At 40.8% G+C, this 56,170-nt stretch carries 57 protein-coding genes, 1 rRNA gene, 3 pseudogenes and 1 riboswitch; of the genes and pseudogenes, 26 read left to right on the top strand and 35 right to left on the bottom strand.

The window, feature by feature from the left end:
* Positions 1-1,069: hypothetical protein (locus NWP17_RS00025; RefSeq protein ID WP_280652875.1), on the bottom strand; the 1,069-nt coding region annotated here is incomplete at its 3' end.
* A gap of 313 nt (positions 1,070-1,382) precedes the next feature.
* On the opposite strand from NWP17_RS00025, the gene NWP17_RS00030 reads away from it, so the two are divergent.
* From NWP17_RS00030 to NWP17_RS00050, 5 genes are all read left to right on the top strand, one after another.
* A complete protein-coding gene (locus NWP17_RS00030) occupies positions 1,383-1,559 on the top strand; it encodes a hypothetical protein (RefSeq protein ID WP_280652876.1) in 177 nt (58 codons plus the stop codon).
* Positions 1,560-1,669: 110 nt separating this feature from the next.
* Complete coding sequence (locus NWP17_RS00035) at positions 1,670-2,077, top strand: hypothetical protein (protein ID WP_280652877.1); 408 nt, start codon at positions 1,670-1,672, stop codon at positions 2,075-2,077.
* Positions 2,078-2,081: 4 nt separating this feature from the next.
* Positions 2,082-3,347, top strand: a complete 1,266-nt coding sequence (locus tag NWP17_RS00040; protein WP_280652878.1) for a glutamate-5-semialdehyde dehydrogenase — start codon at positions 2,082-2,084, stop codon at positions 3,345-3,347.
* A 175-nt stretch (positions 3,348-3,522) separates the two neighbouring features.
* Positions 3,523-3,945, top strand: a complete 423-nt coding sequence (locus NWP17_RS00045) for a hypothetical protein (RefSeq protein ID WP_280652879.1) — start codon at positions 3,523-3,525, stop codon at positions 3,943-3,945.
* A gap of 97 nt (positions 3,946-4,042) precedes the next feature.
* The gene (locus tag NWP17_RS00050) at positions 4,043-4,510 is read left to right on the top strand and encodes a hydrogenase maturation protease (protein ID WP_280652880.1); all 468 of its coding nucleotides are present in this window, start codon (positions 4,043-4,045) and stop codon (positions 4,508-4,510) included.
* 69 nt (positions 4,511-4,579) lie between these two features.
* Here the strand turns inward: NWP17_RS00050 and NWP17_RS00055 are convergent, their stop codons facing one another.
* Positions 4,580-4,954, bottom strand: coding sequence for a hypothetical protein (locus tag NWP17_RS00055; RefSeq protein WP_280652881.1), 375 nt, complete (start codon positions 4,952-4,954; stop codon positions 4,580-4,582).
* Positions 4,955-5,593: 639 nt separating this feature from the next.
* Positions 5,594-5,774: riboswitch (cobalamin riboswitch) on the top strand.
* Positions 5,775-5,796: 22 nt separating this feature from the next.
* On the opposite strand from NWP17_RS00055, the gene NWP17_RS00060 reads away from it, so the two are divergent.
* Positions 5,797-6,204, top strand: a complete 408-nt coding sequence (locus tag NWP17_RS00060; protein WP_280652882.1) for a DUF1636 domain-containing protein — start codon at positions 5,797-5,799, stop codon at positions 6,202-6,204.
* 167 nt (positions 6,205-6,371) lie between these two features.
* On the opposite strand, the gene NWP17_RS00065 is transcribed toward NWP17_RS00060, so the two are convergent.
* The 12 genes and pseudogenes from NWP17_RS00065 to NWP17_RS17540 all read right to left on the bottom strand — a co-directional run.
* Positions 6,372-6,671 carry a 2Fe-2S iron-sulfur cluster-binding protein gene (locus NWP17_RS00065; RefSeq protein WP_280652883.1) on the bottom strand — a complete coding sequence of 100 codons (300 nt, stop codon included), beginning with the start codon at positions 6,669-6,671 and terminating at the stop codon, positions 6,372-6,374.
* Between the two features lie 37 nt (positions 6,672-6,708).
* Entirely contained in the window at positions 6,709-7,080 is a 372-nt protein-coding gene (locus NWP17_RS00070) for a HesB/IscA family protein (protein ID WP_280652884.1), read from the bottom strand.
* Between the two features lie 72 nt (positions 7,081-7,152).
* On the bottom strand, positions 7,153-7,953 hold the full coding sequence (locus NWP17_RS00075) for a HesA/MoeB/ThiF family protein (protein ID WP_280652885.1): 801 nt from the start codon (positions 7,951-7,953) through the stop codon (positions 7,153-7,155).
* Between the two features lie 10 nt (positions 7,954-7,963).
* A complete protein-coding gene (gene nifW / locus NWP17_RS00080; protein ID WP_280652886.1) occupies positions 7,964-8,281 on the bottom strand; it encodes a nitrogenase-stabilizing/protective protein NifW in 318 nt (105 codons plus the stop codon).
* Positions 8,278-8,508: a CCE_0567 family metalloprotein gene (locus NWP17_RS00085; protein ID WP_280652887.1), complete on the bottom strand. Its 231-nt coding sequence runs from the start codon at positions 8,506-8,508 to the stop codon at positions 8,278-8,280. The genes nifW and NWP17_RS00085 overlap by 4 nt, the downstream gene beginning before the upstream one ends.
* A 25-nt stretch (positions 8,509-8,533) precedes the next feature.
* The gene (locus tag NWP17_RS00090) at positions 8,534-9,010 is read right to left on the bottom strand and encodes a NifX-associated nitrogen fixation protein (RefSeq protein ID WP_280652888.1); all 477 of its coding nucleotides are present in this window, start codon (positions 9,008-9,010) and stop codon (positions 8,534-8,536) included.
* A 20-nt stretch (positions 9,011-9,030) separates the two neighbouring features.
* The gene (gene nifX, locus NWP17_RS00095) at positions 9,031-9,420 is read right to left on the bottom strand and encodes a nitrogen fixation protein NifX (protein WP_280652889.1); all 390 of its coding nucleotides are present in this window, start codon (positions 9,418-9,420) and stop codon (positions 9,031-9,033) included.
* A 56-nt stretch (positions 9,421-9,476) separates the two neighbouring features.
* Entirely contained in the window at positions 9,477-10,802 is a 1,326-nt protein-coding gene (gene nifN, locus NWP17_RS00100) for a nitrogenase iron-molybdenum cofactor biosynthesis protein NifN (protein ID WP_280652890.1), read from the bottom strand.
* A gap of 184 nt (positions 10,803-10,986) precedes the next feature.
* Entirely contained in the window at positions 10,987-12,366 is a 1,380-nt protein-coding gene (gene nifE / locus NWP17_RS00105; RefSeq protein ID WP_280652891.1) for a nitrogenase iron-molybdenum cofactor biosynthesis protein NifE, read from the bottom strand.
* 153 nt (positions 12,367-12,519) lie between these two features.
* Positions 12,520-12,864, bottom strand: a complete 345-nt coding sequence (locus NWP17_RS00110; RefSeq protein ID WP_280652892.1) for a Mo-dependent nitrogenase C-terminal domain-containing protein — start codon at positions 12,862-12,864, stop codon at positions 12,520-12,522.
* Between the two features lie 185 nt (positions 12,865-13,049).
* Positions 13,050-14,585 carry a nitrogenase molybdenum-iron protein subunit beta gene (gene nifK, locus NWP17_RS00115; protein ID WP_280652893.1) on the bottom strand — a complete coding sequence of 512 codons (1,536 nt, stop codon included), beginning with the start codon at positions 14,583-14,585 and terminating at the stop codon, positions 13,050-13,052.
* Positions 14,586-14,784: 199 nt separating this feature from the next.
* Positions 14,785-14,943 (bottom strand): annotated as a pseudogene (locus NWP17_RS17540) (nitrogenase molybdenum-iron protein alpha chain); the annotation flags it as partial.
* Between the two features lie 220 nt (positions 14,944-15,163).
* Here NWP17_RS17540 and NWP17_RS00125 point away from each other — a divergent pair.
* On the top strand, positions 15,164-16,450 hold the full coding sequence (locus NWP17_RS00125; RefSeq protein WP_280652895.1) for a site-specific integrase: 1,287 nt from the start codon (positions 15,164-15,166) through the stop codon (positions 16,448-16,450).
* Between the two features lie 144 nt (positions 16,451-16,594).
* On the opposite strand, the gene NWP17_RS00130 is transcribed toward NWP17_RS00125, so the two are convergent.
* From NWP17_RS00130 to nifH, 3 genes and pseudogenes are all read right to left on the bottom strand, one after another.
* Positions 16,595-16,858, bottom strand: coding sequence for a DUF4351 domain-containing protein (locus tag NWP17_RS00130; protein ID WP_280652896.1), 264 nt, complete (start codon positions 16,856-16,858; stop codon positions 16,595-16,597).
* A gap of 612 nt (positions 16,859-17,470) precedes the next feature.
* A complete protein-coding gene (gene nifD / locus NWP17_RS00135) occupies positions 17,471-18,865 on the bottom strand; it encodes a nitrogenase molybdenum-iron protein alpha chain (RefSeq protein ID WP_280652897.1) in 1,395 nt (464 codons plus the stop codon).
* A gap of 145 nt (positions 18,866-19,010) precedes the next feature.
* Positions 19,011-19,484 (bottom strand): annotated as a pseudogene (gene nifH, locus NWP17_RS00140) (nitrogenase reductase); the annotation flags it as partial.
* A gap of 161 nt (positions 19,485-19,645) precedes the next feature.
* Here nifH and NWP17_RS00145 point away from each other — a divergent pair.
* The 5 genes from NWP17_RS00145 (at position 19,646) to NWP17_RS00165 (ending at position 27,408) form a co-directional block, all read left to right on the top strand.
* Positions 19,646-20,983, top strand: a complete 1,338-nt coding sequence (locus NWP17_RS00145) for an integrase (protein ID WP_280652898.1) — start codon at positions 19,646-19,648, stop codon at positions 20,981-20,983.
* A gap of 494 nt (positions 20,984-21,477) precedes the next feature.
* Positions 21,478-22,140 carry a hypothetical protein gene (locus NWP17_RS00150; protein ID WP_280652899.1) on the top strand — a complete coding sequence of 221 codons (663 nt, stop codon included), beginning with the start codon at positions 21,478-21,480 and terminating at the stop codon, positions 22,138-22,140.
* Positions 22,141-22,287: 147 nt separating this feature from the next.
* Entirely contained in the window at positions 22,288-23,106 is an 819-nt protein-coding gene (locus NWP17_RS00155) for a fimbrial biogenesis chaperone (RefSeq protein ID WP_280652900.1), read from the top strand.
* A 225-nt stretch (positions 23,107-23,331) separates the two neighbouring features.
* The gene (locus NWP17_RS00160; protein ID WP_280652901.1) at positions 23,332-23,877 is read left to right on the top strand and encodes a hypothetical protein; all 546 of its coding nucleotides are present in this window, start codon (positions 23,332-23,334) and stop codon (positions 23,875-23,877) included.
* Positions 23,878-24,018: 141 nt separating this feature from the next.
* Positions 24,019-27,408 carry an MSCRAMM family protein gene (locus NWP17_RS00165; RefSeq protein ID WP_280652902.1) on the top strand — a complete coding sequence of 1,130 codons (3,390 nt, stop codon included), beginning with the start codon at positions 24,019-24,021 and terminating at the stop codon, positions 27,406-27,408.
* Between the two features lie 667 nt (positions 27,409-28,075).
* Here NWP17_RS00165 and NWP17_RS00170 read toward each other — a convergent pair.
* From NWP17_RS00170 to NWP17_RS00200, 7 genes and pseudogenes are all read right to left on the bottom strand, one after another.
* Positions 28,076-28,573: pseudogene (locus tag NWP17_RS00170) on the bottom strand (AAA family ATPase); the annotation flags it as partial.
* A 292-nt stretch (positions 28,574-28,865) separates the two neighbouring features.
* Positions 28,866-29,222 (bottom strand): group I truncated hemoglobin, encoded by a 357-nt coding sequence (locus tag NWP17_RS00175; RefSeq protein WP_280652903.1) that lies wholly within the window; start codon positions 29,220-29,222, stop codon positions 28,866-28,868.
* A gap of 204 nt (positions 29,223-29,426) precedes the next feature.
* Positions 29,427-30,329 carry a Fe-S cluster assembly protein NifU gene (gene nifU, locus NWP17_RS00180; protein WP_280652904.1) on the bottom strand — a complete coding sequence of 301 codons (903 nt, stop codon included), beginning with the start codon at positions 30,327-30,329 and terminating at the stop codon, positions 29,427-29,429.
* Positions 30,330-30,437: 108 nt separating this feature from the next.
* Positions 30,438-31,634, bottom strand: coding sequence for a cysteine desulfurase NifS (gene nifS / locus NWP17_RS00185; RefSeq protein ID WP_280652905.1), 1,197 nt, complete (start codon positions 31,632-31,634; stop codon positions 30,438-30,440).
* The gene (locus NWP17_RS00190) at positions 31,631-31,984 is read right to left on the bottom strand and encodes a DUF362 domain-containing protein (protein WP_280652906.1); all 354 of its coding nucleotides are present in this window, start codon (positions 31,982-31,984) and stop codon (positions 31,631-31,633) included. The genes nifS and NWP17_RS00190 overlap by 4 nt, the downstream gene beginning before the upstream one ends.
* 92 nt (positions 31,985-32,076) lie before the next feature.
* Positions 32,077-33,525 carry a nitrogenase cofactor biosynthesis protein NifB gene (nifB, locus tag NWP17_RS00195; RefSeq protein WP_280652907.1) on the bottom strand — a complete coding sequence of 483 codons (1,449 nt, stop codon included), beginning with the start codon at positions 33,523-33,525 and terminating at the stop codon, positions 32,077-32,079.
* Between the two features lie 1,002 nt (positions 33,526-34,527).
* Positions 34,528-35,379 carry an HIT domain-containing protein gene (locus tag NWP17_RS00200; RefSeq protein ID WP_280652908.1) on the bottom strand — a complete coding sequence of 284 codons (852 nt, stop codon included), beginning with the start codon at positions 35,377-35,379 and terminating at the stop codon, positions 34,528-34,530.
* 682 nt (positions 35,380-36,061) lie between these two features.
* Here NWP17_RS00200 and NWP17_RS00205 point away from each other — a divergent pair.
* From NWP17_RS00205 to nifT, 5 genes are all read left to right on the top strand, one after another.
* On the top strand, positions 36,062-36,316 hold the full coding sequence (locus NWP17_RS00205; protein ID WP_280652909.1) for an Asr1405/Asl0597 family protein: 255 nt from the start codon (positions 36,062-36,064) through the stop codon (positions 36,314-36,316).
* Between the two features lie 66 nt (positions 36,317-36,382).
* Positions 36,383-36,580, top strand: a complete 198-nt coding sequence (locus NWP17_RS00210) for a DUF2949 domain-containing protein (protein ID WP_280652910.1) — start codon at positions 36,383-36,385, stop codon at positions 36,578-36,580.
* 568 nt (positions 36,581-37,148) lie between these two features.
* Positions 37,149-38,279, top strand: coding sequence for a homocitrate synthase (gene nifV, locus NWP17_RS00215; protein ID WP_280652911.1), 1,131 nt, complete (start codon positions 37,149-37,151; stop codon positions 38,277-38,279).
* Complete coding sequence (locus NWP17_RS00220; RefSeq protein ID WP_280652912.1) at positions 38,269-38,535, top strand: nitrogen fixation protein NifZ; 267 nt, start codon at positions 38,269-38,271, stop codon at positions 38,533-38,535. The genes nifV and NWP17_RS00220 overlap by 11 nt, the downstream gene beginning before the upstream one ends.
* On the top strand, positions 38,532-38,735 hold the full coding sequence (gene nifT, locus NWP17_RS00225) for a putative nitrogen fixation protein NifT (RefSeq protein ID WP_280652913.1): 204 nt from the start codon (positions 38,532-38,534) through the stop codon (positions 38,733-38,735). The genes NWP17_RS00220 and nifT overlap by 4 nt, the downstream gene beginning before the upstream one ends.
* A 16-nt stretch (positions 38,736-38,751) precedes the next feature.
* Here nifT and ylqF read toward each other — a convergent pair whose 3' ends face one another.
* The 7 genes from ylqF to NWP17_RS00260 form a co-directional block, all read right to left on the bottom strand.
* Positions 38,752-39,636 carry a ribosome biogenesis GTPase YlqF gene (gene ylqF, locus NWP17_RS00230; RefSeq protein WP_280652914.1) on the bottom strand — a complete coding sequence of 295 codons (885 nt, stop codon included), beginning with the start codon at positions 39,634-39,636 and terminating at the stop codon, positions 38,752-38,754.
* A gap of 86 nt (positions 39,637-39,722) precedes the next feature.
* Positions 39,723-40,103, bottom strand: a complete 381-nt coding sequence (locus NWP17_RS00235) for a VOC family protein (RefSeq protein WP_280652931.1) — start codon at positions 40,101-40,103, stop codon at positions 39,723-39,725.
* A gap of 52 nt (positions 40,104-40,155) precedes the next feature.
* Positions 40,156-40,620 (bottom strand): CYTH domain-containing protein, encoded by a 465-nt coding sequence (locus tag NWP17_RS00240; protein ID WP_280652915.1) that lies wholly within the window; start codon positions 40,618-40,620, stop codon positions 40,156-40,158.
* Positions 40,621-40,987: 367 nt separating this feature from the next.
* Positions 40,988-41,155 carry a hypothetical protein gene (locus NWP17_RS00245; RefSeq protein ID WP_280652916.1) on the bottom strand — a complete coding sequence of 56 codons (168 nt, stop codon included), beginning with the start codon at positions 41,153-41,155 and terminating at the stop codon, positions 40,988-40,990.
* Positions 41,156-41,431: 276 nt separating this feature from the next.
* On the bottom strand, positions 41,432-43,165 hold the full coding sequence (locus tag NWP17_RS00250; protein ID WP_280652917.1) for a tetratricopeptide repeat protein: 1,734 nt from the start codon (positions 43,163-43,165) through the stop codon (positions 41,432-41,434).
* Positions 43,166-43,236: 71 nt separating this feature from the next.
* Positions 43,237-43,857, bottom strand: a complete 621-nt coding sequence (locus NWP17_RS00255; RefSeq protein ID WP_280652918.1) for a Uma2 family endonuclease — start codon at positions 43,855-43,857, stop codon at positions 43,237-43,239.
* Positions 43,858-44,026: 169 nt separating this feature from the next.
* Positions 44,027-45,262, bottom strand: coding sequence for an LL-diaminopimelate aminotransferase (locus tag NWP17_RS00260; protein ID WP_280652919.1), 1,236 nt, complete (start codon positions 45,260-45,262; stop codon positions 44,027-44,029).
* A 455-nt stretch (positions 45,263-45,717) separates the two neighbouring features.
* Here NWP17_RS00260 and NWP17_RS00265 point away from each other — a divergent pair, with 455 nt between their 5' ends.
* The gene (locus NWP17_RS00265; RefSeq protein ID WP_280652920.1) at positions 45,718-46,086 is read left to right on the top strand and encodes a pentapeptide repeat-containing protein; all 369 of its coding nucleotides are present in this window, start codon (positions 45,718-45,720) and stop codon (positions 46,084-46,086) included.
* Between the two features lie 12 nt (positions 46,087-46,098).
* Here the strand turns inward: NWP17_RS00265 and dcd are convergent, their stop codons facing one another.
* Positions 46,099-46,680 carry a dCTP deaminase gene (dcd, locus tag NWP17_RS00270; protein ID WP_280652921.1) on the bottom strand — a complete coding sequence of 194 codons (582 nt, stop codon included), beginning with the start codon at positions 46,678-46,680 and terminating at the stop codon, positions 46,099-46,101.
* A complete protein-coding gene (locus NWP17_RS00275) occupies positions 46,667-46,789 on the bottom strand; it encodes a hypothetical protein (RefSeq protein ID WP_280652922.1) in 123 nt (40 codons plus the stop codon). The genes dcd and NWP17_RS00275 overlap by 14 nt, the downstream gene beginning before the upstream one ends.
* Positions 46,790-46,938: 149 nt before the next feature.
* Here NWP17_RS00275 and rph point away from each other — a divergent pair, with 149 nt between their 5' ends.
* The 8 genes from rph to NWP17_RS00315 all read left to right on the top strand — a co-directional run bounded on the left by rph (position 46,939) and on the right by NWP17_RS00315 (position 54,554).
* Positions 46,939-47,682, top strand: a complete 744-nt coding sequence (rph, locus tag NWP17_RS00280) for a ribonuclease PH (protein WP_280652923.1) — start codon at positions 46,939-46,941, stop codon at positions 47,680-47,682.
* Between the two features lie 130 nt (positions 47,683-47,812).
* Positions 47,813-48,535: a 6-phosphogluconolactonase gene (gene pgl / locus NWP17_RS00285; RefSeq protein WP_280652924.1), complete on the top strand. Its 723-nt coding sequence runs from the start codon at positions 47,813-47,815 to the stop codon at positions 48,533-48,535.
* A 63-nt stretch (positions 48,536-48,598) separates the two neighbouring features.
* Positions 48,599-49,405, top strand: a complete 807-nt coding sequence (locus tag NWP17_RS00290; RefSeq protein WP_280652925.1) for a double zinc ribbon and FHA domain-containing protein — start codon at positions 48,599-48,601, stop codon at positions 49,403-49,405.
* Between the two features lie 187 nt (positions 49,406-49,592).
* The gene (locus NWP17_RS00295; RefSeq protein WP_280652926.1) at positions 49,593-50,336 is read left to right on the top strand and encodes a M50 family metallopeptidase; all 744 of its coding nucleotides are present in this window, start codon (positions 49,593-49,595) and stop codon (positions 50,334-50,336) included.
* Between the two features lie 95 nt (positions 50,337-50,431).
* Positions 50,432-52,162, top strand: a complete 1,731-nt coding sequence (locus tag NWP17_RS00300; protein WP_280652927.1) for a protein kinase domain-containing protein — start codon at positions 50,432-50,434, stop codon at positions 52,160-52,162.
* 171 nt (positions 52,163-52,333) lie between these two features.
* Positions 52,334-52,540 carry a hypothetical protein gene (locus tag NWP17_RS17505; RefSeq protein WP_342393991.1) on the top strand — a complete coding sequence of 69 codons (207 nt, stop codon included), beginning with the start codon at positions 52,334-52,336 and terminating at the stop codon, positions 52,538-52,540.
* Between the two features lie 153 nt (positions 52,541-52,693).
* Positions 52,694-53,872, top strand: coding sequence for a M20 family metallopeptidase (locus NWP17_RS00310; RefSeq protein ID WP_280652928.1), 1,179 nt, complete (start codon positions 52,694-52,696; stop codon positions 53,870-53,872).
* Positions 53,873-54,089: 217 nt separating this feature from the next.
* Positions 54,090-54,554, top strand: a complete 465-nt coding sequence (locus NWP17_RS00315; protein WP_280652929.1) for an Hsp20/alpha crystallin family protein — start codon at positions 54,090-54,092, stop codon at positions 54,552-54,554.
* 68 nt (positions 54,555-54,622) lie between these two features.
* On the opposite strand, the gene NWP17_RS00320 is transcribed toward NWP17_RS00315, so the two are convergent.
* Positions 54,623-55,678: a hemerythrin domain-containing protein gene (locus NWP17_RS00320; RefSeq protein WP_280652930.1), complete on the bottom strand. Its 1,056-nt coding sequence runs from the start codon at positions 55,676-55,678 to the stop codon at positions 54,623-54,625.
* Positions 55,679-55,929: 251 nt separating this feature from the next.
* Positions 55,930-56,047 (bottom strand): 5S ribosomal RNA (gene rrf, locus NWP17_RS00325).
* Positions 56,048-56,170 lie beyond the last annotated feature (123 nt).

The following is a 56,170-nucleotide window of genomic DNA, read 5'->3' on the forward strand; positions in this document are numbered from 1 at the left end:
ACTCACCTAACCTAACCAACTCTTTTATAATTGGTTGCCACCATCTAAGGTTAAAATTATGCGTATCAATCACGCTTCTACTTCTATGGCTAGGAAATACCAGGTCACCTTCGTTAGGTATTCTGTCAAGTGAGTCAATTAGTTCTCTAAGCTGCTTGTTTCCAGGAAAAATTCTTGCCTGTACTCCATTTTTTGTGCCTGCCTGGACACTTTTATCTTTCATACCAGCGACACGCTTAGAAAAAATTACTTGACACTTATCGTCATCTAAAAGTTTTATGTCAGACCAAGTTAGAGCAATTGCCTCTGAGGGTCTGCAACCGGTTAAAAACCGAAACTCTACAAACCCGGCATAGTAAGTAGATGAAACAACACTGCTATCCTTATCAAATCTACCGTCATAGAAGGCTTTAAGAATGGTAGCTATTTCTTTACTGGAATAGCTCTTAATTTCCTTTTTAGGAGGTAATACAAGCAGTTCTAGGAGACCTGCTATGGTATTGCTCTTAATTGGTTTACCTAGTTTTATTGACAGGTTTACAGCAGCGTTTAGTGTAACTAGTAGAGGCTTTAAAGTACCATCACTGTACTTGGTTCTAAGTTTACTAAGTAATTTGTCTGCATTAGTCAAAATCAAGCATTCAGAGGGTAGCCATACAAACCAGTTATCTATGGGATACCATTTTACCTCTTTAGTCCTAGGAGCTACACTACTAGCCTTAGCTGCTTTATAGATATCCCAAATTTCTTTGAGAGTAGGCTCCAAGTTGACAGGCAAGTTGACTATTTCAGTCAATTTTGGGTCACTTGCCTTAGCTAACCCATACTTGACTAGTGTCGGGTCAAATACCCTTCGATAAATGTCTGATTCAATTTCTTTCGCGATACTTAACGCGCTCTCTATTCCTTCTAGCGTGTATGGCGCTACGTGCTTACTGAAAGTAATACCAGTTTGTCTACATCGTAGTCTAACCCTGTTATTGTTGACATCTAGTTTAACGATACTAAGTTTTAATTTAGCATCAGTAAGTTTTTTCTCTAACTTAGACTGGTTTGAATTGTATACCATAGCCTCTTAAACCACCGTGGAATAAGAGTTATGGGTTAACCCAAATCTAACCCGATAGCCTTACTAGGTTTTATGTCAAAGTGGTTAAAACCCTTGAAAAAAATAGGTTAGCGTCACCTTGCCAAGGTGAATGTCGCGCGTTCGAATCGCGTTACCCGCTTTGATACTATATAACACTTTCAAGCATTATCAGGCATAGACATAAAACCCTATAACCTGAGTTAATACCAATTTTATAAAAAAGCAACATAATACTTTTAGGGTTTACGGGGAGGGTATAAAGCCTGTAATCCTTAGCGTTAGCTAGGCAGAAGTGACAACAAAAACCACCGTAGTTTTAACACCTAGGGCATGGTATATCAGAGGTATTATTGCAAGCGAATTAGTTGAAGAATGGGGAAGGCGATTAAAATCGCCAACGAAAATCGCCAACGAAAATCGCCAACGGCTAACCCCCATGTCTGAAGCCATTGGCTCTGCTCGCCGTTGATATTTCGGTCAACTGGTTTTTTGTAGATGTACTAAACTGGATAGAGTCTGGCTATCTTAAGGGTTATTGTCCCGGAAAATGAAAAACACACTCAAGTTATTAGAACTGTTGTGCAACCTCAAAAAACCGAAAAAATAGAGTTAAACAAGGAATATCCCTGTCCTTGCCGTCGCAAAGGGCAGTTAACTTCCATTGCACTAACAGAGGCATTTGGTTGCGATCGCTGTCAACAAATCTTTGTGGTAGAAGATAATGGTCATGTCCTAGAACAGCTGTCAACCACCTATCCCTACAAGCGAGGTTGGAACTGGACGGGAAACAGTTGGCGTATGATCCCGACTCAGCTAGGAGAAGGTTATCTACCCATAGCGCTGGCCATTATTTTCGTGTTAGTGATTATATGGTTACCATTAGCACTGCGACTGGCAAATGGTTCTAGCTTAATTGCTTGGGCTATAGTAGCGGTGCTATTGGCCGTTCTGCCAGCACTGATGGTCTGGCTTACTTACAGACGTTAATTCAATGACCGTTGAAGTTTTGGATGATTCCCCCGAACCAATGACCAGCGCTAAACGCGCCTATCAAGCTTCCCTGAAGTTGGCATTGACAAAGGGAGTAAACCGCAGTGGCGCAGTGTTGGCAATGGCACAAGCCCTGGCAAATTCCTTTGATGACATTTTGGAAGCCAACACTTTGGATTTAGAAGCCAGCAAAGAAATGGCTGTCCCAGAGTTAATTTTAGATTGGCTGAAGCTGACTCCCACTAGACTAGAAGCAGCAGTGGAAATTCTACAGAGGTTGGGGGAAATCTCAGATCCTTTAAGACGAGTGAGGAACGCTGAGTATCAACTAGATGATTGCCAAAGTTACACTCAGTTGATGCCCTTGGGAGTAATTGCATTTGTGTATGAGGCTTTTCCCGATTTGGGAGCGATCGCGGCTGGTTTATGTATTAAGACTGGTAATAGTATCATACTCAAGGGTAGCACAGAAGCCAGTCATTCTAACGAAACCATAGCCAATGTCCTGCGAAGCGCCATTGAGGAAGTTGGTTTACCCCCTGGATGTGTAGAACTGATTACAGCGGAACATGGTGCTTCCATTCGGGATTTAGTCACTCAAGACAAGTATTTAAATTTAGTGCTACCTTACGGACGTTCTAGCTTAGTCCAGCAGGTGATACGGCAATCAACTTGTCCAGTGTTAAAATCAGCAATGGGTAACTGCTACCTTTACTGTTCACTCAATAGCAGCTTGGAGATGGTGCAGGGAGTAATTATTGATAGCCATGAAAGCCAACCAGACCCAGTAAATGCCATTGAAAAAGTATTAATTCACCGTCACACTTCACTATCATCTTTAGCTTTTCTGTGGAACGCCTTAAAAGACAAAGGTTTTAACATCAAAGGAGATCAGGAGCTAGTGGAAGCTTTTCCCCAGTTGCAGCCCATGAAGTCTGGTGAATGGGGAAATTGTTATTTAACCAAGACAGTGGCCTTTAAATTGGTAGATAGTTTAGAAGATGCCATTGACTGGATTAATCAATACAGTAGCGGTCATGCTGACTGTATTGTGACTGAATCCTACCAAGAAAGTCGGCAGTTTGCTTTAGGAGTTAATAGCGCTTCTACCTACATTAACGCTTCTCCCCGCTTTTCTCGTAACCCTTCTCGCGGAGATTCGATATTTCTGGGGATGTCTAACCAAAAAGGCCACCGCAGGGGATTTATTGGTTTAGAAACCTTCACCACTGCCAGGCACATAGTCCAGGGGAACGGGCGATTTTAGCAGTTAAGTTATTCCCTTCCTGGTTACATATTTCACTTTTATCGTCCTATTTTGTAAATTTGGAGTCTAATTATTTCTTTTTAAGTCGTAGCATAACACACTAAAAAGGATAGAAATAATGGGTTAGGCTAGCCGTAATGCAGTTGAAGAAAACATACATTTACAAAGTCAAATTGTGCCTGATATAGCCCTACATAAATATCTCCCTCGCCTCCCTGAAGCCGCACTACAAGAATTTATAGAATGGTGTGTTTTAGAGCAGGCAAAAGCGGCAGAATGTAACTTTACTCCAGATCACAGTAAGTTAAATCACTTGCCGCCAACAGAGTACATTCCCAAACTGATTGATCAGTTTATGAAAGTTAAACCAGACCCCATTCGAGCAGGTTTAGTAGCTGCGATCGCTGGTAAGGAAGCTGACCAACATGGTTTATCTGGTATGGCGGTTATAGCTGACTTTATAGCACTTTATGTTAAGTATTTAATCCCTAAAGATGGTAATACTCCAGAACAAGCAGAAATGATCTTAACTGAGGCATCACAACAGCAGTGTCAAAAATTCACAGAAATTGCTAACAAATATGGTGTAAAGCTGTAAAATTTTGGCTGTAAAGCTGTCAGGGGTTTTATCTGTTCCATCAGTCAAAGCCCCTGCTTCACCAACTCATGATGGACTAATTTAAATCAAAATTCTGGTGCTAACTATCATTGGTTGCGGAAACCTGAACCGCAGTGATGATGCTGTAGGGGTAATTATCGCCCAACGCTTACAACAACATCTAACCCAAAACCCCCATCCTCATGTCCGAGTGTTTGACTGTGGAACCGCAGGGATGGAGGTAATGTTTCAAGCTAAAGGTAGTAGGGCATTAGTAATTATTGATGCCAGTTCCACAGGTTCGCCACCTGGTGCTATATTTAAAGTCCCAGGCAAAGAACTGGAAGCTTTACCACAACCTAGTTATAACTTACATCATTTTCGCTGGGATCATGCTTTAGCCGCCGGAAGTAAAATCTTTGCAGACAATTTTCCCCAAGATGTAACAGTTTACCTCATTGAAGCGGCAAATCTGGACTTAGGACTAGAATTAAGTCCTCTAGTCCAACATTCCGCTAATTTAGTTTTTGAAGAATTAATCACTCTCATCAATCAGTATAAATGATCAAATTACCGAGGGGTTGGAAACTATACCCCTCCCCGATGAAATTGGCTGTAGCTTATTTGATGATCATCATGCCCAATCACGATAAACAGAAAGTTCATCGACTCTCATTTCAAAGGGTAGACCTTGACTATCAGGCGGACAAATACGAATTTTAGCACTGCTGATCATGGAGTTTAGCAAAGTTCCCATGGGCACAAGTTTCTGTAAAACACGCCAATTAGTAACTTGATCAGGACATTCAATGACTAACGTCATTGCATTAGCGCGAGTTGTCACGTACCAGCGACAATTAGATAGTAGATTTTGAATAGTGCGATCGCATCCTTCATAAAAATACCTACTAATAGAATCCTCTAGTTGTTGTCGCAGTATAATATCCGCCGATGTAGGTTGCATATGATGAGAATCATCACTATTAAAATAAAATCTATTGTTAGCCATCTTTCCTTATGATCCTACTTACTTGCCAATAGCCATCCCCTAGAGAATATCTTTATTGGTTTGTAATACTTCTGGGGTTTCATCATCCTTATCAGCAGCAATTCCCCAATAATTACCAACCAAATAAATTATTTCTCCCACCAACCAACTAACTGCATAGCAGTTTAATAATTTACATATTCAGATCCAAACAACAAAGTTACAGCGCCATCTGTGACCATGGCTTGATTTACGCATAAGTAACTTGTTTATTCTCTGAAAATACCTGGTTTCAGCAGATGCGTACCTTTATATAATCTAGGTGATATCCCCTCTATTCCATACACAACACAGTAAATTTTGACTTCTTCACAATGCTGTATTGGTATCGCTTTTTCTATTTGTCGCGCGATATATAGATAATCTTCTTGACAAATTAACTGTTTCCGGAAACGTCTGCTATATAAAACCTAGACAAAGCTGAAAGGTGCTGGGTATAAGCTGATGCTGTCATCGCTCTTCAAAGCAATACCTCAGCTTTCTATCCTGATATTTCCAGCTAGACCTATAATAAACATAAATCATTAAAAAAAAGCATCTTTTGATACTTTTTTGCCGGGTTATCTAAATTTGTCAAATTTGTCATCTTATGTTATATATGATATACTGTAATATATCGGTTCTAGTAAAAATCAGCTATTAGAGGTAACGGGGAAAGTCCTGTGTAAGTCCGGCACTGTCCCGCAGCTGTAAACCAATTTTAGATTTTTGAGTTCAACATCCCCAATTTAAACCTTAAAATTGTGTAAGTCAGAATGCCCGCCGATAAAAAAGTAACTTGAGCTACAATCTACGAGGTATAGATGACAGCAGAACATACAATATTTGTTTGTACAACTTGTGCCAGTAAGTGGCAAGATGGTAAACCTGTAGGTGAAAGTGGCGGAGAAAAGCTTCTCCAACACCTGCAAGCCCATTACCCCCATTGGGAATTAAATACAGAGTTTGTAATTCAACCAGTGCAATGTATGAGCGCTTGCAATCGCTCATGTGTTGTTTGTTTCGCTTCACCCAGTAAATCTACATATCTTTTTGGCGATATTTCTGCTGATTTATCAACCGCAGAAGTGGCTGGGGTGTTTGCCTGTGCTAGTAAATATTATGCACACTCAGAAGGTTTATTACCTTGGAGTGAACGCCCAGAACCACTCAAGAAAGGAATTGTGGCACGTATTCCAGCAGTAGCCACTAAAGTGGAAGTGTGTAAGTAACAGTAGCACATTTTGAGTAGATGGAGGCGATCGCCTGAAAAGTCCCCCTTAAAACAGGGCTTTAGGGAGAGCTAAAAGTTTTTGTTTTAAAACATTCTCTAATCAATTTTGGATTTTAGATGAAGGATATAATGTATATCCTTCATCCTAGCCATCAAAACCAAACTCTAGACAAGATATGGTTCTTGATGAGTCTTAATTGTGCAATTAGACCGGGGATAAGTAACGCAAAGAAGAGCAAATCCTTTAGACATTTGCTCGTCATCTAAAAAGATTTGATCAGATTGGTCAACTTCACCTTCAACTACTTTGCCTACACAACTAGAGCAAGAACCAGAATGACAAGAGAAAGGCAATTCAATACCATTTTCTTCTGCTGCGTCTAAAATGGTAGTTTCTTCATCAACCTCAATTGTAGCGTCGATGTCTTGCTTTTTGTTGATTAATCTAACTTGGTAGGTCGCCATTTTCCGATTCTCCTCAAAAATTATAGAATTAGATCAATTACCTGCAAGGTGTACCCGTGGGTGTACCATCATCAGTTTTGAAAGATTTTCCGCAACCGCAGGTATCACTTGCATTGGGGTTAGTGAACTTAAAGCCACTGTCCATTACCCCTTCCACAAAGTCGATCACCACCCCATCTAATAACGGCGCACTTTTGGCATCAACGTAAATCAACACATTACCCTGCTGAATTACTACATCATCTGCTTGTGGTTTGCTAGTGATCTCAAGTCCATATTCATAACCACTACAACCACCGCTTTTTACAGATACACGGATACCTTTTTTAGCGTCATTATTATCAGAGGCTGAACCGCGTAAAAATGCCCGCAGACGAAATTCTGCTTTTTCAGTTAAGCTAACAGCCATTACCTCTCCTGATGTGTAGCGATAAATTTGTACTGATTTGAAGTGTGGGACTGTTTGTTAGTTACCTAATGACTACTTTGTACAATTGCTGCTAGGTTCCATAGATGGGGTTTGTCCATATCTCCAGGGTGCTGTATTACCGCATACAGGACAATTGCGATCGCGTTGAGAACGACGCTTGGCGAATTCCATCCGATTCAAGTCAATGGTCAGCAATTGAGATAACAGAGGTTGACTGAACCCAGTAATCAGCTTAATAGCCTCTAACGCTGTCAAACAAGCAAGAGTCCCAGATACAGCCCCCAGAACTGAAAAACCACGTCGATCCCATTCTGGCTTTTCTGGAAACAGACAAGATAAACAAGGAGTCACACCAGGAATAATTGTAGTTAGGTAGGCATCCATCCCGTCCATAGCTGCTTCCACCATGGGTTTACGCCAGCGCACACAAGCTTCATTGAGCAAATTACGTTCTGTAAAATTGTGAGCGCAGTCTAGAGCCATATCAGCTGATTGTACTAAGGAATCTACATTTTCCGGGGTGACGTAATCATGAACTACTTCCACCTGGATATCAGGATTGATAGCCTCCAGAGTTTCTTTAGCCTTGAATACCCTTGGTTTACCTACCCAATCATCAGTCATTAAAATCTGACGATTCATATCATCTAACCGCAAGTCACCACCCCGGACTAGGATTAGTCGCCCAACGCCCGCTACTGCTAAGTAAAGCGCCGCCGTACCGCCTAATCCCCCCACACCCGTCACCATAACTGTCGCTGACTTCAGGCGTTTTTGAGCTAGTTCACCAAAATTTGGCAGCATCATTTGGCGACTATAGCGCTCTAATTCGGTAGGCGTTAGGTTGATCACTTTTTACCTCCTAATCAGACGTGATTTCTGTCAGCGTAACTACATTCTTAGGTTTCTCATTAAAGACCTTGAACAGCTTTTGTTCATGGGGTGTTGATTCCAGAAAAACATCATAGGCTTTTTGCAAAGCCAAACAATATTGATGTAGTTTTTCTTCTGGAGTCAAATTAGGATAACTATCATCAACTTCTGCCATGTATTGAGAAAATTTCTTCAAAATATGCAGCCTATTGACATTGACAATTTGTTGGTCATAGGGCAAATTAAAAAACTGGAAAAATTCTTCTGCATCCACCAGCTTTTGCAAATCATTAACAGTTTTACTCATGGTGATTTCTCCATTTTTTTGAGCTTTTGCTTTAACTCATCTAGCTCTTGATAGATTTGATAAGTCGCAGTTGCCACATCCATAAGTTTTTTGTAATCTGTGGGCAAACCTTCGGCTAAATCATGCAGATCCATTTTCATTTGACCTGCTTTACTATTAAGCCGCTTAATTTTAGTTTTTAGTTCTTCAATATTTGTTTGGCTCACTTGCAGACCACTCCTTCTCATGACAGAAAATCCAGATCAGGCAGTTTTAAAGTTTACCTACTTCTGGGTAAGTCTGTCCTAACTCAACTCCTTTTTTGACATAAGTTTCTCCCTCTTCTGCCAGTTTTTCTAGGGATTCAAAACCAAACCTGTGAGCATCACGCAAGGTTTTTTTAGTCAGCAAAAGACGACCAGAAAAAACCAGCGCCCAGCCGAAGCCTTCATGACTCAAATCCAGCACTACTTGAGAAATTAGTCCTGTTTCTTGTTCAATCCGAGCCGCTATCGCTCGGAAAAATGCCATAATTCGAGACTGAGTAACCGCGTCAACTTCACCCTCTAGAGAAATTTCCCGTTTCTTTTGTTTGCTAACTACAAAAGGTTTGAGTATTAGTTCATCAGACCAATTACGATAAACTCCATAAGTATCTTGTCCGCGAATTTGTTGTACTAATGTCTTGAGAAAACCAGAGTTTAACACAACTGTATTGTTGCTTCCGTTCACACTATTATCTGTACTCATACCGTCACTTTAAATTCAAATTAATCTGCAAAGTTGGGAGTAGTTTGTCTTAAAGCTTTACGTAACCAAGGCGGGGGATTACCCTTGAGAGTTTGTACCAGTTTATTCAGGACTTCATTAATTTCCTCAGATTCTGATTTAGCTTTGACTGGGGTTACGCCTTTCTTAATTAAACGCGCCGCAGCACTACCACCAATAGCCGCAACATAAACGATGGTACAATCAACTAAAGCATCAAGTTTAGGAGTGATTTTATCTTCATTCCCATCTTCTTTAAGGTCACCATCAAATGTCAGAGTTTGCAGAAATTGATATCCCTGATCAGAGATTTCATAAACATCAATTTCCCTCGCCCATCCAAAGTGAGCATTAATGTGAACTCGGTCACTTGTCGTAAAAGCAATTTTCATTTTCTTTTCCAGGATCGGGTATTAGTTATTGACTATGGAGAAAAAATTGATTCTGATTACTCAGATACCAGTTGCCATAAATGCTTAACTCTCTCTTCTTCGGCTGCTACAAATAAGTTACCCATGCCAAATAAAAGCTCCATTGTGCCTCGATAGCCAACTTTAGTAAAGTATCCATTACCTAAACGGTCGTAAATAGGAATACCTAAACGATAAAGAGGAATGGCAAGACGTTTAGCCATCGCACCTAGATGAGAATTACCAATCAACAAATCAGACCCCTCAGCTAGTTGCTCAAAATCATCTAAATCGCCAATGGTGACACTTTTAACCGGGAGTTTTTCTAGTAAAGGCGATCGCGTAGTTGTCACCACACCATGAATTTGAGTCCCCATGGATTGCAAAAAGTGGACCATCGACCATAATAAATCTGGTTCCAAAGCCAAAGAAACCCGCTTGGCACCAAAATAAAAATGAGTATCTAGCATGGCATCTTGCAGCTGGCGACGTTGGCGACGGTACTTTTGTGGTACACTGTTACTGCTAAGAATAGCCAAAGCTTGCAAAAACTCATCCACTGGTTCCAGTCCAGTTAATTCACCAAACACCTCATAAGGGATGTTAAATCTGTCCTCTAGGATTTTAGCCGCGGGTCGCATGCTCTCCCCCAGAGCGATGGTAAAAGCAGAACTACCCACATCTCGTAACTGTTTGAAAGTAGTACCACTGGCTGTAATGGCACTATAACCATCTTCTAAATGACCATCCAGAGCAGCCCCCAAATCAGGTACAAAAATTGGCACCAAGCCAAAAGCAGTCACCATTTCTTTGATTTCCTGCACATCTCCTGGTGTCAGAGATGGACCAGCCAAAATCGTTACTTGCTCAGTTCTAATACCACCAGCTTGAGGAATTTCCCTAACTATACTTTCCACAGCTGATGCAAAGCCATCTTGCAGCGCCCCCTTAAAATCTGGAGTAGAAGCAAATATAATAGGTAAGTGATTTAGTTCAGGATGGCGCTGGCGAATTTCTTTTATAAAACGCTCTAGCTCATCTCCTCTAGTTTCCGTTAGCCCTGTACTACATAAACCAATAATTTCTGGTTGCACCTTTTCTACTAAAGTGAGAATAGCTTGTTCCACATTATCCTCACCCCCCAAAATAGTGGTGACCTCCGTCATGGCTGTAGTGGCCAAGGGAATAGCTTCCCGAAAATGCCGTACAAGCACAACTTTGGCAAAAGCAGTACAACCTTGGGAACCGTGGAACAGGGGTATCATTCCTTTCAAGCCCAAAAAAGCTAAAGATGCACCCAAAGCCTGGCTTTGCTTGAGAGGATTAACTGTCAGTGGTTTATTGGGAAAATTAACAATCGCCATGGCGTTTATACTTACTTAGGGTTGGCTGAAAAACTCTTATAGTGGTAGAGAACAGGGAACAGGGTTGTAAAGATTTCTCAAGTCTTATTCCAGCACCTTTTAACTTCTCAGGTACAATAATTCTTGATATATCTTGATATATTCAGCCAGAGCTTATTCTTCAAATCCTGCCCCCTGGACTTTTTCATCTCTCGGTTTCTTCCCAAGGAGCAGGCTTACGTATTTGTTCCCAAATGGGGCTATAAAGAGCTTCATACAATTCCCGTGCCATCTCCACCATACCCACATAACCTGCATAAGGATGGTGACGCTCTTGGTTGATATCAAGAAAAGGAATCCGGGCTTTAAGGGCAGTGTATTGGTTACGACCACCAGCAATTAACATATCAGCGCCAGTGTCCTTCACCAGTTTTAACAACTCTTTGGCGTTGCCCTTTTCCATCATGATGCCATCCTTACCAATCAACTTTTTAATCCGGGCTTTATCTTCCTCAGTGCTTTTTCTGGTACTGGTGGCAACAACTTCTATTCCTAAATCCTTAGCTGCGGAAATAATTGACCAACTCTTAACACCACCTGTATACAATACAACCCGCTTACCTTGGAGTCTAGCGCGATAGGGGGCTAAAGCCAAATCAAGGGCAGTAGTTTCTTCAGTAATCAGCTTTTCCGTGCGTTCCTGTAAATCAGCATCACCCAACTTAGCAGCAATATTCCGCAGACAACGATTCATATCATCGATGCCATAAAAAGACTCCTCAATATAAGGAATGTTGTAGCGTTCCTCCATCTTGCGGGCCATATTCAGCAAAGCCCGTGAGCAAATCATTACATTCAGCTTGGCACGGTGGGCGTAACGAACCTCGTCATAACGAGCATCCCCGGTTATTTTGGATAAAACACGAATACCTAACTTTTCTAGCAGTGGTGTGACTCCCCACATTTCTCCGGCGATGTTGTACTCACCGATTAAGTTAATATCATAAGGTGTAGTTGTTTCCGGTTCTGCTGTACCAACTACATATTCTAGTAAAGCCTCCCCCGCGAAACGGTTACCTAAATTTTTACTGCCAATAAATCCAGGAGCAATCACGGGAATCACAGGAGTGCCGGTTTTTTCCCCAGCAGCCTTACACACAGCTTCCATATCATCGCCAATCAAAGCTGTTACACAGGTAGCATAGACGAAAATTGCAGCCGGGTGGTAACGTTGTTGAAGTTCAACAATTGCTTGATAAAGCTTTTTCTCACCCCCAAAAATCACATCATTCTCACTCAAGTCAGTGGTAAAGCCCATCTTGTAGAGTTGCGGGCCAGAGGAGAGACTGCCACGACTACCCCAAGAATTACCAGCACAGGCAATAGGCCCGTGGACTAAATGAGCAGCATCAGTAATTGGCACCAGGGCAATCATTGCACCATCAAAAGCACAGCCTCCTTGAGCCGCTCCCGGTTGAGCTTGTTGAGTGCAAGATTTATTTTTCTTTTCTCTTTGTTTATGTTGATTATGTTCACATCCTGATTCACTGAGCAGCTCGTTAATTTTACCTTGGGTACTTTTCATCTCTCTTCTCTTGCTGGATCGACAGTGTTAATATTAGTTATTAGTCTATGGACTTCCTGCAAAAATCTTGTTTATTAGTGTTCTTCTGTGGTGTAGTTTTGATCAAATTGACTTTTGCAAGATACTTAATCTGTAATCAGTAGAGGCAAGTATTTAACAAATGTATTTCGTGATATCCTGGCCACACTCATCAGCAAGATAAGATAAAGCCCTAAAACGTATTGCCACCAACTCGTCATACAAGGGATTTAGTTTACATAGCGCTGGAATATGAAAAGTCCGCCCCAATAAATCAATATTCCTCTCAAAAGGACAACAGCAAGGAATTACTTGACAAATTACATGGGCAATGCGATAATTTTTAATGGAAACTCTATTGAGCCAATCACGCACGGGATTGAGCAATGATTGATTGAGCAAATTATTCAACCATCCTGATTTTGTATGGTTGGGTGGATGATAACTAGGATGAGAGTGAGTGTGATTGATAGTTGTCATGATATATACCTCATATCAATGCTAAAAAGACCAAGAAAAGTAAGTTGGAGATTAGGGATTGGGGATTGGCTATTGAGAATAGCTATTGAGAATATATTTACTCCCAGTGCCTAGTTACGATTCCCCAATCACCAGTTTTTATGTCCCCTCCTTACCCTCAATTAGCACACTGCGTACAGCAATTCTTAACGAATTAAGTCGTAAGAAATATCAGTCTTAGAAGGAATATTGGTGTTGCGATCGATTTCTTCAAAGATTGTATTCACAATCCAGTTGAGGAGGTTGATTACACCTTGGTAGCCAATGGTGCTGTAGCGGTGTAAGTGATGGCGATCCATGATAGGATAACCGATTCTGACCAAGGGAACCTTACAATCACGCCACAGGTACTTACCGTAAGAGTTACCAATTAGTAAATCTACTGGTTCTGTGAACAATAAAGAACGCATATGCCACAGGTCTTTACCACCCCAGATGGTTGCGCCTTGACCGAAAGGACTAGAATTTAACAACTCTTTAAGTTCTTTCTCAAACACTTCGTTAGTGTTGTGAACTAGGATATGCACGGGTTCTGCACCCATTTCTAACATGAAACCAACTACACTGTATACTAAGTCAGGTTCACCGTAGATAGCAAAGCGCTTTCCGTGAATCCATGAGTGGGAGTCGGTCATGGCATCAACTGCGCGACCCCGTTCGATTTCCAATTCTTCGGGAATGGGCTTACCACTTAATTCGCTGAGTTTCATTAAGAACTCGTCAGTAGCCTTAATACCCCAAGGGCGAGAAACTACAGTTGGTTGATTCCACTCTTTTTCAATGTACTCACGGGTTTTGACGGTGGAATGTGCTTGCAGAGCAACTGTAACTTTAGCGTTGATAGAATCTGCTGCATCTTCCAATTTAGTACCACCTGGATACATATCAAACTCACCAGTGTTAGGTGAATCCAAGTAGTCGCTGTTTTCAGCCAAAATGGTGTAGTCAAAACCAAACAAAGAAGCAATACGCTTCAATTCGCGGTTGTTACCTACATAGGTATCAAAACCTGGGATAAAGTTGATTTTGCCATTGTTGATTTGTTTCTTCTTACCGGCAGTTAGGCAAGAAAGAATACCCTTCATCATGTTGTCGTAACCAGTGATGTGGGAACCAACAAAGCTAGGAGTGTGAGCGTAAGGTACCGGGAAATCTTGAGGAACAGAACCAGCATTTTTAGCGTTGTTGATGAAAGCTTGTAAGTCGTCACCAATTACTTCTGCCATACAAGTGGTGCAGACAGCAATCATCTTGGGCTTGTAGAGTTGATAAGAGTTAGCCAACCCATCAATCATGTTCTGCATACCACCAAACACCGCAGCGTCTTCAGTCATGGAAGAAGACACACCAGAAAATGGTTCTTTATAGTGACGGGTTAAGTGAGTACGGAAGTATGCAACGCAACCTTGGGAACCTTGTACAAAAGGTAAAGTACCTTCAAAACCCACAGCCGCAAAAATTGCGCCCAAAGGTTGACAGCCCTTAGCAGGGTTAATGGTTAATGCTTCCCGAGCAAAGTTCTTTTCACGGTATTCCCAACCCTTAGTCCATTCAGCAACTCGCGCAACTTCTTCTGCGCTGTGACCGTTTTCAAATTCCTTTTTGTTTTGGAATAGTTGTTGGTATTCTGGTTGGTGGAATAACTCAACGTGGTCTTGAATTTTTTCTGGATTCTGAGGCATTTCTGGTTCTCCAAGTTTACTGAAGTCATTCGTTAGTATTTGAGGAAGTTTTGGCGGCGGGTGGGAATATCACTCAAAATTCAGAATGCAAAAATCAAAATACATACTTTTAACTTTTGAATTTTGAAATTTGAATTCCTCACTCCCGCCCCTGGGGCTAAAACCCCAGGTTATCCCCACTTATTCCGTTTCCATATCCCTAAGCAATAGCTTTAGCTTTAGCCTTAACTTCAGCTTTCTTGCTCCAGGGAGCGCCAATTAACCCCCAAGTTGGGCTATTGAGTGCTAAGTCCATATCACGAGCAAAGATAGCAAAGCCGTCATAACCGTGATAAGGGCCGGAGTATTTCTTGCCATGGTTTAATATTTCTAAATAACCTAATGTTTATGGTGAGCAGTGCTAGTGATAAACATTGTTTGTTATCAACAAATTTATTTTTAGCCTAAATATAGGCTAAACCATAATGATATATAACCAAAGTAGACATATAACTTAGGCTATTTCCAAAATGGACTAACAAAATGGACTAACAAAATGGACTAATTGGTTCAAGTCTGCAACCACACCAAGAGAACACATGAGAACACAAGTATTAGTAGAGTTAGAACAAGTAAATCTGCGCTTGAAATCTGCAAAGACGAAGGTAACCGTGAGAGAATCAAATGGAAGTCTGCAATTGCGGGCGACCTTACCAATTAAACCGGGAGACAAGGACACAAAAGGAACAAGAAAAAAGCAATATAATCTCAGCTTGAATATTCCCGCCAACTTGGATGGACTCAAAACGGCTGAGGAAGAAGCTTATGAATTAGGCAAGTTAATCGCTAGAAAAACCTTTGAGTGGAATGATAAATATTTAGGCAATGAGGCGATTAAAAAAGAGTTTAAAACCATCGGTGAGCTACTAGCACAATTTGAAGAGGAGTATTTTAAAACTCACAAACGCACCACCAAAAGTGAACATACTTTTTTTTATTATTTTTCCCGAACTCAACGATTTACTAATCTGGAAGATTTAGCAACACCAGAAAATTTAATTAGTGCCATTGCAAAAATAGATAAGGAATGGGCAAGATATAACGCCACCAGAGCCATATCTGCATTTTGCCAGACATTTAACATCAAAATAGATTTATCTCCATATTCTAAAATACCAGAAAAAAATTCCCGGAATATACCCACTGATGCTGAAATAGCCGCTGGAATTATTAAGTTTAAAGATTATTTAAAAAAACGAGGTAATCAAGTTAATCAAAATGTCAAAAATAGCTGGCAGCTTTGGCGCTGGACTTATGGAATGTTAGCAGTTTTTGGTTTGCGTCCACGGGAATTATTTATTAATCCTGATATTGATTGGTGGTTAAGTGAAGAAAATACAGATTTAACTTGGAAAGTCCATAAAAATTGCAAGACTGGAGAAAGACAAGCATTACCGTTATATAAACAATGGATTTTAGATTTTGACTTAAGAAATCCTAAATATTTAGAGATGTTGGCAGAGGTAATTGGTAAGAAAAATCAGAATAATTATGCAGAAATAACGGCATTAACTCAAAGAGTTAGTTGGTGGTTCCGTAAAATAGGCTTGGATTTTAAACCTTATGATTTACGTCACGCTTGGGCAATTCGGGCGCATATTTTAGGGATACCAATAAAAGCGGCAGCGGATAATTTAGGCCATAGTGTGCAAGTGCATACTCAGACTTATCAGCGTTGGTTCTCTCTGGATATGCGGAAGTTAGCCATTAATCAGGCGTTGCATAAGAAGAATGAGGTTGAGTTAATGCGGGAGGAGAATGAAAGATTAAGGCTAGAGGTTGAGAAATTAAGAAGTTGTTTGAAATCTGCTTTACCAGAAATTTGATTCTTTCAAAAAAATATTGTAACACAAGCATCCTGCTTGTTATTCAACAAAAATAACTCTTGTAACACAAGCATCCTGCTTGTTAATGATTTACCTCACCAAGCAGTAAAACCCCTATCATGTAGTAATACCCAGCTATGATAATTATTGTCGCTGTTGATTTAACCAGGTTTGCAAATCCTCAACTGTGGTAAAGTCCAATAATTCCACTGCCAAAGCCTCCAACTGGTCTACACTCAGGTTTTGTAGCTCTTGGGCAATGGTAGCAGAAATACTACCAAAGCGATGATTTAACATCCGAGTAATTAACAGCAGTTCCCCTTCTATTTTGCCTTCTATTTTGCCTTCTATTTTACCCTCTTGAACTGCTAACTCTCTATCCTGCTGATACAACGGTGCTAGTCTCATAATTATCTCCCTTAGCATTTATCAAACACGAAAACTCTTGTAACACAAGCATCCTGCTTGTTAATGATTTACCTCACCAAGCAGCAAAACCCCTATCTAGCGATCGCTTTCCCGTAAATATAAAGGTCAACATACCCAGCTATAATGATCATTGAAAAATTATTGTAACACAAGCATCCTGCTTGTTAATGATTTACCTCACCAAGCAGCAAAACCCCCATCTAGCGATCGCTTTGGCGTGAATATGAAGGTTAACATACCCAGCTATAATGATCATTGAAAAATTATTGTAACACAAGCATCTTGCTTGTTAATGATTTACCTCACCAAGCAGCAAAACCCCCATCTAGCGATCGCTTTCCCGTAAAGTGGCACTTTTACCACATCATTTTGATGAGATTTTCATGGAATTAATCTAAAAAAGCTGATGGAAAAAATGTTTATCATCTAACAAATTTACCCATCAGCAAAATTTAACAATTATCCAAATACATATAAATTAAGATATTGATGATTGACTGTCAGCAACAAACAATGTTATTATAGAACATGATAAATTTAATTTAGGCTAAAAATTAACCGGCTTTCATGCCACAACTGCAAAACCCTGATTTAATCCACCTTGCCAATAACGTAATCAGGGCCGGAGTAATCCCAGGAGTGCATTTGACGGAAAGGTAAGCCCATCTTTTGGAAGACGTACTTCTCTTTCACACCAGAAGCAATTAAGTCTGGCTTAAGTGCTTTAACAAACTCCTCGAATTCATAGGCGGTCACGTCATCGTAAACAATAGTGCCGTTTTCGATGTAGTGAGTGGTACGCTTGTAGTCGTCGTTGTGAGCGAACTCATAACCAGTACCAATCATTTTCATACCCAAATCTTGGAAAGCTGGGACAACGTGGCGGGGACGTAAACCACCAACCATCATAGCCACAGTTTTACCTTCTAAACGGGGGCGATACTTGTTAACGATCGCATCCATGGTAGGCTGATACTTAGCAATAACTTTCTCAGCGTTTTCTTGGATTTTGGAGTCAAATTTAGAAGCAATTTCCCGTAAAGATTCAGCAATCTTGGTAGGTCCGAAGAAGTTGTATTCTAACCAGGGAATACCATATTTTTCTTCCATGTGACGGCTGATGTAGTTCATCGAGCGGTAACAGTGGATGAGGTTCATCTTCACATTGGGAGTCATCAACATTTCGTTGATAGTACCGTCGCCAGACCACTGAGCAACCACGCGCAAGCCGATTTCTTCTAGTAAGATACGGCTAGCCCAAGCATCACCACCGATGTTGTAGTCACCGATAATTGCTACGTCGTAAGGAGTAGATTCAAACTTGAGTGAACCGTCAGCCTTAGCTTTATCAGCCCTAGGGAATACCCAGTCACGAATCATGTCATTAGCGATGTGGTGACCCAGAGACTGAGAAACACCGCGGAAACCTTCGCAACGTACAGGAACAACAGGTTTGTTGATTTCTTTAGCTGCTTTCCTAGCCACAGCTTCGATGTCATCCCCAATTAGACCAATGGGACATTCTGATTGAATAGAAATACCACGGTTAAGAGGGAATAATTCTTCCAACTCTTGGATTAGTTTCAGTAGTTTTTTGTCACCACCGAAAACAATGTCCCGTTCTTGGAAGTCAGAGGTAAAGTGCATAGTACCAAAGGTATCAACACCTGTAGTACCGATGTAGTAGTTACGACGACCAGACCAAGACCAGTAACCGCAACCTACAGGACCGTGGCTAATGTGGATCATGTCCTTAATAGGACCCCAAACCACACCCTTAGAACCAGCATAAGCACAACCACGGGCGGTCATCACACCAGGAAGAGATTTGATGTTAGACTTAACGCCGCAATCGCTCTTACCTTCTTCAAATACGTTTAAGTGCTTTTCGCGCTTTTTCTTAGCTTTATCTGGATAAGCCTCAAGAACTTCTTTAATTAGTTCTTTTCTTTCTTCAACGATGTTTTTGTTTTCTGGAGGTGTCATTTTAGCCTCTCAAAGTCGTAATAATTAGTGAATAAGGTAGATGGAGATCCCCTAAGAATGAATAGGGGGGGAGAGAGAAGAAGGTCAAAGGTAAGAAAGGTAAGATATGTGTTCTTTCTTGCCTTTTTCCTTTTTCCCTGAGTGATTACTTAGCTGCTGCTGCTTTAGCTGCTGCGTCTGCTGCAAGTAGTTTTTCTGCTTCTTCGTCGCTTTCGAGAATACCAAACTCGATCAACAGCGCTTCTAATTCATCCATTTCGATAGGTGTGGGGATGGTTAGTTTGTCGTTGTTGATGATTTTCTTAGCTAATGCGCGGTATTCATGAGCTTGATTGCTGTCGGGTGCATATTCGTTAACGGTCATCCGACGCAATTCAGCGTGTTGAACGATGTTGTCGCGAGGTACGAAGTGAATCATCTGGGTGTTCAAACGTTCAGCCAGAGTTTCAATCAAATCAATTTCCCGGTCAACCTTACGGCTGTTACAAATTAAACCACCCAAGCGAACACCGCCAGTGTGAGCATATTTCAAAACACCACGAGCGATGTTGTTAGCAGCATACATCGCCATCATTTCACCAGAAGTAACGATGTAGATTTCTTGAGCTTTACCTTCACGATTAAGAACTGGTAATTGTTCATTTTTAACAATATTTGCAGTGATGATTGTTAATCATAAACAGTTTTTTCAGCAGGGTAAATCTAGGGTATTAACATAACACAGGAAGCATTTGCCGACTTTTATTAAACAGCCAGTAGTGACGGAGATATATAGGCAAAATGCAACCGGTTAAAAATCAAGAACTACTAACAGAATTAAAAGCAGTAAATACTAGGCTAAAAGCCGCCAGGGTGAGTGTTTCTGTGAGAAAGTCTGGTAATTCACTGCAACTGAGAAGCACTTTACCTATTAAACCAGGAGATATTGATAAAAACGGTATAGGTACAAAGCAATATGATATTTCCCTGGGGATTCCCTTTAACTTTAATGGTTTAAACACCGCCGAGGAAGAAGCCCACGAGTTAGGAAAACTAATAGCCAGAAAACAATTTGCCTGGAATGATAAATATTTAGGTAAAAATTGTTATAAACTTAAAAATCAAGTTGCACCCCAAACTATTGGCGATTTAATTGCAGATTTTGAGAAAAATTATTTTCAAACTAGAAAAATGACCCTAAAAAGCGAGAATACATTTAATAGTTATTTGTATATTGCTCAAACACATCTACCAAAGAATCAACTAGCCATAGGCGATAATTTTATTCAAGCTGTACAAAATTGTACCTCTTCTGATAGCGTTAGGAATGAGCTAATTAAAGTAATTAGGGTATTGTGTAAATGTTCAGGTTTACAAGTACCGCAGCTAAGTCATTTAAAAATCAAATCTACTCCTAAACGTAAGCGTGATCTACCCACTGACCCAGACATAGAGCAAGAGTATTTCAAGTTTGAGCATTACGCACAGCAGCGTCCTAGTAAATTGGTGACTAGGAATGATAGAAATAACTGGAAATTATGGCGCTGGGTGTATGGGATGTTAGCCACCTATGGTTTAAGACCAGGGGAAATTTTTGTTAATCCTGATTTAGATTGGTGGTTATCTTCAGATAATCTCATGAATACTTGGCGAGTCAGTGAAGAGTGTAAAACTGGAGCCAGGGAAGCCTTACCATTGTATCCCCACTGGGTGGAAAAATTTAATTTAAAAACTGATGTAGAGGCTATAGAATTATTAAACCTAAAAATTCAAGGCAAAGTTACTAGTAAACAAATTAACTCGGCTCGCCACGGTACAGACCGATGGTTTAGATTTGTGGGGATTAATTTTCAACCTTATGATTTACGCCACGCTTGGGCTATTAGAGCGCACTTAATGGGAATTCCCATTAAAGCTGCTGCTGATAATTTAGGTCATTCAGTGCATATGCACACATCTATTTATCATAAGTGGTTTAGTTTAGAAAATCGCAAAGTGGCTATGGAAGAAGCTATGAAGAAAAAGTCTAAGGTGGAGGAGTTGCAAGATATGATTATTCGCCTAGAACAGGAAAATAAAAGATTGACAGGGGAAAACGAAAGTTTACGGTTACATATACACAGTTTCCCTAGCTATTAGAGGCTATATTCCCTGGATAAATTCAATAATCTACCTAAATTCCCACAACTAACACATCAATACTAACCGACCTGTAAGCATCCTGCTCGCTGCTTAATATACGACTATATACCGCCTCAGTACAACTACTATGGCTACGCCAACCAGGCTATGGACTGACTTCAGTACAACTACTATGGCTACGCCAACCAGGCTATGAGGTATGCTCAGTAAGGGTCTTGAGTCGCGGTATTTCACAACTAACCTGCGGCCGCGCCAAATCTCATAACAAAAACCTATAAATACTTAAGTGGTATTTATAAGTACATATCTAACTCAATATGAAAACTTTAAGGAAAAAGCGTGAAAAAAAGCAGTAATCTTACATATTGTCAAATTTAATCAAATTGTCTTACACTCATAAAGTGTGATGCAGATGACAAATTTATATAATATTCAAAACACACCGTTACCATCACACTGTTCAATTCTCAAGCACAACAAAGATCAATATCATGTCTACTTCTAAATTAATCCGCAAAGCTCTCAGCCTAACCGGTATCACTCTTCTGTCCGTTTCTGGTTCCATGTTATGGATGTCTCCTAGCCGCGCTGGTAACGAACTCCAAATCGAAGCCATTGCGAACGTGATCCCTGCTTGCGACATTCTCGGTCAAAGTGTTGGGGAACTAGCAGAATCTGTTTCTGGGGATGCTACTGATGGGTTTACACGTGGGGTTGTAGCTTCTCTTCCAGTTATAGCACCTGCTACACTCCCAACTGGTACCCTGGCTTATGTTGCCCTCAGCTGCACCGCCGGGGATAGCACAATTGCCACCGTTACCTCTCCTGTACAAACCACTGGTACTGATTTGGATATTTTCACAGCCACCACTCGGCTGTATGCTCCCACAGTTGCTACTTTAGCAAACACCTTTGACACAGTTACACCTGCTACCTTAGTAACTAATTTCACTGATGCCTTACCAGTAGCTTCTGTCGTTGGTGATGAAACTGTCAGAACTAGCGATGCTGCAACCATCTTAGGAACAACTTCTTCTGCTGTCGCTGCTACCAGTTCTGTCTTTGGTATTGGTTTTGAAGTTATGGTGAGTGGAGAACGGGTTCCCTCTGGTCAGTTTGGCTTTGCCACTACTTTGAGTGTTGTTCCCCGTTAGTCCATAGTTTCTAGGGCTATAAAAATTTAAGTTAGTAAAAATCATGGGTAATTGATGATCCAACATTAATTACCCATCACCTAGTTGTTACTAATGTTTTTGTTGCCTCAATTAATCAACATCTTTTGAAGCTTGGCAGTTTAATTTATGTTTTGGCGACTGAAAAAATTGACTTTTTTAGCGTTGAGCTTGGGTTCAACTGTATTAGTAATTTTGTTTGCAGTACCGACCCATGCTCAAGTGAGTATGTCCCCCTTAATGGTAGTCATGAATGTGCAAAATGGACAGGGGCAACAATTGGTAACTGTTCGTAATCGCACTGACCAACCTTACCGAGCGCGGGTTTATACAGAACCCTTCACTTACACATCCAACGGTTTAGAGCCTTTGCAACGCAGCCCGGTAGACCTCACACCTTATATAGTCTTCTCGCCTAGGGAGTTAGAATTAAAACCAGGTGCTGAAAGAAATGTCCGCTTAGTAGTTAAAGTTCCCCCCAACTTAAACAATACAGAGTTGAGGTCTGTATTGTTTGTTCAAGACTTAAAAGAAGTAGCATTAAGCGATCCTAATGCTAAAGCTCAAACTGCTGTGGTCAGTCGTATCGGAATGCCCATATATGCCAGAATTGGCAATGTTGAACCTAATTTGAGCGCTTTAACGGCTACCTATGATGACGGCAAAGATAGAATCAGTATAAGGGTAAAAAATAGTGGAGCGGGTTCTACCAGGGCTTGGATTAACTGGACTTTAGAAGGAAACGGTAAAGTTGTTGAAGGCAAAGCAGCGCCCAGTTCCATTGTAGGAGAATCAGAAAGGGATATTTATATTGAAAATGACCCAGTAATTAAGTCCCTCCAGCCTGGTAAATACCAATTAAAAGGTTCACTGGATACTGAGCGGGAAAATAGTCAAAAAACCTTTCCTTTTAGCTTGACTTTGGAAGTTCCTGCGCCCAAGCAGTAAGATTCTACCTAAGATTTTACCTAAGATTTTACCTAAGATTCTACTGACTGCTTTTCTAGTAGGTTGACAACTTTGGCATCTAGTTATTTCCCATTTGCTGTGTTCATCGCCAGTCCTATTTAGCTAAAGCTAGCTAAAGCTAACCAAAGTCAAACCTAAGCTAAAAACCTTATGTATTATTTAATTTCCCGATTCCGGAAAGTCATACTTATTCTGGCTATCTGGATGACAATTTTCACCAGATCCGGTTTACTGTTGGCAGAACAGGTAATTGACTTTACCCTACAAGCCAATATTGCAGAAGCCTGTAACATTAATTCAGGACCGACAACGGGAAATTTAGTAGAAAGTTTCAGTGGTGGAAGTACCACCACTTTGGTTGCGTCAATTGGATCTACTACTGTCAAAGGCTTACCTAGCGGATTGGAATTGTCTTGTAACAACAGCACTGGAACTTATGCCATCATCACCTCCCCCGTACTAGAAAGCTCTAGCGTACCTGGTTTTAATACCAGTGTGACAACCGCAATAACTACTCTATACCGAGATAGTGCCGGCGGAACTGTTGGTCAAGCTGATAGTACTGATACTGATTTGGTCAGCGTAGTAGGCAATGGTACAACCTCAACTAAAAGCACACCAATTTTGTTGAGTAGCACTGCATTCACCAATCAATGGTTTTTTATCGGTATGGAAATTTTTGCTGAACGTCAAGGTATACCTGCTGGTACACATACTTTTACCGCTTCTGTAACTCTCATTCCTAACTAAATTCCTCACTCAGATGAAGATTAGACTTAGCGGTACAATAGCCTCCCACCAACAAAACAACTATTGGTCATGTTTGCCTATGATAAGTGGCGATTTATTTTCATTTTACTGATTTCACCGCTATTAATAGCAAAATCAGCCATGGCAAAATCAGCACCTCCTCAAGAACAAAAAATTTTCACTACTTTATCAGTTACAAGAAATAATCCAGAATATCTACAAATTCCTCAAGAAAACAATGTCATTAGTGATGATTTGCTGTTGGTAGAGTCTTCCCCCCCTCCCCCACAACCATCTTTAGATATTTTACCTATTGGAATTAAAATTGGCGCAAGAGATGTTTTATCAGGTGTCTTAGTCAAAGGTGCTGAAGACGGTTCTCAAGCCGTGAATTTTGAACAATGGCTTGTACCCTATCAATCTATTTTAAAAGCTTTTCGGTTTACAGAAACCCCCATGGAGGATGGCTCTATTCAATTACGTTCACCAGGTTTAGTCACTCGTTTTGAGCCAAAATTTTTAATTAAAGATCCAGACATAGGCGATGCTCTCACCATTGAAGAAATAAACCGTCAGCTACCTGTTAAAGTCAAATTTGACATTGATAGTTACGCTCTGATTTTTGAAGGTGACTGGCTAGAAAAAACCAGCCGCAAACAAATAGAAGTTACTCCCGTGGTGCTAGATGGTTTACCAATAGTTACTCCTCCTGACTATGCTTTTAGTGCTTTGAGTCAAAATGTCAACTCTGCTGTTGCCAACAGTGGTAATTTAGCTAATAACGGCTCAACTACCCTTGGCGGTAAATTGGGAGAATTTACCTTTAATACTACTATTTCCCAGCCAAATTTTCAGGATTTGAGACAAGCTTACCTCCAGAGCTTAAAAATTCAAAATCTCAACAAAACCACAGACCATATTTTAGGTAACCAAGAGCTATTTTATCCAGGGTCAAACAATTTTGGAGAATTTTGGGGTTATACTTATATCCAGCGCTTTGGCTATGAAAGTCATATTGGCGGTTCAGCTGGTGACCTAAACTCTCGGCTGATAAACCAAGACTTTGTGCGTACCATCCAAGGAACCGCCTCTGAGGGAACTTTAGTTCAGCTTTGGCAAGATAGCCTGTTATTGGGAGAATACCTAGTAGATAAGCAGAAAAACTATGTTTTTCCCAATGTTAAAGGCAATCGTTTCTTGATAGTTTCCTATCCTGATGGTAATCTAGCCGCTACTCCTCAACGGGAAATCAGAATTTTAGAACCCCAATACCAACAACTCCCCGCCGGTAGTAGTGCTTTATTTACTTCTTTAGGTACTTGGCGCAATCTCAATAAAGGTGATTTTCTCGGGTCTTTTAATGGTTTAGTAGCCGGACTAGGTTACCGTTACGGCATATGGAATGATTTAACCATAGGAGTTGGTGGCTTTTACGATAATAAGGATTTAGGTTTTTTTGGGGAAGTTTTTTATACTAACTCTGATTTCCCAGTAGCTTTAACACTTCGCGCCATTTCCCCAACCGCTAACAAACCAGCAAATATTCTCTTAACCGGCAATTTCAAGCCTAGTAAAGATTTTACCCTAGCTTGGAGTGGCAACAATCAAGGATCATGGCAGGTACAAAGCAATGTACAATTTAGCCAAAAATCCAAACTACAACTTAGTTTGAATAATTCCGGCTTAACAACTCAAGCATCACAATTTTTCTCCCTGTTAGGGATATCAGGAAACTTATCTCTAGGATATCAATATTCCAATTCAAGCCGGGCTTTTCTGGAAACAACAATGGATTGGCGACAGGGAGATTTAGCCCTATCTTGGAATAGTCGGCTAAACTCAGAGGGTGGCTGGCAGTTACGCAATGCTGTAAAGTGGAAAAACTGGCAACTAGGCTTAACCAAATCCTATAAACAATTCTCTAGAAGTAGATTTTATTTACCTAATTCCGAAATTTGGAATAAACTAACTATTCCCTATAATTCTAATGGTTCTTTTCAAGATATCTATTTAATTAATCAAGTTGCCAAATACCGGGATGGCTCCGTCAAAGACCAAATATATGCCCGTCATCTGCAACCAGATCATAACAGTTCTTTGGGTGTTGTGGCTTGGCATCGTAATGGCAACCCCGCTTCCATTCCTGGACAGTTGAATTTGACTAATTGGGGTTGGGAGTTAGGTTATGGTTTTGGTAACCAATCATCAGGACTTCTCATGTCAGTGACTAGCCCTAATTTATTTGCCGGTTTGCGTTTACAAGCTTCTTATTTAGGAGCATCTTTTCAAAATGTGCCTTCAGGATTTAGTATTGGGTTAAACTTTAATTTAAATTTAAATTTTCAAGATGGTATAGCTAGAGATACTAAAAATGCTGGTCAATTTCTAGAAAGTGGAGGAATTTTAGTCAAAACCTTCTATGACCTAAACAATAACGGCATACAAGATAAAAATGAATCTACTTTTTCAGAAAATTATAAAACATTGTTAAAACTGAATAACAAAAGTTTAAAAGACTCTAAAAATTTAACATTAACCAGTAATGGTGTATTAATTTCCACCGAGCCGGGAAAATACCGTTTAGACTTAGATCCATCAGGTTATCCTATTAATTGGGAACCTCAAGCCAGTGCTTATGCTGTGCAGGTTGCTCCTGGAGCTTATACTGTAGTAAAAATTCCCTTTGTACAAACAACTACAATAGAAGGAATCGTTAGAACTCAATTCGGTGAACCAGTGAATGGCGCTAGAGTAGAAGCTATTAATATTAATACTAACAGAACTTTCTTTTCTATCACCAGCCCAAACGGTATATTTTATCTAGAAAATTTACCATTTGGAGAATATCAACTAAAAATAGGAGACTTAGAAATAAATCCTAGAAGCTTGAAGATAAATAACTTAGACTCTATTCCAGGAAACCTAGAATTACAAGTTACTGCTCCTGTTGAGGAAAAACCAGGTACAGCTAAAACTGTTCCTAATTATAGGATTAATGGCTACCTGCAAGACGAAAATGGAGAAGAAGTTAGAGGGATTAAAATTACTGCTGTTAACACTAAATCTGGTGAAACCTTTACTGCTGTGACCGATATACAAGGATTTTTTAGATTTGAAAATTTAACTTTAGGCAACTACCGGATACAAGTTAGTGATTTTGCAGTTGTTCCCGCAAATTTTACTATAGATAGTTCTTCCAAGTGGGATAGTAGCTTGAATTTTAAAGTTAGTGTATCCAAACAACAACTTTATTCTGAGGCTGCTGGTTATATTATTCGTGGTAAGTTACAAGACAAATCTGGAGATAGACTGAATGATTTTACTGTTAAATTAGTTGATGTAAAAAGTAACCGGGAGTTATCAGTTAAAACCAATGTATTAGGTGCTTTTACCATAGAAAATATATCTCTAGGTAAATATGAAATAGTTGTTACTCAGGAAAATAAAAAATTAATAACCAAACCCAGCTATATTGAAATAAACGAAGAATCTTATCCAGAAAGCAGTATTAATGTGAAAATTTCCATGTAACACAAGCATCCTGCTTGTTAGAATGTGGAATGAGTGAATTGCACCAAGCCGCTGTTATGCTGCGCGGCGGGGAATGAATTCCCCGGCTGAAAGCTGAAGTCGGTTTGAGACCGACTGAATTGGGTTTACATATCTGTCGCCTTCTTGAATACCGGCTAGAAGCCAGTGTTACAGGGTAACACAAGCATCTTGCTTGTTACAATGTGGAATGAGTGAATTGCACCAAGCCGCTGTTATGCTGCGCGGCGGGGAATGAATTCCCCGGCTGAAAGCTGAAGTCGGTTTGAGACCGACTGAATTTATATACATATCTGTGGCGCTCTTGAATACCGGCTAGAAGCCAGTGTTACCCTGTAACACCAGCATCCTGCTTGTCCCCTTTAGCAGTTATCGGTTTGGGAAAGATTTATCAATGAAGTTACCATAAACTAGTCGGTTAAAACCGACTTTAGCACCGACTTTAGCTATTAGACAGGAATTTATTCCCTGGCTGTATGATAAATCAAACAAGCAAGATGCTTGTGTTACCATAGTGGCTATTAGACCTGTGGACAGGGCAAGAATAGGGTAAATAATCAAATCAAAACCCTAACTAAACGCCGCTGACAACGCCATTAGAATCTTTCTCTTGCTGAATCTTCCAGGGCAAAAGTAGGGCAAGAGTGAATGAATAAAAATTAATCATCTGATGATGAATCAGAGCAAACAACCTAAAAATCATAGCTTTACCTTCACGGATAGGCATAGCGAAACCACCACATACAACGTCACCCAATACGTCGTAAGATACAAAATCAACGTCTTGGTAAGCGCCGTTTTCTTCTAAGAAGTTGATAGCAGTGATAATACCACGACCTGCACAACCTACACCAGGTTCAGGACCACCAGACTCCACGCAACGAACACCACGGAAGCCGGTTAACATCACTTCTTCTAATTCTAGGTCTTCCACTGCGCCTCTTTCAGCAGCCAGGTGTAGAACGGTGGTTTGAGCTTTACTGTGCAACATCAAACGGGTGGAGTCAGCTTTGGGGTCACAACCAACGATGAGGATGCGCTGACCCATTTCTGCCATAGCTGCCAGGGTGTTTTGGGAAGTGGTAGATTTACCGATACCACCTTTACCGTAAAAAGCTATCTGTCTAATGTTTTCGTCAACTGACATGATTATTTTTCTCCTGAAGTTGTTCCTGAAATTGGTTGTTTACCGGGTCTCTTGGTCGAAGTTCACGCCTGTTAAGCTACAGCAGTGAGCGGGTGTAGAACGTCGCCGGGGGGCGATCGCTCCACAACAAACTGAGTGAGTGTTAGACTCATAATCATTGGGGGTTAAGTTTTGAGATTAAGTTTTTATTTATGGTCGTAGGTGAAACTTTTACTTAGCCTACTTAGCCGTCTCTAAATATGTAGAGAAAACAAGTAGGACTTGAGTTATTCGCCAATCAATGCAGATTTACTTACTTGTTCAAAATAGCAGCCTTTAAGCTGGAAACTTTAGCCATAGCGGCGCTAGTGTCTTCTGCTGAGACTCCAGAAGTGGACATGGCTGCACTCAGATAGTTGCTAATAGCTTCAAAGTGTTGATCACTCAGCTTCATACCTGTGTGTGTTTTGTCCATAGGACGACCTGAGTATTGCTTTGGTCCGCCTAGTAGCTGAGAGAAGAAAGCAATTTGATGAGCGCGTTGTTTCGCCATATCAGTTTTAGCGAAAAAAGATTTCAGGTTGTTATCTGCCATAACGCTGTTGTGAAAAGCATCAACTACTTTCTCAATAGTTGCCTGTCCACCGATTTTTTCGTACAATGTACTCATATCCTGTTCCTTTGTAGCGAGTTGGACAATGGGATTTGCAATGAGTCGTAATCAAGCACAGAATCAAGCACAGAATCAAGCATTGATCAGGCGAAGATAATTCAAATCCTAAGAATATAAGTCAAAATCCTACTTGTTGTTCCTGTTCAATGACCAACAGGGTTTATGAGTGCCGGGTGTAAATCTTCAAGTTATGAAGTTAAGTTATGGCTGCACTGCTTCGACTACCAAGTTTTTGCTGACGCGATCTTGTAACCTGGCTTCGATAGCAATCTTGAGAGTAGCTGTACTGCTAGAACAAGCACCACAAGCTCCCTGGAGTAAGACTTTAACTTTATCGCCTTCTACATCGTAAAGTTCCACGTCTCCGCCGTCAGCAATCAGCACAGGTCTAACTTCTTCGTCCAGAACTTTTTGAATTAGTGCAATTCTTTGGACGTTGGTCAGAGGTTTGGCTGATGGCGGTTGAGACTGAGGCAGTCCGGGGCTATGGTGGTTCTGGGCAGCCACGCCGGCTTTCTCCTTTACATCTCTTATAATATCATCAATATTAGCTAAACAGGAACCGCATCCGCCACCAGCTTTCACATAATTTGTTACCTGTTCCGCATCAGTGAGATTATTTTCTACAATGACACGGCGAATTTTGCTTTCGCTAACTCCAAAACAGCTACAAATTAATGTACCTTCGTCATCGTCCTCATGGGAGGGGAGAGCTATGCCCCGATAATTATAAATAGCAGCTTCTAATGCTTCTTGCCCCATAACAGAGCAGTGCATTTTGGCTTCTGGTAAGCCCCCTAAGTAGTCGGCAATTTCTTGGTTAGAAATTTTCAAAGCTTGGTCTAGGGTTAAACCTTTGACCATTTCTGTTAAAGCACTCGAAGAAGCAATGGCACTAGTGCAGCCGAAGGTTTGAAACCGTGCATCTAATATCTTATCAGATTCTACTTCAACTTTCAAATGCAGTCGCAGGGCATCACCACAAGCAATACTACCCACTTCTCCCGTTGCTAGTTTAACTCCCGGTTGGTCTGTTTCTTCAATAGTTCCCTGATTTTTGGGATTGTAAAACAACTCCAATACTTTATCTGTGTAGTCCCACATAATCAATTTTGGAAAATTTGAGAAGATTTTGGATTGTAGCTCATTTTTAGATCAGGGACTAGGAATGACAGCCAAACTTACCCATACCTAGTACCCGCTAGTTAGTTGTTAACTATGAATCAGCGCTTGTTCTTGTAGCCAACCCGCTTGATCATTTTGGAAAGGCGACATAGCCCGTAAACGTTCCACAATGCTAGGCATGACTTCTATTACTTTGTCAACTTCAGCTTCTGTGGTGTAGCGACACAGGCTGAAACGAATGGAACCGTGTAAGGTGGTGTAGGGTAAACCCATAGCCCGGAGAACATGAGAAGGTTCTAGGGAACCGGAGGTACAGGCTGAACCAGAAGAAGCACAGATACCGTGTTTATTTAAGGATAGCAGAATTGCTTCACCTTCAATGTACTTAAAGCCAATATTGGTAGTATTGGGTAATCTGTGCGTTACGTCGCCGTTAACTTCGCAGTCCGGAATTTTAGCCAGTAAGCTTTGCTCCAAGCGATCGCGCAGTTTTCTTTCTCTTGTGGTAGCCTCTTCCAAATGTAAGAGTTCCAACTCTGCCGCTTTACCCAAAGCAATAATACCAGCAACGTTTTCTGTTCCCGCTCGACGGCCGCGTTCTTGGTGTCCGCCAATGAGCAAGGGACGGAAACGCACACCCCGCCGGATATACAAAGCCGCAATTCCTTTAGGAGAATGGATTTTATGACCAGAAAGAGTTAACATATCTATGGTGCTGCTCTTCATGTTTAAGGGTATTTTCCCCACTGCTTGCACTGCATCCACATGAAAAATAGCGCCGTATTCTTTTACTCTTAACCCAATGTCCTCAATGGGAAACACCGTACCTGTTTCGTTGTTGGCATACATAATTGTTACCAAGGCGGTGTTGCCAGTGAGAGATGCTTCTAATTCAGCTAAATCTAGCTGTCCCTGACGATTAACAGAAAGATAAGTAACGTTGTAACCTTGGGTTTCCAGTTGTTTGCAGACATTCAAAACTGCCGGGTGTTCCACTTGGGTGGTGATGATATGTCGCCTTTCTGGTTGTGCTAACAGTGCAGCGCGAATGGCTGCGTTATCTCCTTCTGTACCACAACTAGTATAAACAATTTCTGACTCATCAGCACCAATGAGGGCGGCTAGTTGCTGGCGTGCCATTTTAACCGGTTTGGCCAGTTGTCCGCCAAAGGTGTGCATACTAGAAGGATTACCGTAGTAGTCCCGCAGGTAGGGCAACATCACCTCTAAAACTTCCGGGTCTACCTTGGTTGTAGCGTTATTATCCAAATAAATGATGCTCATCCTGATACACCTACAACTTTACTCTGATGTCGAGATAATTGCTCAGAAAATTTTGTGGAGTAATAGTTAAACCAACGTTCCCAGTAATCTTGTTTTTTAGTTAATTTTGCTAAAGAGCGATGGTAACTAGCAAACCAACCTTCCCAATAGTCATTGGGTTTTTTCACACAACCGTTACAAGTGGGACAACCTGCTTTACACTGAGGAACGGAATAAAGAGTATCTAAGCAGTTTGTGCAAAGTTCAGGGTCAATCCAATGATTACCATCCACCACCTTTACTGCATTGGTGGGACATACAGACAGACAAAGACTGCAGGAAATACATTGGCTAGTGACTTGATAAGCCATGATTATTCTCCTTTTTGGGTATTGGGTATTGCATAGGAGATACTAAGTGGGGGGTATTGGGGAGTTTTTCCCTCATACCTAGCCCCTCACACCTAGTCTCTAGTCTCTAGTCCCTCTACATATTGCTGGTAAAATTCCAAAGCAACCTTTGAAATCACGTCGTAAGCTTCAACAGTCTGTATTCCCGCCTTTTGCAATTTTTCTTGGGGACAGTTACCAATTTTGGCAACTAAAACCGCTTTGCAATCTGCGATCGCTGCCATAATATGCTCAAATGTGGCTTCTTCTCCAAATCCACCTTGGCAATATTGGTCAACCTTGCGATGACCGATAAAGCTTACTTGATTACCATCCACTTCGTAAATCTGGAATTCCTTAGCATGACCAAAGTGTTGGTTAACTAGTCCGCCGCCTTTAGTGGCTACTGCAACTAAGATTTTGGGCTGGCTAGCAAATTCCTTTCCTGTGCGTGCTTTTTCCTGGGCTATTTTCAATTCTTGTTTAAACTTTTCAATTCCTTCGTGAACAATGGCCCGTTGTTCTAAGTCATATTCTGGGGACATTTCCAAGAATTTATCTTTACTAAATTCCTGGCTGCGGTCTTCTCCTAATAATCCTACCGCATCAGCCCGGCATTGACGACAATGGCGCATCATTTTCATATTGCCGGCACAGTTATCTTGTAGTTCCTTTACTTCTTTAGGTGTGGGACCACGTTGACCTGTTAAGCCGAAGTGTGTACCATGTTCTGGAGCAGAAATCAAAGGCATGATGTTGTGCAAAAATGCACCATTTTCACGAATCATTTTATTGACTTCGATCAAGTGCTGATCATTAATTCCGGGAATCATCACAGAATTAACTTTGCACAAAATATCAGCTTCTTTGAGAGCTTGCAAACCTTCCATTTGCTTTTCTAGCAAAATTTTAGCACCTTCAACACCCCTATAACGCTTACGCTTGTAGTGAACCCAAGCATAAATTTGAGCGCCGATTTCTGGGTCTATGGTATTTAAGGTAATGGTAACGTGATCTATATTTAATTGTTTGATGCGGTCAATGTATTCCGGTAGCATTAAACCGTTAGTTGAGAGACACAGCTTGATATCTGGGGCTTTGTCTGCAATCAACTCAAAAGTGCGAAACGTCTTTTCAGGATTCGCCAATGGATCACCAGGTCCTGCAATTCCCACAACTGTCATTTGGGGAATTTTGCCTGCAATTACCAAAGCTTTGTGTGCTGCTTCCTCTGGTGTTAGTAACTCGCTCACTACTCCTGGGCGACTTTCGTTGGCACAGTCGTATTTGCGGTTACAATAGTTACATTGAATATTACAAGCTGGTGCAACTGCAACGTGCATCCTGGCGTAGTGGTGATGAGCATCTTCACTATAACAAGGATGTTTAGCGATGCGTTCTTGGAGCTTTTGATCCATTTCTACGGTGGTGCTGCTGTCACATCCGCAACCACCTGATTTTGCTGGGGTTAATGCCGGTTCCTGATGGGAGGAGGTGAGGAGTCCGTTAGACGGTAGTATCATTGAATTTCGCAAGGTCGGTGGACTAAATGCCACTGTGGGAGATGCCGTTGCTACTGTCTTAACCTAAGAAATGAAGTCGCGTCTTGGATAGCTGGTGTGTGTCAACTTTTGATTCTGGATGGGAATTTGTTGATGATTACAAGGGCGACTTCCATTCGCAGAGGCATGGTGCTATCTCATCCCTCCACTCACTCTTCGCTGTTGCTTTTGGTGAGAGCGTTGAGTGATTGGCGATATATGATTTATAGCAGTGCTTATTCTATGGTCTGGGCGTTGATGAAAGATAGAATTTATTGGATTTATTACCCTTGTACTCAAATTTTACCACCCTAACCAGGTGGTGTTTACAAGCTTTAACAATTTATTTTTTGGGTAGGGGTTCTGGTATTTTTCCACTGGGGTACGAGTATTTATGAAGGGGGGTTCAGGATTTCTCTGTACTCAGTTGCAACCCAATATTAACAAGGGTTTGAGTCGATTTTATTCAATTTTTCCAGTACATAAATATGTACTCAAACCCGGCTTAAATCTCTTAAATCAATATCAAGAAGAAAGGCTTAAGGAGTTAAAAACTTGAGCAGGTTTAGGTTTTAGTAGTGGTGACGAGTCAGAATTTAAATTATGTATCTAACATATCATTTTTTCTGATCTACAAATGCCATAATTCATATTTTTTTAATTTTCCCCACTCATTAAGCATAAATTCTAGGTGCTGGGTCGGGGCAGTTTTGAGAATCAGAAACCTATGATTAATGGCGTAATCAGCATGAAACCAGGAACTACATTACTTTTAATCATACACATATTGAGAATTAATGTCTATAAGCAAGAATCACGTTTTTAGCGATCGCCCGTACATTCCCCAGAGTTAGAATTGAGAGTTTGAGTTAGCCTGACTATGTATCTAACCTATCATTTTTTTTGGTAAAAAGCAATGCAGTTTATATTTATTTTATGTTTTTCAGGTCATCAAAATGAGTAAAAGCCTATGGTAATCAGCCCCTACAGTTTCTTAGGGATAACTTTTCTCATACCACTTTTACCCACAGAGTCACCTTTGTAACGGGGGATGACATGAATAGCAGTGTGCATAATATTTTGTCCACCTTCTCGGTTAATATTCATCCCCACATTAAAACCATCTGGTGCAAATTCTGCGGCGAGAATCCCTTGAACTTTATTCACCATAAACCAGCAAGCGGACTGTTCTTTAAATGGTAAGTCAAAATAATTACTAACATGGCGTTTAGGAATTACTAAAGTATGTCCTTTACTGATAGGATAGCCATCTAACATAGCATAGGCAGTTGCTGACTCCGTTAATAAGGTGAGATGTTTATGAGGATTACAAAATATACAATGATCAGATGAATTGCGGCGCTGATTATAATGAATATACTCATATATTTCCCGCATTTCATCTGCGTGTAATGAATGAAACGGCAGTTTAACTAAACATTGATATGTAGGTTTTTTATGGACATAATGTTCTCTAAATCCTTCTTTTTTCAGATCCCTTCTCACTGCATAATAAGCTTTACCTCCTGGTTTTAATAAGTGTGATACTTCCATCAAAATATTAGCTTGTTCTTCAGGTAACAAAACGTTTAAAACATAAAAACATATGATTGTATCAAATTTACCTTGAGGATAGCCGGGGAAATAATGGGGGTCATAGCCTGTAATATCAAAACCTTTTTCTTTGATGATTTTTACATCACTACCAAAGCCGCAACCAAAATCTAGTATTTGTCCTTGAAGTAGGTTTTGATTTAATAAAAACTGTGCCGGAAATGATAAATAATTTCTTTCTTTTGCTGTTATATGGCTAAATGTATTTTTTTGCTGTTTCACTGAAATTACCTTAAGTCAGTTAAAATCTGCCCGCATAACACAGTAATGCCGGTCAAAACCTGTTGGATTTTGTTGTATTTAAGCTTACCCTGTTCAGGTAGAGAGAACTAAAGTTTTAACTATCAACTTTATATATGTTTACAAAAACTATTGTTTAAATGAAGAAACGTATACATACAGACAGACAACAAAGCCAAAAAAAAAATAAAGAAACCTGTTTTTTAGCTAACGTAATCATACAATAAAAATAGTAGCTGGGTATACAGAACTTGTTGTAATTCTGTCTGCCTCGCGTTGGTGAGCAAGTGAGTACAACTTAATAAATCGCCATATAACTTGCCTAATGCGCTGCTAAATCTCATAGGTGAGGTTATTTGTGGTGAGTACAAAAATTCTCAAGCCTTGACCCTAAAAATACCAGAACCCCCATGATTAAATACTAGCACCCCTACCCCCAAGAAATTTTAAATTTAATTTAAATTTATTTACAATCAGAGTTAAGGATAATTGAGTACAACTGTAATTAATTCAATAAATCCAATAACCACGAGTCCTAATCTCCAGTTGGAGGTTACCTGATATAAGCATAAAAATAGTAAACGGTTTTCTTAACCAAACACTACCCAGGGAAGAGCCGTTAAATACTATTGAAAATCATCAAAACCCCCAACTGCATTTAATCATGTTACCACCACATAGTTATGATCCCCCAAGAGATCAAGTTTTACAGATTCCTTTGTGCGATCGCTGGCAAATTTGTCAGCGTTTACAAGAACTGATGATACCCTGTTCTTGTCATAGGGATGGTTCTCTGACAGTGAAAGTGAATAATTTACTAGAAGCCATACTAGTCCGCAGTACTGTGATGCAGTTTCTCGCTTCTCGCCATGAATTAGTGGACTGGTTAGAGCGTTGCTGGAATTTACACAACCCCTAAACAACACTGGTGTATCTCTCCATTCCAGCCTAGCTTGACCAAGAGAATAACTAAACAATTGCGACCATGACAACTGCTAACAGTGAGAGGAAATTTCTTAATTTTTTACATCAGGAACTGGAACTGACAAATGCAGATATTGCTGTAGCACAAAGACATCGTAAATTTGATGATGAACCATTACCCATGCTGCTGTGGCAATATGGACTGGTTAATTTACAGCAATTAGAGCAGATTTTAGATTGGCTAGATGAGAATCATTAACAGATTTTTTCTCTAACTTTTACTCTTAGGTTTACTCACAGTCATCTCAGGTAATCGCTAAGATAAAATACCTCATTTGGCAATGGTAAACTTCTTCCTAAAATTATACCTGTTTTTGGTTCTCTCTCATACAGATAGTTGATTTGGTATTTAGCTATGATTTAATAATCATGAAGATGAACTAAAACATAAAAGAGGTGATTAAGTAGTGCTAGTGTTAGAGTAAAAAACCAAGCTATCAACCAAGCAATAAGTTAATTAAACCCGTTATTATCGTTATAATTGTTAAAATTGCTGATGGTTTCTGCTTGTTCAATTCTGTGTAGATACACAAGTTAAACCAAGTTAAACAAGAACCTAGAATAGCTGATAGCCAAATAGGTTTAGATGTGGGGCTGGAATATTTTTACTCTGATTCCAATGGACATCATAAACCTAATCCCAGATTTATAAGAAAAGTTGACAAATCCATCAAACACGCTCAACCTCGAATCTATACCCAAGAAAACAGACAAAGATATGCTCGAAAACATTTAAAAGTAAGTAGGCAACAGGAGAAATGCTTGAGATGAATGATATCTTAATTAATGACACTACATTACGTGATGGTGAACAAGCAGCAGGTGTTGCTTTTACCTTTGAAGAAAAGTTAGCCATTGCCCAATTTCTCGATGCTATTGGTGTTCCCGAATTAGAAGTAGGGATACCAGCCATGGGAGAAGCAGAAACACACGCTATTTTAGCAATTTCTGAGTTGGGTTTGCAAGCCAGGCTGCTGGGTTGGAATCGGGCGGTGATTTCAGATATCAAAGCTTCCATCACCTGCGGTTTAAGGCGAGTACATATCGCCATCCCTGTGTCTGGAATCCAAATTGCTGCTAAATTTCATGGTCAATGGCGAGTCAGTTTGCAAAAACTGAAGGACTGTATTAATTTTGCCCTTGATCAAGGTCTTTGGGTAGCAGTGGGGGGAGAAGATTCTTCTAGGGCTGACCCTAACTTTTTGTTAGATGTAGCCCTTAATGCTCAAGAATGGGGTGCTTCGCGGTTCCGCTTCTGCGATACTGTGGGCATTCTTGACCCCTTCAGCACCTACGCTAAAGTTAAACAGTTAGTTTCGGCTTTGTCCATTCCTGTAGAAATTCACACTCACAACGATTTTGGCTTGGCAACTGCTAACGCTTTAGCTGGTATCAAAGCCGGAGCTACATCTGTAAATACCACAGTTAACGGTGTGGGGGAAAGGGCGGGAAATGCGGCTTTAGAAGAAGTTGTCATGTCTATTAAACGTATTTACGGGATGAGTTTGCCCATTGATACTCGCCGTTTGTTGCAATTATCACAACTAGTGGCTTCAGCATCTAATTCTCATGTTCCACCCTGGAAAGCAATTGTGGGTGAAAATACCTTTGCTCATGAGTCGGGAATTCATGCTCACGGCGTACTACAAAACCCCCTCACCTATGAACCATTTGCACCAGAAGAAGTAGGTTGGGAACGCCGTTTAGTAGTGGGTAAGCACTCTGGTAGACATTTGGTGACCAGTTTGTTACAGCAAAATAACATTTTTCTCAACCCACAGGAAACGCAATCTGTCCTGGATGCAGTCCGCCACCAGTCAATCAAGCAAAAACGCAATCTCACTGTAGAAGAACTTTTGAGCTTGGTAAAAGAACACAGGTACTCTCATGCAACGTGATGAATTAGAGCTAAACTTACCACCTGTTTTTGAAATTGGTCAAAAAGTCAGACTTCGCAAACTGATCAAAAATGATGGTACGTTTCCCGGTCAAGAAGTCGGGGCGATTTTAGGGAACAAAGGAGATGTGGGCTATATAGCGAGTGTAGGTACTTATTTACAAACTTCCTATATTTATGCTGTGCATTTTTTAGAGACAGGGTTCGTTGTTGGTTGTCGGAAAAAAGAATTAGAAGCGGTGGAGGAGAATTCATGAAAGTTATGTTACGGATGAATGATGCGGGAAATTTAGTTGCTTATGTTGCTAAAAAAGACATGGAAGAAGAAGTAGTTAAACAAACAAAAGGTAATGATGGTATAGTTCTAACTTTAGCTAATGGCTGGGAGTTGGAATTTACAGAGTTACCTGATACTAACAGTTTACCCCTGACTGTGGAAGCCAGGCGCTTGGCTTAAATATTCAAATGCTGGTTTACAGGCCGGGTGGTAATTCTAGAGGAATTGCACCTAATAAGCCTTTACGAAAATCTGTTAATAGATGTCTGGCTGTGCGTTCTACGTCCCCTTGGTAACGATGTTCTGCCAAGGCGTGTAAATAGCTTTCCCCGGTGTATGGTACGGGGTCAAGTTGGTAGCGAGTATATAAGGGCGAGGGTGGTAATAATTCCCCTGCTGTTTCTTGCAATTGATTGAGTAGGTCTATGAAAGCTGATGCTACTAGCTGATTATCATAGGACGCTTGACCAATGTCGTCACAAATTGCTAACTTGACTGCGGCTTCTTGATTTCCCATTTTTAATGGAATTACGCCGGGAGCATCTAATAATTCTAGGTGTTCGGAAATTCTCACCCAACGCAAAGAGCGAGTTACCCCTGGACGGGCGGCGCTTTCTACCACTCGCTTTCCCAATAGACGGTTAATTAAGGCTGATTTACCCACGTTGGGAAAACCAATGACGACGGCTCGCACTGGACGGGGTAACATTCCCCGATCGCGTCTTCTTTGGTTGAGTTTTACCCCTGCTGCTTGAGCAGCTTTTGCTATGGCCACCACACCCTGACCTTGTTGAGCATTGCTAAAATAGGCGACTTGACTTTGATGTTTAAACCAATCTCCCCAAAGCGATCGCACTGGGAGCGGAATCATATCTAATCGGTTTAATACTAACAAACGCGCTTTATTCCCCACCCATTCATCTATTTGAGGGTGATGGGTAGCCAAAGGAATCCGCGCATCTCGTACTTCTAGCACCACATCTACCCTGGTTAGCTGTTCCTTAAGGTTTTTTTCCGCTTTAGCAATATGACCCGGATACCATTGGATGAGGTTTAATTTGTAGTTTTGATTTAAAGACATAGTTTGAGAAATTAATCAATTTTAGATTTTAGATTTTGAAATTAGCCAATATTTTTATTTCACCAGTAGCCAGCAAGATGCTCACACTACAATTGACCCGTTCCCTGATGTAGTATAATTCGGTTGCCATCAGGGTCATAAACATAAATTTCTCTACCGTGGGAAGCTGTGGAGATTTCTCCAGGGGGTGGGTAGCCTAGGTTGGTTATGTGAGCGATCGCTGCTTCTAAATTACTCACTTCTAAACACAAACTTATCTTACTGTTTGCTGAATTAGCAAATTCTGATGAGTGATTGTTTTTCGGTTGAAAAATACCCAACCGTACACCAGCAAGTTGCAATTCTGCATACACATTAGGTATGAAAGGTGACGGTTTTTGATTGAGCATTTCTGTATAGAATTTAACTAAATTATCAAAATTAACAGATGCTATGGTGACCAGTGCTTCAGTATATTGAAAACCCATCATGATATCATTTTAGCTTAATTACTTAATAGGCAATTAAGAGACGCTATATTTACCATTGTGAATATGGATGTGTAACTAATTGACTATTGAAATATCTGGGGTCCTGGGAGACTTCTTCCCCAACCCAAGGAGGTAATACAATTTGCTGATTTATGTTATTTAGTTCAACTTCCGCTAAAATTAACCCTTTATTTAGCCCCTCAAACTCGTCTATTTCCCAAATCAACCCCTCCCACTCTATTTTGTATCTGGTTTTTTCGATCAAAGGCTGTTCACACAATGTCCTCAGCATTTCTTGAGCATCTTCTAAAGGAATGGGATACTCAAACTCTAGTCTAGAACATTCCACAGTAGGGCTTTTAATGGTTAGGTAGCCTTGTTTCCCTACTATACGCACACGGACAGTAACTTGATGTTGTGTGGGGATATACCCCTGACAGTATACAGTTCCTTGAGCCAATTTTCGCCAACTATCATCTTTAAGTAAGTATTTACGCTCTATTTCCTTAGCCATGGGGGAAAGTATGCCATTTTGCCTATTTTATACTAAAAAAACATAATATACAAGTCCGACTAGAAAAAACTGGTTTAACACAGCAAGCCCTGATCAATGGGATATTCATTATATCCTCTGAGCGCTTACCCCAATTAAAGCAACTCATCAACCAGCTTTACCTGTTCCCTTTTACTGATCGCAATGATTCAGATAATAAATTGCTGTGACTACTTCCCACACTGCGTGAGGCGCGATCGCTCCTCAAAAATTCTAGCTGATGGTGTAATTGCTAGAAAAGGTTGTTAGCGATCGCACGGATAAGTAATCTCATGAATATTCTACTAATTACTCACATGAGAGAATTGTAGATTTAATCAAGGGGGATTTAGCAACCAGCCCCAATGCGTCCAGACCCACGGTCAAAGTTAAGTCCACTGTCATTGATAGAATCACAAACAGGTAGGTTATTAACACTATCAGTTCTCTGAGAAATAGCCACAGAGGTAATAGCTGTTTGCAAACCTACAAACAAGCCAGAGGAAGAGCGATTCATAATCTTAGTTTGGTAAATTAATGGTAATTACTACAAGCAACGGAAATTTACGAAGAGAATATCCCACCAAGCTTTTGAACTTATTTTAGCAAGATTATGTTTTATAAAACAGCATTATAGGTTACATTAATGATTTGATGACCGGTTTCCTAAATACAGTATTGTAGTGCGGGTATTTGCTTCCCCTACTGTACTAAACCGCTTTATTTCCCCATTTTAATTTAAACAAAATTCCGTACACATTATTTATTTTTGCCCCTTCCCTGTTCCCCCCGTCTATTTTTGATATAAACTTTCAACTTCTGCGATAGCCCCAAGCATATGTTGATAATATTGGATATTTCCCTCTCTATTATATATGTCAGCAGATGTTTGGAAATCTGCAATTGCACCTGGATAGTCTTTGAGGCGCAAACGCACATCAGCCCGCAGCATATAAGCTAAAGCCCACAATGGTTGACGTTGCAAGGCTTGATTTAAATCAGCTAACCCTGCTGTTAACTCTCCCAGCATGGCCAGGCTCCGACCCCGATTATACCAGTCTTCAGCGTTAGTAGAGTCTATCGCCAGGGCTTGAGTGTAATCTTCTCTTGCGCCTTGATAGTCTTCCAGAGCATAGCGGGCTTGGGCGCGATCGCGGTAAAATGTAGCTGATTTCTGATTTCTTTGTACTGCTTGGGTGTAATCAGCAATTGCGCCTTGATAGTCATTGAGTGCATAGCGAAGACCAGCCCGATTGTAATAAGCTTCTATCAAATCGGGATTTATTTCTAAAGCTTGATCATAATCAGCCATCGCCTTATTTTCCTCTCCTAACAGACGATGAGCATTACCCCGATTACAGTAAGCTGATGAAAATTGAGGAACAAAGTTGATGGCTTGGGTGTTGTCTGCAACTGCGTCAGAGAAATTTTGCAAAATTTGGTGAGTAATAGCCCGCCCACAATAAGCTTCAGCTGAATTACCATCAATTTCTAATGCCATAGTATAGTCTTCAATCGCTCCTTGATAATCTCCCTGACCATGGCGAGCCGCAGCCCGATAGCAGTATGCTTGAGCTAGACGGGGATGAAGTTTGATAGCTTGATTACAATCATCAATAGCCCCTTGATAGTCTGCTAACCAACGACGTACATTAGCCCGCAAGCTGTATACTGAAGCTAGAGTAGGGTTTTTTTGCAATGCTTGACTATAATCTTTCAGAGATCCATAATAGTCTCCTAAAGTTTCTCGCACTAAACCCCGTTGAGAGTATGCTTGCAGATCATCAGGGTTGAGGGTGAGGGCTTGGTTAAAGTCGGCTATGGCTTGGGGAAAATTTTTGAGGCGAGAATAAACTAGACCCCGATTATAGTAAGCTTCAGCAAAGTTAGGGTTAATTTGTAGAGCCTGATTGTAATCTTCTATAGCTTCTTGGTTGTTTCCTAACTCATAGTGGGCATTACCTCGATTATGGTAAGCTGCGGCTAAGTTGGGATTTAGTTGTAAAGCGCGGTTATGGTGGGCGATGGCTTGCTGATACTCTCCTAAAATATAGGATATATTACCCCTACTGCTATAAGCTGGGGCAAAATAAGGATGCCATTGTATAGCTTGGTCAAAATCTGCTATTGCTCCTTGATAATCACCCCGATTACACAAGGCTACACCCCGGTTATGTAAAGCTGTGGCTATATCAATATAATATACATTAGCTGGGTGAGTAGTAGTTTCTATGGCTTGTTGATAATTGCCAATGGCTTGATCGTAGTTTTCAAGGGCTAAGTAAGCACGACCCCGACTATGGTATGATAGCGAAGAATGGGGGTTAATTTGTATAGCTTGATCATAATCAGCGATCGCCCCCTCGTAATCGCCTAACAGGTAACGAGCTTCTCCCCGATTACAATATGCTTCAGCAAAGCCGGGATTGATTTTTATAGCTTGATCAAAGTCGGTGATTGCGGCATAATAATCTTTAAATTTAGTCAGAAAAATTACACCCCGTTGGAAAAATTCCTTAGCATTCATTGAATTTGTCTAGGTTATGACTTACCTTCGTTCATTGTAATATCCTTGTGCTTTCACATCAATACTATTTATTACAGCTTATTCCCCGGTGATTTCATACTAACTCTTTCCCGAAATGCCAACACAGCTTGCAAAGGATCAGGCGCGATCGCATATTCTGCTAACATTGATACATCTAGATTAGGTAATAACTCACTTTCGAGAGATTGTTGATAATTTTCTCCCTGCAAGATATAAACTTCAAATTGATTATTTTTAAAAAACCAGATTTCCTTGATACCTAATATTTGATAAACTTTTAACTTATCAACTCCCCCACTAGTTACTATAATTTCAATCGCTAAATCAGGCAATTCTTTTTCTGTTCCTATGCAGTATGATTCATCTGGTTCTGTACCTCCTTTTTTTACTGGTTTGCGGAAAGTAGTAGAACCTAGAGGAAAATAACGAATGCGGTTTTCTTGAAAATAAGCTTCTAACAAAGAACCAATAATTGTTTTATAGCGTTCGTGACTGCGGCTTGGTGACACCAGTTCTATGACTCCATCTAAATATGTAACTCTATATTGCCGATTATCACCTAAATTATCGAGTAAAACTTGATAATTTTCCCAACTCACACCAGTAATCATTTGCCTTTGTTCTGGGTCTTCTGCTTGTAATATTTCCGATAATTCTTGAAGGAAAACCATAATAAATTTTTGTTAATTTTATCATATTTTATCTAATATTATAGCATTCCTTAAACACCTGAGATAGTGTGCGGGCTGCTGGTTCCCTTTGGGTAAAGTTCGCTATAAAATGGTTAATGGTGGGGGTTAATGGTGGGGGTTAATGGTGGGCAAAGCCCACCCAAACTTTTTACACCTTGATTTTTTCAGTAATGCGCCTCATTGCTTCCTCCACATTTTCCCGACTATTAAAAGCCGAAATGCGGAAATAGCCCTCACCCGCCGCGCCAAAACCAGAACCAGGCGTACCCACCACATTAACAATGTGCAGTAACTTATCAAAAAATTCCCAACTAGATAAATTATCCGGAGTTTTCACCCACACATAAGGTGCATTTACTCCACCATACACAACTAGTCCGGCCGCTGATAGTTGTTGACGAATAATTTGGGCATTTTCTAGATAAAAACTCACTAATGCTTGAATTTGCCCCTGTCCTGACTGAGAATACACAGCTTCAGCACCCCGTTGGACAATATAGGAAACACCATTAAATTTAGTGGATTGACGGCGATTCCACAACTTCCACAGTTCCACATCAGAACCATCAGCAGCTTTTGCTGTTAGGGTCTTGGGTACAACAGTCAATGCACAACGGGTTCCCGTAAAGCCTGCATTTTTAGAGAAAGAACGGAACTCAATGGCGCATTCTCTTGCGCCGGGAATTTCGTATATTGAATGAGGAATGGTCGGGTCAGTGATGTAAGCCTCATAGGCAGCATCAAAGAAAATAATTGAGTTATTGGCTCTAGCATAGTCTACCCATGCTGTGAGGTGTTCCTTGGTAGCAGTTGCGCCAGTGGGGTTATTGGGAAAACACAGATAAATTAGGTCAACTTTCTGGGAGGGAATTTCAGCTGTAAAGTTATTTTTAGCCGAAATAGGCAGATATACTAAACCGGCAAACTCCCCTTTATCGTTAGCAGCCCCGGTGTTACCAGCCATAACGTTAGTGTCCACATATACGGGGTATACAGGGTCAGTCACCGCAATAATGTTATTTTGTCCAAAAATGTCGAGAATGTTGCCACTATCGCACTTAGAACCATCAGAGATAAAGATTTCTGAAGCATCTATATCAGCCCCTCTGGCTTGAAAATCTTGAGCCGCAATTTTTTCCCTTAACCAAGCATAACCCTGTTCTGGTCCATAACCTTTAAAGGATGTGCGATCGCCCATTTCTTCCACAGCTTTGATCATAGCTGTGCGGCAAGCTTCTGGCAACGGTTCTGTGACATCGCCAATGCCTAAGCGGATAATTTTAGCATCAGGATTGGCTTGTGCAAAGCTATTGACTCGCCTCGCAATTTCGGGAAATAAGTAACCGGCTTTCAGCTTTAGGTAGTTGTCGTTGATAGTTGCCATAGTGGAATTTAAAAAACACTCGCTTGCTCTTACAGCTTAAGGTATTGCTATTGCGCTTACTTTTATTTTTTGGTTTTCCGAGCCCATTGCCATGCCAGTTAGGTACGCTCAACATCATACCACTGTGGCTAAAGCCAATCAATCGCTGTAATGGGACTAAAGTCGCTATGGACTTATCCCCATGTCTGAAGCCAGGGGCTTGCGTCTCGTTTTATGGTCAAGCTGCGTCAAAACCTGTTGATCTACTTTGGGGTATTTTTGCCAAGAGGTATATCAAGGGTGAGGTAATTAGTTTATTGAGGCTGTAAATAATTCTTTCTCATGACAGATTTAATACTAGAGTTAAAATTGTTAGCCTAGGGCTATTACTAAATATAGGTAATTTACCTTAACTGCTCTCAGTGCTGTATAAATTATAATTAGTAACTATTATACTATTATACTGTGAGGTGGATATGAAGATAAATAATATAGATAATTTTCTCCAGCGCTATGCTGCTGGAGAACGGGATTTTTCTCAGATTGATTTGAGTAGAGCCAATCTCGATGGAGTAATTCTACATCAAGTTAATCTTAGTGGTGCAAATCTGAGTAAAGCTAACCTAAATAGAGCGCATCTGGAAGATGCAAATCTTAGTAATGCAGATTTAAGTACAACTTATTTGACATCGGCGAACTTAGAAGGCGCTAACTTGCAAGGTGCTAACCTTCATAAAGCTGATTTAGATCGTGCCAATTTACGAGATGCAAATTTAACTAATGCCAATGTAGAAGGAGCTAATTTCCGCAATGCTATTCTCCCAGATGGTACTGTCTCAGATTAAACTACCACCTTTTTACACCTTGGCAATGGTAACCGTTTGGGGTTGATTTTGATACTTCCCAAGGCGCTCTGCGTAAGTAGTTTGACATGGTTCCCCTTCTAAAAACAGAAGCTGTAACACACCTTCATTAGCGTAGATGCGACAGTCTGCACTAGAAGCATTGCTAAATTCCAGGGTCAAGAAGCCTTCCCATGAGGCTTCCGCCGGGGTAATATTAGCAATTATGCCACAACGTGCCATGGTAGATTTGCCAATACAAATAACTGTGATGTTGGCAGGAATACGCAGTCTTTCTAGGGAGACACCCAAAGCATAAGAGTTAGCGGGAATAATGAAAAATGATCCATCCTCATCAGTTCGCAGTGTAGCAGATTCTAGGTTTTCAGGGTTAAACCGCTTGGGGTTAACAATAGTACCTGGAATATGTCTAAAAATGCGAAAATCTGTGGGAGCTAATCTCAAATCATAGCCATAGCTAGATAAACCATAACTAATGACTCGCCTATCTTCAACTTGGCGCACTAGAGAACTTTCAAATGGAGAAATCATCCCTTGTTTGGCTTGTTCGATGATCCATTTATCATTTTTCAGCACGTTTGACCTCTGTTTGAATAATTAAGGTTGTTGACCTAGGTAATCCTGCAACTGGATCAGCTAAACTGAGGGTTGAATTAATGCTGGTAGTTTTTAATTCGGAAACCATAGGGGAACTTTAAATAAATCTAAATAAATCTGCAAAATAGAAAACCTGAAATTAGATTATCACACTTCTCGGTTTTCATCACTAAAAATGGTATCTGTTAACCTGAAGGCTGTGTTATTCTGTATAAAATTTCTTCTGAGGTAACTTTCATGGTTTGGCAGCGTCCCGATGGTCGATCCCCCTATCAACTACGTCATATCAGCTTTCATGCTGGTTTTACTAGCTTTGCTCCCGGTTCTGTTTTAACAAAATTTGGAGACACTCAAGTACTTTGTACTGTCAGTGTGACTGAGGGAGTACCCAAGTTTTTAACAGGAACAGGTAAAGGTTGGCTGACATCTGAATATCGAATGTTACCCTCAGCTACACAAGAACGACAACCACGGGAATTGTTAAAATTATCTGGACGTACTCAAGAAATTCAACGCTTAATTGGTCGTAGTTTACGAGCAGCAATTGATTTCGATGTGTTGGGAGAAAGAACATTAACTGTAGATGCTGACGTGTTACAAGCAGATGCGGGTACTAGAACCGCAGCAATTACAGGGGGGTTTGTGGCTGTAGCCCATGCAGTCTCTCAATTGTTGCGCCAAGGTGTATTGGAGCGATCGCCTTTGTGTAGACAAGTAGCAGCAGTATCTGTGGGGTTATTAGACGGCGAACCATATTTAGATTTAAACTATACTGAGGATGTGGCGGCTACTGTGGATTTAAACGTGGTAATGAATCAAGATTTGGGTATAATCGAAGTCCAGGGAACGGCAGAAGAAGGCAGTTATAGCCGCGCTCAGTTAAATCAGCTACTAGATTTTGCGGAAAAAGGCATCCAGCAATTATTAATCGCACAAACAGAGGTGATAGCAGACAGAGATCATCTCTTGCATAAATATTGATCACCATATTGATCACAATAATTACCATGGCTTGTTTGCTCATCTTAAAAGTTTCAAAAGTTAAACAGCCAAATACTCATAAGTTCGGTATGGTATTGCTGGAAGTCGGTAATACAATAATGATGAAACCATGAACAAAAAGGTAGAAATTCTCCCAGATATTTCAACACTAGTGGCGCGATCGCTAGGGTTGATTTTATCCAAATTGTCAATAGCTATTGAACACCGGGGACAATGTACTATAGCCTTAGCCGGCGGTAGTACACCCAAGCCATTGTATGAGGCCATTGCTGATCAAAACCTGCCCTGGGATAAAATTCATGTCTTTTGGGGGGATGAACGTTATGTACCCCCAAATCATCCCGATAGTAATGAACTGATGGCCCGGCGTGCATGGTTAGATCGGGTTGCTATCCCCCCGACTAACATTCACCCTGTACCAACTTTAGAAGGAGATCCAGCCGTCTCAGCAGCCAAATACGAACAGCATCTGCGAGATTTCTTTAATTTTGACCCCAATGAGTTCCCTGTTTTGGATATAGTGTTACTAGGAATGGGTGATGATGCACATACCGCATCTTTGTTTCCTCATACCCCAGCTTTAAAAGTGGATGATCGGCTGATTACTGTAGGAAACAAAGACGGAAACCCCCGCATAACCTTCACATACCCATTGATTAACGCTGCTCGCAGTGTTGTTTTTATGGTGGCTGGTGCCAATAAACGCCCAGCTTTGGCTCAAGTCTTTGCGCCTGTGGCAGATGACTTTACTTATCCATCCCGCTTAATTAAACCCCAAGGTGAACTTTGGTGGTTGCTGGATGCGGCTGCAGGTTCGGAACTCACAGCTTAACTGTCTACAACCGTCTGCTTGCCAACATTATTTGACTATGATCTTGACCAAAGGCTTAAATTGATGATCGTCTGTCCTAACTGCAATCACCCCAACCCAGACGGCGCTGTCCAATGTGAAGCTTGTTATACGCCGTTACCAACAACTAGTCATTGCCCCAACTGCGGCGCAACTGTGCAGTCCGATGCTGCTTTCTGTGGTCAATGTGGTTACAACCTACACTCAAATGCTACACCTGCTGCGGCCACATCTGCCCCCACAGTGGCCCCTGATATCCCAGTAGAAGTGCCTCCCCTAGTTCAACCAGAACCTATTGAAGAACTCTTACAACCAAATGCTAATGTTAATCAGCAGGTTGCTTCTCCTATACCACCAACAGTAATGCCACCAGCAGTATCACCCATGGCAGTAGAAATTCCCCCGCCTTCACCAACACCAACACCTAGTATTCCTCCTCAACCTGTGGTTTCTCAGCCAGAAGTGCCGACTCCCACCCCAGCCCCCGCTCCTGTGCCAACTCCCGCTATGACACAATTACAGCAGGTCACAGCCCGGTTATTCCATGTCCAAAGCGATCGCGACATTGAATTACCCCAAGCTTTGTCTGTAATTCATATCGGCAAACCCAATGACCGCGTTCCCCCAGATGTGGATGTTTCCGGTTTTTCCAATTCGGAAATAGTCTCCCGGATACACGCAGATATTCGGGTTGAAGGAGATTCTTACTTTATAGAAGATGTGGGTAGTTCTAATGGCACTTACATTAATAATTCCCCCTTATCACCAGGAAACCGTCACCGCTTGAGAGCAGGCGATCGCGTCAGTCTGGGTAAGGGAGATTTGGTCACGTTTATCTTTCAACTTGCTTAACTGATTTTTAACATCCTCCAGTAGTCTCTATCATCTATCTTGGAGGATGAACCAATCATATCAAGGGAACGGGAAATAAGGAATAGGCTATGCTCTGTCTCCCCTCACATCAAGCGGGATGGGTGTAAAAATAATAGATAAAACTACACTCCAGTATTTGGAGTAATTACTTCCAGGACAGTGAACTATGAGAGAACCAAGAAAAAATTTTCAACCACCCTTGACAACCGTTGCTCCGCCCGCAGTTGAACGTATGGGATTAACTTGGCTTATGGTAGCCGCCATGACCACAATTGTGTTGTGGCAAGTTCCAGGAGGGGATTATATTTTATACCCTTTTAGTATCTTGGCAACTTGGTTTCATGAAATCGGTCACGGTTTAATGGCTTTGGTATTAGGGGGAGAGTTTCACCAATTAAAAATTTTTAGTAATGGTTCTGGCGTTGCTAGTTATGGCATTTCTCGGTCTTTATGGCCTATCGGCCCGGCTTTAGTGGCGGCCGCCGGACCGATGGGTCCACCTATTGCCGGTGCAGGTTTAATTCTAGCTTCTCGTAGTTTTAGCGCAGCCTCCTGGAGTTTAAAAATACTGGGTGGTTTTTTGTTACTTTCAACTTTACTCTGGGTACGTTCTTGGTTTGGATTGTTGGCAATTCCTCTACTAGGTTTAATTATTTTGGGAGTTTCTCTAAAAGCCCCCCAGTGGATGCAGGGGTTTGCTATTCAACTTCTGGGTGTACAAGCTTGTGTGAGTGTATACCACCAACTGAATTATTTATTTAGCTACAGTGCTGGTTCCCTCGGACTTTCCGATACTGCGCAAATGCAAAAGTATTTAATTTTACCTTATTGGTTTTGGGGTGGGTTGATGTCCCTGGCATCTTTGGCGATTTTATGGAAAAGTCTCCACATTGCCTATCGTTCCCAGTAGGCATCTTCTGAGTTTACATGATCAAACTTAAAAATTCACCAAAAAATTTCAACAGTACAGGTTAAAATCTATTTAGTCTCTGTATTGTAGAGGATGTGTACCACATCACAAAGAGTGCGGTTCACTGCATAAATCCTGACTGTAAACGTCCTTATCCTCAACCTTGGGGAAACAAATTTTGTGTCAGTTGTGGCTCATTACTACATCTGTTAGATCGTTATGTCCCACTTCAACCGTTGGGATCGGGAGGATTTGCCCAAATTTACACGGTTTGGGATGGAAAAACCCAAACTGAGAAAGTAATCAAAGTTTTAGTGGAAAATTCACCCAAAGCACTGCAATTGTTTACACAGGAAGCAGAGGTATTAATTAAGTTGCGCCATACTGGTGTACCCCTGGTGGAGGCTGATGGTTATTTTCAGGTGAATTTGTCCCATCCTAAACCGCGTGTACTAGCTTGTCTGGTGATGGAAAAAATTAACGGACCGACTCTCGAGGAAGTACTAAAAAACTATCCCCAAGGATGCCCAGAGGATTTAGTGTTAAATTGGTTTGCCCAGGCTGTCAAGATTTTACAGGAACTACACAAACGCCACATTATTCACCGGGACATTAAGCCCTCTAATTTGATGTTGCGAAATTCCGCCACTGGAGGAGAAAACAAGTTAGATTTAGTGTTGATTGATTTTGGTGGGGTAAAACAATTTAACAATCCTCAACTACGTCGAGGATCTAGTTCAACTAAGTTATATTCTTCTGGTTACAGTCCTCCAGAACAGATAAATGGGGGTAATGTCAGCCCTGGGGCTGATTTTTACGCCCTCGGTCGGACAATGATTGAATTACTGACAGGTGAATATCCCCCGGATCTGGCAGACACCCACACTGGGGTTCTAAGGTGGCGAAGTCTCATCAGTGTTAACCCCCAACTGGCAGATTTACTAGATGAAATGATACAAGAAGATGTGCGATCGCGTCCGCCAAATGCAGGCAAAATTCAACAACGCTTAACTAAAATTACCCGCACATCTTCCCAAACTGGATTATTTTCCCAAATTAAAGACTCTTTTCACCAAGCAGCAACACAGCTTTCCATAAAATTTAGCTTCTTAATACAAGCTGTTGAGCAAACATTAAATAATTTCACTACGGCTACAGGTAAAACACTGGTTTTGATAGCCAATGTGATTCTTAGATTTTTACAGGCTTGTTTAGCGACAATTTGGGCAATGCTGCTAACCACACTGGGCGGTTGTATAGGCACTATTACTGGCTATACCATAGCTTATCGAACAGTTTTAGCCAATCAATTTGCTGAATATATTTCTCGTCAGCTACCGGAATTAGTCAGCAATCCTCAAGCTGTCATGGTGACAGAAATGACTGTCTTTATGGGCGCAGGTTTAGGAACTGCATGGGGACTGACAATATCAAAGTGTTTTGGTCAAAGACAACAGTTTTTGCTCACGTCTCTCATGGGGATGCTCGGCTATGGGTTGAGTTGGTTATCTTTACAATTAATCACACCACAGGATAACAGCGAAAAACCATTAGTAGTGATTTTAATTGCAGTTTTTCTGTTAGTATTGAGTGTCGGTTTTCGCAGCCATCGTCTAGTTTATGCTCTATTTGCCGCATTTGGCACAGCAATTATCTTTGCATTTCTCATTCTTCTTGGCTTCCCGACAACTAATATTTTTCAACTTTCTGGTCAGCCCTTCTGGTGGATGATTTTTTTTAGCTTGGTGAATGTGTTGATGAGTTTTTGGTTAGGGGTGACCCATTACTTGATTGTTCCTGGGTTGCGCTTTTTGGGGTGGCGTTAATTTCAGGAGTGGGACAAGAAAATTTCTTTTTTTTCATCCCATCAAAGCAAGTCCCCCCAGCCTTGTTTAGGTTTCAGCCAGGGGGATCACATATGGGGTAGTCTATAAATGGTTCACTATAGTTGGTTACGAAAACCATTTTAAAGCATAAATCTAATTTCGTGTATTGCTGTGACTAAAGTTCATGGGATTTTCATAGCTGCTTCATCATTACTTCATAATGCTGATAGCGAAATAGGTTTAGATGTGGGGCTGGAATATTTTGACTCTGATTTCAATGGACATCATGAACCTAATCCCAGATTTATAATAAAGGCAGAAAATCCATCAAACACCCTCAATGTCGAATCTATACCACAGAAAAAGGTGAGAATCTAAGACGTAAAGCCAAACAAAGATATGCTGGAAAACATTTAAAAGTAAGCAACGAACGGAATCAACACGCAAAAGTAATTGCGCGTGTATAATCCCCGTGGGTTTACGCCTGAGAATGTCAAGATGGTAACAAAGCCTGTAAAATCAAATAAAGTAATGTTAACCAATATTAAAGACTTAGCCACAAAATTAGAGCCTCGCTTAATTGAAATTCGCCGCCATCTCCACTCGCACCCAGAAATCAGCGGACAGGAATACCAAACATCTGCCTTTGTGGCTGGTGTGTTATCCTCCAGTGGTCTTCATGTAGAAGAGGGAATTGGTAAAACTGGGGTAATTGGAGAATTACAAAATACTGGCACAGATGAGCGTATATTGGCAATTCGTACTGATATGGATGCTCTGCCCATTCAAGAACGGACAAAGTTAGAATATGCTTCTCGCATAGAGGGTGTAATGCACGCTTGCGGTCACGATGTTCACACCACAGTTGGCCTGGGAACAGCAATGGTGCTGTCCCAAATTTCCCAGGAGTTGGGCGGTAAGGTACGGTTTTTATTTCAACCAGCTGAGGAAATCGCTCAAGGAGCAACCTGGATGGTTAAAGATGGAGCAATGTCCCAAGTCACGGCTGTATTAGGTCTTCATGTTTTCCCTTCTATCCCTGCTGGATCTGTTGGCGTGCGTTACGGCGCACTCACCGCAGCAGCCGATGATTTAGAGATTATTATTATCGGGGAATCTGGACATGGGGCGCGTCCTCATGAAGCCGTTGATGCAATTTGGATTGCTTCACAGGTGATTAGTGCATTACAACAAGCCATTAGCCGCACACAGAATCCCTTGCGTCCTGTGGTTTTGACTATAGGTAAAATTCTTGGTGGTAGAGCGCCAAATGTGATCGCTGATCAAGTACAGTTGTTGGGAACAGTGCGATCGCTTCATCCAGAAACCCGTTCTCAACTCCCCAACTGGATTGAAAATATTGTCGCTAATGTTTGCCATTCTTTTGGAGCGCGTTATCAAGTTAATTATCGCCCTGGTGTGCCTAGTGTGCAGAATGATTATGCCATAACCCAGTTGTTGCAATCATCCGCCGAAGAAGCCTGGAGTAGTGAACACGTCCAAGTCTTACCAGAACCTTCTCTAGGTGCTGAAGATTTTTCTGTCTATTTAGAACACGCCCCCGGTTCCATGTTTCGCTTGGGTGTAGGCTACAAAGATAGAATTAATCACCCATTACATCATCCAGAATTTGAAATTGATGAGTCGGCGATTATCACAGGCGTTGTGACTATGGCTTACGCTGCTTATAAATATTGGCAACCAAAATAATAGCTGTACAATGTCATACGGTAAATGCAACTGTTGTTTGTACGGTTTGCCCAATCTCCTGGCAGCTTTGCTTAGATTAAATTACATATCAGAGGTAAGAAACAAATCAAGCCTCTCGCCCAAAATATTAGAGTTCTCATAAGTCATCAGATTGATGATCATCCGGGAAACTCTAAATAATTCTAAAAGTTTAATTAGTTAAGGAGAGAATGGCAATATGGCACTTATTCATTGGGAACCATTCCGAGAAATAGAAATTATAGGTCGTCAAATGGATCAATTTTTATCTGAAATGACCACACTTGATCGCCGCAACTCTGATATTTTTAGATCATCAAAAACTGGCTGGGTTCCTGCTGTTGAACTGCATGATCAGGGGTCTGAGTTGGTGTTAAAAGTTGAAATTCCCGGCGTAAAAAGTGAAGACTTAGATATTGAAGTCACTCAAGATACAGTTTCAATTGCTGGTGAGCATCATAACAAACAAAGCATGGAATCCAACGGAAATATTCGTTCAGAATTCCACTATGGCAAATTCAAAAGAATAGTTACTCTACCCAGCAAAGTGCAACATCAACAAGTTAAGGCAGACCTAAAAGATGGCATTTTAACCCTCAGTTTACCTAAACTACAGCCAGAAAATAATGTATTTAAGGTAAATTTAGGTAACTCCCAATCATAAACCAGCACAAATAAAGCTACCCCCCCTCCTCCTAGGAGAGGGGCTGGGATTGGTATACACAAATTAAACTAAACATTCGCTCCGGTCTTAGTACTTGCCAATCTTTCTTGAATTCTGCCCTTAGCGGCTTTAAATTGTGTTGCTAGTTCCTCTGTTTGATGAGTACTTAAGTTGTTGCGAATGGCAGCAAACATTGTAGTTTCTTCCTGACGAATATGATCGCCCACAATATCCATCAAGTTTCTGATTCTGTCTTTAAATTCAGGAACAGATGGGTCAATTTCCCGGATTTCTTCTAACAGCCTTTTCATTTGAGCCTGTTCGTCATAAAGTTCTTGGGTGTTGCTGTCACCGTAGAAAGAACGTACTCTGGGGTAAACAACTTCTTCTTCAGCTTCAGCATGAGCGGTAAGGTCTTTGTAGATTTGACCAAAATACTCTTGTATTTTTTGCGGATCGCTGCTTTGTAGCAATTCTGTAAATAGGATATTAATCTTATTGTGATCAATACGAATCACGTCTTGGATATTCATATCCTTTTTGTCAGAAGTTTGGGTAACAGCGCTACCCAGAGCGCCGCTAAAAGTAGCGATCGCGTCTTGAACTCGTCCCCAAATTCCCTGGTCTGCTTCTTGTCCAGTCAGTTCACGCACACCCAAAATTTCTAAAAAGCCTTTGAGTTGCTCTTGATGAGCGCGGTTTTCAAAGTTAACAGTGTTTAAAGGGGTAATTGCGGCCATTACATCCGCACCAACTTTTTGAGCAGCTTTGTGAGTTACCATACCACACATGACTTGTTGATGTTTTAACAATTCATGCTGAAAGATTTTTTCATAGAAACTCAATTGTGAGTCTTCCATCAATTGGCGGACTTTATTGCACATTTCTTGAACTATCGGTTCTGGTTCTTTCTGGATACCATACTGAACAATGGTAGTTTCCAGAACCCCTTGATTTTTGCGGTCATCTTCTAGCATTTTCCGGAGACGGTCAGATATTTCCGCATCAGTTGACGCTCTTAAAAACAGTTCCTCATTTTCAATAAGCAACTGTTGAATTAATTTCATATCTGCCAATTTGACAGCAATAGCATTTCGTGTGGTATCATCCAATGTGGTTACCATGTTTATTTCTCCCCTGAAAATTATTCACAAAAAATTTTTCAGATATCTTCTCACTTTGTTTTACAGTGACATATAATTTATGTATCTTTCATCTTTCAAAAGAAAGATGACCTAGGTAACTTGGGATATAAGATTTTAATATTTTTTAATTAATATTTTTTCACTTAATTGGGGCTTGCAAAAAAGCCAAATAAAAACAAAAGCCCCTTCTATTATTGAAGAGGCTGTTATTTATGGCGTTGAAAAAATGAACCTGGCATCGAGCTATTGTTGCAGAGGGCAACCCCAAAACTATCGTCGCCGCAACAGCGTTTCACCTCTGAGTTCGGGATGGTATCAGTGTGGTTCCATCGTGCCATAGACACCAGGAAAAATTGTCGGGTACAAAACCCTGAAGACTGCAAGTAACGCGAAAACCAAAGTGAAGAGGTCAAGCCCTCGGTCTGTTAGTACACCTCAGCTTCATACATTGCTGTACTTCCACTTAGCGCC

The sequence above is a fragment of the Chrysosporum bergii ANA360D genome (assembly GCF_029891735.1).
Classification (GTDB): domain Bacteria; phylum Cyanobacteriota; class Cyanobacteriia; order Cyanobacteriales; family Nostocaceae; genus Umezakia; species Umezakia bergii.

Bases quoted from the DNA above. Each gene is read 5' to 3' on its own strand.
- NWP17_RS00040 (WP_280652878.1), top strand. From the start codon at position 2,082: ATGACCGTTGAAGTTTTGGATGATTCCCCCGAACCAATGACCAGCGCT.
- NWP17_RS00055 (WP_280652881.1), bottom strand. From the start codon at position 4,954: ATGGCTAACAATAGATTTTATTTTAATAGTGATGATTCTCATCATATG.
- NWP17_RS00060 (WP_280652882.1), top strand. From the start codon at position 5,797: ATGACAGCAGAACATACAATATTTGTTTGTACAACTTGTGCCAGTAAG.
- NWP17_RS00065 (WP_280652883.1), bottom strand. From the start codon at position 6,671: ATGGCGACCTACCAAGTTAGATTAATCAACAAAAAGCAAGACATCGAC.
- NWP17_RS00070 (WP_280652884.1), bottom strand. From the start codon at position 7,080: ATGGCTGTTAGCTTAACTGAAAAAGCAGAATTTCGTCTGCGGGCATTT.
- nifW (WP_280652886.1), bottom strand. From the start codon at position 8,281: ATGAGTAAAACTGTTAATGATTTGCAAAAGCTGGTGGATGCAGAAGAA.
- NWP17_RS00085 (WP_280652887.1), bottom strand. From the start codon at position 8,508: ATGAGAAGGAGTGGTCTGCAAGTGAGCCAAACAAATATTGAAGAACTA.
- NWP17_RS00090 (WP_280652888.1), bottom strand. From the start codon at position 9,010: ATGAGTACAGATAATAGTGTGAACGGAAGCAACAATACAGTTGTGTTA.
- nifX (WP_280652889.1), bottom strand. From the start codon at position 9,420: ATGAAAATTGCTTTTACGACAAGTGACCGAGTTCACATTAATGCTCAC.
- nifN (WP_280652890.1), bottom strand. From the start codon at position 10,802: ATGGCGATTGTTAATTTTCCCAATAAACCACTGACAGTTAATCCTCTC.
- nifE (WP_280652891.1), bottom strand. From the start codon at position 12,366: ATGAAAAGTACCCAAGGTAAAATTAACGAGCTGCTCAGTGAATCAGGA.
- NWP17_RS00110 (WP_280652892.1), bottom strand. From the start codon at position 12,864: ATGACAACTATCAATCACACTCACTCTCATCCTAGTTATCATCCACCC.
- nifK (WP_280652893.1), bottom strand. From the start codon at position 14,585: ATGCCTCAGAATCCAGAAAAAATTCAAGACCACGTTGAGTTATTCCAC.
- NWP17_RS00125 (WP_280652895.1), top strand. From the start codon at position 15,164: ATGAGAACACAAGTATTAGTAGAGTTAGAACAAGTAAATCTGCGCTTG.
- NWP17_RS00130 (WP_280652896.1), bottom strand. From the start codon at position 16,858: ATGAGACTAGCACCGTTGTATCAGCAGGATAGAGAGTTAGCAGTTCAA.
- nifD (WP_280652897.1), bottom strand. From the start codon at position 18,865: ATGACACCTCCAGAAAACAAAAACATCGTTGAAGAAAGAAAAGAACTA.
- NWP17_RS00145 (WP_280652898.1), top strand. From the start codon at position 19,646: ATGCAACCGGTTAAAAATCAAGAACTACTAACAGAATTAAAAGCAGTA.
- NWP17_RS00150 (WP_280652899.1), top strand. From the start codon at position 21,478: ATGTCTACTTCTAAATTAATCCGCAAAGCTCTCAGCCTAACCGGTATC.
- NWP17_RS00155 (WP_280652900.1), top strand. From the start codon at position 22,288: ATGTTTTGGCGACTGAAAAAATTGACTTTTTTAGCGTTGAGCTTGGGT.
- NWP17_RS00160 (WP_280652901.1), top strand. From the start codon at position 23,332: ATGACAATTTTCACCAGATCCGGTTTACTGTTGGCAGAACAGGTAATT.
- NWP17_RS00165 (WP_280652902.1), top strand. From the start codon at position 24,019: ATGGCAAAATCAGCACCTCCTCAAGAACAAAAAATTTTCACTACTTTA.
- NWP17_RS00175 (WP_280652903.1), bottom strand. From the start codon at position 29,222: ATGAGTACATTGTACGAAAAAATCGGTGGACAGGCAACTATTGAGAAA.
- nifU (WP_280652904.1), bottom strand. From the start codon at position 30,329: ATGTGGGACTACACAGATAAAGTATTGGAGTTGTTTTACAATCCCAAA.
- nifS (WP_280652905.1), bottom strand. From the start codon at position 31,634: ATGAGCATCATTTATTTGGATAATAACGCTACAACCAAGGTAGACCCG.
- NWP17_RS00190 (WP_280652906.1), bottom strand. From the start codon at position 31,984: ATGGCTTATCAAGTCACTAGCCAATGTATTTCCTGCAGTCTTTGTCTG.
- nifB (WP_280652907.1), bottom strand. From the start codon at position 33,525: ATGATACTACCGTCTAACGGACTCCTCACCTCCTCCCATCAGGAACCG.
- NWP17_RS00205 (WP_280652909.1), top strand. From the start codon at position 36,062: ATGTTACCACCACATAGTTATGATCCCCCAAGAGATCAAGTTTTACAG.
- NWP17_RS00210 (WP_280652910.1), top strand. From the start codon at position 36,383: ATGACAACTGCTAACAGTGAGAGGAAATTTCTTAATTTTTTACATCAG.
- nifV (WP_280652911.1), top strand. From the start codon at position 37,149: ATGAATGATATCTTAATTAATGACACTACATTACGTGATGGTGAACAA.
- NWP17_RS00220 (WP_280652912.1), top strand. From the start codon at position 38,269: ATGCAACGTGATGAATTAGAGCTAAACTTACCACCTGTTTTTGAAATT.
- nifT (WP_280652913.1), top strand. From the start codon at position 38,532: ATGAAAGTTATGTTACGGATGAATGATGCGGGAAATTTAGTTGCTTAT.
- ylqF (WP_280652914.1), bottom strand. From the start codon at position 39,636: ATGTCTTTAAATCAAAACTACAAATTAAACCTCATCCAATGGTATCCG.
- NWP17_RS00235 (WP_280652931.1), bottom strand. From the start codon at position 40,103: ATGGGTTTTCAATATACTGAAGCACTGGTCACCATAGCATCTGTTAAT.
- NWP17_RS00240 (WP_280652915.1), bottom strand. From the start codon at position 40,620: ATGGCTAAGGAAATAGAGCGTAAATACTTACTTAAAGATGATAGTTGG.
- NWP17_RS00245 (WP_280652916.1), bottom strand. From the start codon at position 41,155: ATGAATCGCTCTTCCTCTGGCTTGTTTGTAGGTTTGCAAACAGCTATT.
- NWP17_RS00250 (WP_280652917.1), bottom strand. From the start codon at position 43,165: ATGAATGCTAAGGAATTTTTCCAACGGGGTGTAATTTTTCTGACTAAA.
- NWP17_RS00255 (WP_280652918.1), bottom strand. From the start codon at position 43,857: ATGGTTTTCCTTCAAGAATTATCGGAAATATTACAAGCAGAAGACCCA.
- NWP17_RS00260 (WP_280652919.1), bottom strand. From the start codon at position 45,262: ATGGCAACTATCAACGACAACTACCTAAAGCTGAAAGCCGGTTACTTA.
- NWP17_RS00265 (WP_280652920.1), top strand. From the start codon at position 45,718: ATGAAGATAAATAATATAGATAATTTTCTCCAGCGCTATGCTGCTGGA.
- NWP17_RS00275 (WP_280652922.1), bottom strand. From the start codon at position 46,789: ATGGTTTCCGAATTAAAAACTACCAGCATTAATTCAACCCTCAGTTTA.
- rph (WP_280652923.1), top strand. From the start codon at position 46,939: ATGGTTTGGCAGCGTCCCGATGGTCGATCCCCCTATCAACTACGTCAT.
- pgl (WP_280652924.1), top strand. From the start codon at position 47,813: ATGAACAAAAAGGTAGAAATTCTCCCAGATATTTCAACACTAGTGGCG.
- NWP17_RS00290 (WP_280652925.1), top strand. From the start codon at position 48,599: ATGATCGTCTGTCCTAACTGCAATCACCCCAACCCAGACGGCGCTGTC.
- NWP17_RS00295 (WP_280652926.1), top strand. From the start codon at position 49,593: ATGAGAGAACCAAGAAAAAATTTTCAACCACCCTTGACAACCGTTGCT.
- NWP17_RS00310 (WP_280652928.1), top strand. From the start codon at position 52,694: ATGTTAACCAATATTAAAGACTTAGCCACAAAATTAGAGCCTCGCTTA.
- NWP17_RS00315 (WP_280652929.1), top strand. From the start codon at position 54,090: ATGGCACTTATTCATTGGGAACCATTCCGAGAAATAGAAATTATAGGT.
- NWP17_RS00320 (WP_280652930.1), bottom strand. From the start codon at position 55,678: ATGGTAACCACATTGGATGATACCACACGAAATGCTATTGCTGTCAAA.